Origin of the sequence: Marinitoga sp. 38H-ov, from assembly GCF_011057715.1 — a bacterium.
GTDB lineage: Bacteria > Thermotogota > Thermotogae > Petrotogales > Petrotogaceae > Marinitoga.
The window spans coordinates 1-48406 of the sequence record NZ_LNGH01000012.1; the positions used below are offsets into that span (position 1 = coordinate 1).

At 25.4% G+C, this 48406-nt stretch carries 61 protein-coding genes and 1 pseudogene; 40 read left to right on the forward strand and 22 right to left on the reverse strand.

Annotated features, from left to right (window positions below):
• Window positions 1-306: 306 nt before the first annotated feature.
• The 17 genes and pseudogenes from AS160_RS04340 to AS160_RS04425 all read left to right on the forward strand — a co-directional run bounded on the left by AS160_RS04340 (window position 307) and on the right by AS160_RS04425 (window position 8671).
• Window positions 307-597 (forward strand): heavy-metal-associated domain-containing protein, encoded by a 291-nt coding sequence (locus AS160_RS04340; RefSeq protein WP_165145458.1) that lies wholly within the window; start codon window positions 307-309, stop codon window positions 595-597.
• A 53-nt stretch (window positions 598-650) separates the two neighbouring features.
• The gene (locus AS160_RS04345) at window positions 651-950 is read left to right on the forward strand and encodes a metal-sensing transcriptional repressor (RefSeq protein ID WP_165145473.1); all 300 of its coding nucleotides are present in this window, start codon (window positions 651-653) and stop codon (window positions 948-950) included.
• Window positions 951-964: 14 nt separating this feature from the next.
• Window positions 965-1195 (forward strand): hypothetical protein, encoded by a 231-nt coding sequence (locus tag AS160_RS04350; RefSeq protein WP_206528085.1) that lies wholly within the window; start codon window positions 965-967, stop codon window positions 1193-1195.
• A gap of 86 nt (window positions 1196-1281) precedes the next feature.
• A complete protein-coding gene (locus AS160_RS04355; RefSeq protein WP_165145476.1) occupies window positions 1282-1665 on the forward strand; it encodes a DUF302 domain-containing protein in 384 nt (127 codons plus the stop codon).
• Between the two features lie 17 nt (window positions 1666-1682).
• On the forward strand, window positions 1683-1937 hold the full coding sequence (locus tag AS160_RS11250; RefSeq protein ID WP_206528086.1) for an SHOCT domain-containing protein: 255 nt from the start codon (window positions 1683-1685) through the stop codon (window positions 1935-1937).
• Between the two features lie 77 nt (window positions 1938-2014).
• Window positions 2015-2158, forward strand: coding sequence for an SHOCT domain-containing protein (locus AS160_RS04365; RefSeq protein ID WP_206528087.1), 144 nt, complete (start codon window positions 2015-2017; stop codon window positions 2156-2158).
• Between the two features lie 21 nt (window positions 2159-2179).
• Window positions 2180-2320, forward strand: coding sequence for a hypothetical protein (locus AS160_RS04370; RefSeq protein ID WP_165145479.1), 141 nt, complete (start codon window positions 2180-2182; stop codon window positions 2318-2320).
• A gap of 79 nt (window positions 2321-2399) precedes the next feature.
• Window positions 2400-2612: a SoxR reducing system RseC family protein gene (locus AS160_RS04375; RefSeq protein ID WP_277601277.1), complete on the forward strand. Its 213-nt coding sequence runs from the start codon at window positions 2400-2402 to the stop codon at window positions 2610-2612.
• Between the two features lie 11 nt (window positions 2613-2623).
• Window positions 2624-2872: an SHOCT domain-containing protein gene (locus AS160_RS11470; protein ID WP_165145485.1), complete on the forward strand. Its 249-nt coding sequence runs from the start codon at window positions 2624-2626 to the stop codon at window positions 2870-2872.
• 15 nt (window positions 2873-2887) lie between these two features.
• Complete coding sequence (locus AS160_RS04385; RefSeq protein WP_165145488.1) at window positions 2888-3463, forward strand: hypothetical protein; 576 nt, start codon at window positions 2888-2890, stop codon at window positions 3461-3463.
• 15 nt (window positions 3464-3478) lie between these two features.
• On the forward strand, window positions 3479-3730 hold the full coding sequence (locus tag AS160_RS04390) for an SHOCT domain-containing protein (RefSeq protein ID WP_165145491.1): 252 nt from the start codon (window positions 3479-3481) through the stop codon (window positions 3728-3730).
• A gap of 11 nt (window positions 3731-3741) precedes the next feature.
• Entirely contained in the window at window positions 3742-4245 is a 504-nt protein-coding gene (locus tag AS160_RS04395; RefSeq protein WP_165145494.1) for a hypothetical protein, read from the forward strand.
• Between the two features lie 211 nt (window positions 4246-4456).
• Window positions 4457-4678, forward strand: a complete 222-nt coding sequence (locus tag AS160_RS04400; protein ID WP_165145497.1) for a hypothetical protein — start codon at window positions 4457-4459, stop codon at window positions 4676-4678.
• A gap of 43 nt (window positions 4679-4721) precedes the next feature.
• Window positions 4722-5097, forward strand: a pseudogene (locus AS160_RS11590) (alkaline phosphatase); the annotation flags it as partial.
• 68 nt (window positions 5098-5165) lie between these two features.
• Window positions 5166-7202 carry a copper-translocating P-type ATPase gene (locus AS160_RS04415; RefSeq protein ID WP_241244221.1) on the forward strand — a complete coding sequence of 679 codons (2037 nt, stop codon included), beginning with the start codon at window positions 5166-5168 and terminating at the stop codon, window positions 7200-7202.
• A 98-nt stretch (window positions 7203-7300) separates the two neighbouring features.
• Window positions 7301-7489 (forward strand): DUF1450 domain-containing protein, encoded by a 189-nt coding sequence (locus tag AS160_RS04420; RefSeq protein WP_165145503.1) that lies wholly within the window; start codon window positions 7301-7303, stop codon window positions 7487-7489.
• A gap of 159 nt (window positions 7490-7648) precedes the next feature.
• Entirely contained in the window at window positions 7649-8671 is a 1023-nt protein-coding gene (locus AS160_RS04425; RefSeq protein ID WP_165145506.1) for a DUF1566 domain-containing protein, read from the forward strand.
• Between the two features lie 416 nt (window positions 8672-9087).
• Here the strand turns inward: AS160_RS04425 and AS160_RS04430 are convergent, their stop codons facing one another.
• Window positions 9088-9492: a hypothetical protein gene (locus AS160_RS04430; RefSeq protein ID WP_165145509.1), complete on the reverse strand. Its 405-nt coding sequence runs from the start codon at window positions 9490-9492 to the stop codon at window positions 9088-9090.
• An 81-nt stretch (window positions 9493-9573) separates the two neighbouring features.
• On the reverse strand, window positions 9574-13332 hold the full coding sequence (locus tag AS160_RS04435; protein WP_165145512.1) for an AAA domain-containing protein: 3759 nt from the start codon (window positions 13330-13332) through the stop codon (window positions 9574-9576).
• Between the two features lie 305 nt (window positions 13333-13637).
• On the opposite strand from AS160_RS04435, the gene AS160_RS04440 reads away from it, so the two are divergent.
• Window positions 13638-15677: a heavy metal translocating P-type ATPase gene (locus AS160_RS04440; protein ID WP_206528088.1), complete on the forward strand. Its 2040-nt coding sequence runs from the start codon at window positions 13638-13640 to the stop codon at window positions 15675-15677.
• A gap of 15 nt (window positions 15678-15692) precedes the next feature.
• Here AS160_RS04440 and AS160_RS04445 read toward each other — a convergent pair whose 3' ends face one another.
• Window positions 15693-16058: a metalloregulator ArsR/SmtB family transcription factor gene (locus tag AS160_RS04445; RefSeq protein WP_165145515.1), complete on the reverse strand. Its 366-nt coding sequence runs from the start codon at window positions 16056-16058 to the stop codon at window positions 15693-15695.
• A gap of 193 nt (window positions 16059-16251) precedes the next feature.
• Here AS160_RS04445 and nadX point away from each other — a divergent pair, with 193 nt between their 5' ends.
• The 3 genes from nadX to nadC are packed head-to-tail and all read left to right on the forward strand — an operon-like array spanning window position 16252 to window position 18778.
• Complete coding sequence (nadX, locus tag AS160_RS04450) at window positions 16252-17016, forward strand: aspartate dehydrogenase (protein WP_165145518.1); 765 nt, start codon at window positions 16252-16254, stop codon at window positions 17014-17016.
• A gap of 2 nt (window positions 17017-17018) precedes the next feature.
• On the forward strand, window positions 17019-17957 hold the full coding sequence (gene nadA / locus AS160_RS04455; RefSeq protein WP_165145521.1) for a quinolinate synthase NadA: 939 nt from the start codon (window positions 17019-17021) through the stop codon (window positions 17955-17957).
• 2 nt (window positions 17958-17959) lie between these two features.
• Window positions 17960-18778 (forward strand): carboxylating nicotinate-nucleotide diphosphorylase, encoded by an 819-nt coding sequence (nadC, locus tag AS160_RS04460; protein WP_165145524.1) that lies wholly within the window; start codon window positions 17960-17962, stop codon window positions 18776-18778.
• A 229-nt stretch (window positions 18779-19007) separates the two neighbouring features.
• On the opposite strand, the gene AS160_RS04465 is transcribed toward nadC, so the two are convergent.
• The 4 genes from AS160_RS04465 to AS160_RS04480 all read right to left on the reverse strand — a co-directional run bounded on the left by AS160_RS04465 (window position 19008) and on the right by AS160_RS04480 (window position 24297).
• Window positions 19008-19160, reverse strand: a complete 153-nt coding sequence (locus AS160_RS04465; RefSeq protein WP_165145526.1) for a hypothetical protein — start codon at window positions 19158-19160, stop codon at window positions 19008-19010.
• 336 nt (window positions 19161-19496) lie between these two features.
• Window positions 19497-21023 carry an AAA-like domain-containing protein gene (locus tag AS160_RS04470; RefSeq protein ID WP_165145528.1) on the reverse strand — a complete coding sequence of 509 codons (1527 nt, stop codon included), beginning with the start codon at window positions 21021-21023 and terminating at the stop codon, window positions 19497-19499.
• Window positions 21024-21091: 68 nt separating this feature from the next.
• Entirely contained in the window at window positions 21092-22753 is a 1662-nt protein-coding gene (locus tag AS160_RS04475) for an AAA family ATPase (protein ID WP_241244222.1), read from the reverse strand.
• Window positions 22754-22770: 17 nt separating this feature from the next.
• Window positions 22771-24297: an AAA-like domain-containing protein gene (locus AS160_RS04480; protein WP_165145532.1), complete on the reverse strand. Its 1527-nt coding sequence runs from the start codon at window positions 24295-24297 to the stop codon at window positions 22771-22773.
• Between the two features lie 220 nt (window positions 24298-24517).
• Here AS160_RS04480 and AS160_RS04485 point away from each other — a divergent pair, with 220 nt between their 5' ends.
• Entirely contained in the window at window positions 24518-24733 is a 216-nt protein-coding gene (locus AS160_RS04485; protein ID WP_165145534.1) for a DUF1659 domain-containing protein, read from the forward strand.
• 16 nt (window positions 24734-24749) lie between these two features.
• Window positions 24750-24962, forward strand: coding sequence for a DUF2922 domain-containing protein (locus tag AS160_RS04490; RefSeq protein WP_165145536.1), 213 nt, complete (start codon window positions 24750-24752; stop codon window positions 24960-24962).
• Window positions 24963-25543: 581 nt separating this feature from the next.
• Here AS160_RS04490 and AS160_RS04495 read toward each other — a convergent pair.
• The 14 genes from AS160_RS04495 to AS160_RS04550 all read right to left on the reverse strand — a co-directional run bounded on the left by AS160_RS04495 (window position 25544) and on the right by AS160_RS04550 (window position 34239).
• Window positions 25544-25717 carry a hypothetical protein gene (locus tag AS160_RS04495; protein WP_165145538.1) on the reverse strand — a complete coding sequence of 58 codons (174 nt, stop codon included), beginning with the start codon at window positions 25715-25717 and terminating at the stop codon, window positions 25544-25546.
• A gap of 503 nt (window positions 25718-26220) precedes the next feature.
• A complete protein-coding gene (locus AS160_RS04500) occupies window positions 26221-26811 on the reverse strand; it encodes a type II toxin-antitoxin system PemK/MazF family toxin (RefSeq protein ID WP_165145540.1) in 591 nt (196 codons plus the stop codon).
• A 291-nt stretch (window positions 26812-27102) separates the two neighbouring features.
• On the reverse strand, window positions 27103-27234 hold the full coding sequence (locus tag AS160_RS11475; protein WP_277601276.1) for a hypothetical protein: 132 nt from the start codon (window positions 27232-27234) through the stop codon (window positions 27103-27105).
• A 496-nt stretch (window positions 27235-27730) separates the two neighbouring features.
• Complete coding sequence (locus tag AS160_RS04510) at window positions 27731-28681, reverse strand: Kiwa anti-phage protein KwaB-like domain-containing protein (RefSeq protein ID WP_165145545.1); 951 nt, start codon at window positions 28679-28681, stop codon at window positions 27731-27733.
• Window positions 28678-29262 carry a hypothetical protein gene (locus tag AS160_RS04515; protein ID WP_206528089.1) on the reverse strand — a complete coding sequence of 195 codons (585 nt, stop codon included), beginning with the start codon at window positions 29260-29262 and terminating at the stop codon, window positions 28678-28680. The genes AS160_RS04510 and AS160_RS04515 overlap by 4 nt, the downstream gene beginning before the upstream one ends.
• A 388-nt stretch (window positions 29263-29650) precedes the next feature.
• On the reverse strand, window positions 29651-29878 hold the full coding sequence (locus AS160_RS04520; protein ID WP_165145551.1) for a DUF2188 domain-containing protein: 228 nt from the start codon (window positions 29876-29878) through the stop codon (window positions 29651-29653).
• A 227-nt stretch (window positions 29879-30105) separates the two neighbouring features.
• Window positions 30106-31461, reverse strand: coding sequence for a hypothetical protein (locus tag AS160_RS04525; protein WP_165145554.1), 1356 nt, complete (start codon window positions 31459-31461; stop codon window positions 30106-30108).
• 111 nt (window positions 31462-31572) lie between these two features.
• The gene (locus tag AS160_RS04530; protein WP_165145556.1) at window positions 31573-31710 is read right to left on the reverse strand and encodes a hypothetical protein; all 138 of its coding nucleotides are present in this window, start codon (window positions 31708-31710) and stop codon (window positions 31573-31575) included.
• A gap of 122 nt (window positions 31711-31832) precedes the next feature.
• On the reverse strand, window positions 31833-32738 hold the full coding sequence (locus AS160_RS04535) for a transposase (RefSeq protein ID WP_241244224.1): 906 nt from the start codon (window positions 32736-32738) through the stop codon (window positions 31833-31835).
• 91 nt (window positions 32739-32829) lie between these two features.
• Window positions 32830-32937, reverse strand: coding sequence for a helix-turn-helix domain-containing protein (locus AS160_RS11595; RefSeq protein ID WP_346774419.1), 108 nt, complete (start codon window positions 32935-32937; stop codon window positions 32830-32832).
• A gap of 137 nt (window positions 32938-33074) precedes the next feature.
• The gene (locus tag AS160_RS11600) at window positions 33075-33284 is read right to left on the reverse strand and encodes a TOPRIM nucleotidyl transferase/hydrolase domain-containing protein (protein WP_346774420.1); all 210 of its coding nucleotides are present in this window, start codon (window positions 33282-33284) and stop codon (window positions 33075-33077) included.
• 135 nt (window positions 33285-33419) lie between these two features.
• Window positions 33420-33683 (reverse strand): hypothetical protein, encoded by a 264-nt coding sequence (locus AS160_RS04540; protein ID WP_165145558.1) that lies wholly within the window; start codon window positions 33681-33683, stop codon window positions 33420-33422.
• 9 nt (window positions 33684-33692) lie between these two features.
• The gene (locus AS160_RS04545) at window positions 33693-33944 is read right to left on the reverse strand and encodes a hypothetical protein (RefSeq protein WP_206528090.1); all 252 of its coding nucleotides are present in this window, start codon (window positions 33942-33944) and stop codon (window positions 33693-33695) included.
• A gap of 127 nt (window positions 33945-34071) precedes the next feature.
• A complete protein-coding gene (locus AS160_RS04550; protein ID WP_165145563.1) occupies window positions 34072-34239 on the reverse strand; it encodes a hypothetical protein in 168 nt (55 codons plus the stop codon).
• A 572-nt stretch (window positions 34240-34811) separates the two neighbouring features.
• Between AS160_RS04550 and AS160_RS04560 the strand changes: the two genes are divergently transcribed.
• From AS160_RS04560 to AS160_RS04625, 14 genes are all read left to right on the forward strand, one after another.
• Window positions 34812-35027: a DUF1659 domain-containing protein gene (locus tag AS160_RS04560; protein ID WP_165145569.1), complete on the forward strand. Its 216-nt coding sequence runs from the start codon at window positions 34812-34814 to the stop codon at window positions 35025-35027.
• Window positions 35028-35137: 110 nt separating this feature from the next.
• Entirely contained in the window at window positions 35138-35350 is a 213-nt protein-coding gene (locus AS160_RS04565; RefSeq protein WP_165145572.1) for a DUF2922 domain-containing protein, read from the forward strand.
• A gap of 99 nt (window positions 35351-35449) precedes the next feature.
• A complete protein-coding gene (locus AS160_RS04570) occupies window positions 35450-35674 on the forward strand; it encodes a hypothetical protein (protein WP_165145575.1) in 225 nt (74 codons plus the stop codon).
• Between the two features lie 130 nt (window positions 35675-35804).
• Entirely contained in the window at window positions 35805-36008 is a 204-nt protein-coding gene (locus AS160_RS04575; protein WP_165145578.1) for a hypothetical protein, read from the forward strand.
• A 127-nt stretch (window positions 36009-36135) separates the two neighbouring features.
• Window positions 36136-36969, forward strand: coding sequence for a PHP domain-containing protein (locus AS160_RS04580; protein WP_165145581.1), 834 nt, complete (start codon window positions 36136-36138; stop codon window positions 36967-36969).
• Window positions 36962-38464, forward strand: a complete 1503-nt coding sequence (locus tag AS160_RS04585) for a flippase (protein ID WP_165145584.1) — start codon at window positions 36962-36964, stop codon at window positions 38462-38464. Before AS160_RS04580 ends, AS160_RS04585 begins: the two co-directional genes overlap by 8 nt.
• Before the next feature lie 133 nt (window positions 38465-38597).
• The gene (locus AS160_RS04590; RefSeq protein ID WP_165145587.1) at window positions 38598-38825 is read left to right on the forward strand and encodes a ribbon-helix-helix domain-containing protein; all 228 of its coding nucleotides are present in this window, start codon (window positions 38598-38600) and stop codon (window positions 38823-38825) included.
• 19 nt (window positions 38826-38844) lie between these two features.
• Window positions 38845-39450: an adenylyl-sulfate kinase gene (gene cysC / locus AS160_RS04595; protein ID WP_165145590.1), complete on the forward strand. Its 606-nt coding sequence runs from the start codon at window positions 38845-38847 to the stop codon at window positions 39448-39450.
• 4 nt (window positions 39451-39454) lie between these two features.
• Entirely contained in the window at window positions 39455-40813 is a 1359-nt protein-coding gene (locus AS160_RS04600) for a DASS family sodium-coupled anion symporter (protein ID WP_165145593.1), read from the forward strand.
• A gap of 37 nt (window positions 40814-40850) precedes the next feature.
• Complete coding sequence (locus AS160_RS04605) at window positions 40851-41258, forward strand: hypothetical protein (RefSeq protein WP_165145596.1); 408 nt, start codon at window positions 40851-40853, stop codon at window positions 41256-41258.
• Between the two features lie 10 nt (window positions 41259-41268).
• On the forward strand, window positions 41269-42150 hold the full coding sequence (gene cysD, locus AS160_RS04610; protein ID WP_165145599.1) for a sulfate adenylyltransferase subunit CysD: 882 nt from the start codon (window positions 41269-41271) through the stop codon (window positions 42148-42150).
• 14 nt (window positions 42151-42164) lie between these two features.
• Window positions 42165-43979: a GTP-binding protein gene (locus AS160_RS04615; RefSeq protein ID WP_165145602.1), complete on the forward strand. Its 1815-nt coding sequence runs from the start codon at window positions 42165-42167 to the stop codon at window positions 43977-43979.
• 19 nt (window positions 43980-43998) lie between these two features.
• Window positions 43999-44208, forward strand: coding sequence for a CopG family transcriptional regulator (locus AS160_RS04620; protein WP_165145605.1), 210 nt, complete (start codon window positions 43999-44001; stop codon window positions 44206-44208).
• A gap of 13 nt (window positions 44209-44221) precedes the next feature.
• On the forward strand, window positions 44222-45559 hold the full coding sequence (locus AS160_RS04625; protein WP_165145608.1) for an alkaline phosphatase family protein: 1338 nt from the start codon (window positions 44222-44224) through the stop codon (window positions 45557-45559).
• 29 nt (window positions 45560-45588) lie between these two features.
• On the opposite strand, the gene AS160_RS04630 is transcribed toward AS160_RS04625, so the two are convergent.
• Complete coding sequence (locus AS160_RS04630; protein ID WP_165145611.1) at window positions 45589-46863, reverse strand: sulfatase-like hydrolase/transferase; 1275 nt, start codon at window positions 46861-46863, stop codon at window positions 45589-45591.
• A gap of 474 nt (window positions 46864-47337) precedes the next feature.
• Here AS160_RS04630 and AS160_RS04635 point away from each other — a divergent pair, with 474 nt between their 5' ends.
• Genes AS160_RS04635 through AS160_RS04645 form a run of 3 tightly spaced genes read left to right on the forward strand, consistent with a single transcriptional unit; the run spans window position 47338 to window position 48045 of the window.
• Window positions 47338-47433: a transposase gene (locus AS160_RS04635; RefSeq protein ID WP_165145614.1), complete on the forward strand. Its 96-nt coding sequence runs from the start codon at window positions 47338-47340 to the stop codon at window positions 47431-47433.
• Window positions 47430-47801 (forward strand): hypothetical protein, encoded by a 372-nt coding sequence (locus tag AS160_RS04640; RefSeq protein ID WP_165145617.1) that lies wholly within the window; start codon window positions 47430-47432, stop codon window positions 47799-47801. Before AS160_RS04635 ends, AS160_RS04640 begins: the two co-directional genes overlap by 4 nt.
• Before the next feature lie 31 nt (window positions 47802-47832).
• The gene (locus AS160_RS04645; protein WP_165145620.1) at window positions 47833-48045 is read left to right on the forward strand and encodes a hypothetical protein; all 213 of its coding nucleotides are present in this window, start codon (window positions 47833-47835) and stop codon (window positions 48043-48045) included.
• Window positions 48046-48406: the final 361 nt, after the last annotated feature.

Sequence of the window (48406 nt, forward strand, 5' to 3'; positions counted from 1 at the left end):
AATAATCAAGTTTATCTTTAGAAACATCGATACCAACAAACAACATAGAAACACAACCTTTCAGAATTAGATTCTAACTCTGGGTATATAAGAAAAGAGCCTCGTTATATGTAAGAGCTATAGCTCATTCTCCGGTAGCAATTCAACTTATATACCAAAGTTAGTCAGACTATTCAAGGCACTTAAGTGCAGGAGGTGACAGAATTACTTTAGTTATATAATAACTCAGAGTTAGAATTATTTTTTTAAAAATAAATATCAGATTTATTAATTATATGAAAACATTATACACGAGGAGGAGATATTATGAAAAAAGTAATTATTATTGAAGGTATGTCATGTGAGCATTGTGTAAAAAGAATAAGAAAAGAATTAGAAAAATTAGAAAATGTAAATGTGTTATCTGTTGAAATTGGAAAAGCAGTTATAGAAGGAAGTGTTTTAAAAGATGAAGCTATTAAAGAAGCTATAGATGAAGCAGGTTATGATGTTAAAGAAATAAAAGATGAGGATGATGAACATCATGAAAACAATCATGAAAGTCATGAACATCATATGAAACATAAAAAAATGCATCATAAAGGTCATTGTCATTAAAAAATCTAAGGAGAGGACTTCTCCTTAGATTTTAAAAAACGAGGTGAAAAACAATGAATAATAATTTGAATAAAAATAGTTTAAAAAATAAAAATAGTTTAAATATATTAAAAACAGCAAAAGGTCAAATTGAAGCGGCTATAAAAATGGTTGAAGATAATCGGTATTGTATTGATATATCAAGACAGATATTAGCTTCTATTGCATTGTTAAAAAAAGCAAATACTAAAATTTTGAACAATCATCTTGAAAGTTGTGTCAAAAATGCAGCCTATTCAAATGATATAAACGAAATTAACATGAAAATAGAAGAATTAGAAGAAGTAATGAATTACATAAGTAAAAATTTTTAATTAGGAGGGATATTATGTTACCAGAAATAAATGAAAATATGACTTTAAAAGAAATTATGGATATGGATAATAAATTATTTGATGAATTAAAAAATTTTGGTTTTGATATTTGTTGTGCAAAAATGAGTAGTTTAAAAGATAGTTGTAAAGATAAAGGACTTAATGTAAATGTTGTAGTTAAAAAACTAAATGATGTTGTTGAAGAAATAAATTATATAGAAAAATTAATATCTGAAAATGAATAAATTTTAAGGAAATTCTAAGGAAAAAGTGTTATACTACAAGAGTCCCACCCATGTAGGGGTGTAAAATAAAAAAAGGAGGGAAAATTGTGAGGTATGGAATAATAAAAGAAACAAATTATGAATTTGAAAAAGCAATAAAAAAACTTGATGAAAATTTGCAAAAGGAAGGTTTTGGTATTTTATCTAGAATAAATTTAAATGAAAAATTTAAAGCAAAATTGGGTATTGACTTTAAAAAATATACAATTTTGGGAGCATGTAGTCCTAAAAATGCACATAAAGCTATATTAGCAGAAGAGAATATTGGTTTGTTTTTACCATGTAATTTAATAGTATATGAAAAGGATGAAAAAACAATTGTTGCAGCTATTAAACCTACTGTGGCTATGGAATCAGCTAATAATGAAAAGGTATTAGAAATTGCTAAAGAAATAGAGGAGTCGTTAGCAAGAGTTATTGATAACCTTTAAAAAAGGGAGATGAGATTATGATGCATGGATGGTATGGACCATATAACTTTGGAGGATACGGATTAATAGGATCATTTATAAATTTCATATTTTTAATTGTATTTCTTGTAGTAATTTATTTTTTAATAAAAAAGATGTTTTTTAATGGTAATTTTGAATTTAAAAGTAATGAAGATTATGACGTTTTGAAGGTTTTAAATGAAAAATTTGTTAAAGGTGAAATTACAGAAGAAGAATATCTTAGAAAAAAAGAATTAATTTTGAAAAAATAAATAAAAAAATTTAATGTGAGGTGATTGGTATGATGTTTTTCTTTCTTTTGTTAATAATATTAATTTTGTGGTATTTTATGAAAAATCCTGATGCTGCTAAAAAAATAGGTGATTTTAATAATGATCCAAAAAATGAAGCTTTAAAATTATTAAATGAAAAATTTGTAAATGGAGAAATTACAGAAGAGGAATATTTAAGAAAAAAGAAACTTATAGAATAAATTGTGTATAAGGTGATTTTTATGAATGAATTAATGAGAATAGTTGATATAGATGGAGAATATGTATATTTACAAGCTCTTGAAGCATTAAATTGTACATCGTGTGCAATAAAAGGTTCATGTAATTTAACAGGAGATCCAAATAGAAAAATTAAGGTATAAATAAAAATAATTTAAAGTTAAATAGAGATGAATTCGTATATATAAAAAAATAGACTCACTTGAATCAAAAGTAGCATTTATAATGTATGGAATACCTTTGCTGACAATGGTTATAATTACTGTACTTCTATTCTCATTTGGTTTAAATGAAATAATATCTTTTATTTTAGGATTAACTGGTATGTTTGTTTCATATTATTTCATTCATTTATATGATAAGAAAGTTGCAAAAATTAAGTATGTTCCAGAAATCATAGAAAAAGTTGGAATTTATAGAAATTTTCAGGTGTAGGAGGTGAGAATATGTCATGTGGAGGCGGAATATTTGGTTATCACGGGAGAGGATTATTAAATAATCGACATCATAATTCTGAGGATTATCCTAGAAGATCAGAAGATTATTATAGACAAAACCGACAGCCGATGTTAGAAGAAACTAATAGAAAAAGTAAAGCACTAGATATATTAGATGAAAAATTTGTTACTGGAGAAATAACCGAAGAAGAATATCTCAGAAAGAAAAAAATTATATTAAGTAATATCGCAGGATAGAAAGAGATGATTAATATGAAGAAATTAATATTAGTATTTGTTATGTTGAATTTGATAATATTTTCGTTTAGTAATATTATAGATTTATCTGTTGAAAAAGTATATAAACCATATCTTAACGATGAAAGTAAGGGTTATTTTGATATTTATGGAAGAGTTAGCGTATTTTCATTATATACAAACATACCATTGGCACTTAATAATTTTTATAAGACAGATTTTAGTGAAATCAGAATATATCCAGATAAAAATTTAAATTTAGAAAATATAAAAATTGGAGTAGATGTTGTAAATACAAGTTTTAAAACAAATAGATTAACTTTTTTTCCTATGATGCATATGATGTATTTTAGAAAAGTAAAAAGAGAAAATAATATTGAAAATAACATATATATTCCTTTTAGATTTGCTGTAGAAAATGAAATTAAAAATTTAAATGATTATAAGAAAATAGAAGTTGTTTTAAGTAGTGGAATTGTATTTAAAGACAAATATATGATAGAAGTGGGAGTAAAAGATAATATAGAAAATATTATAAACTCATCATTTAAAATTAATTGGTTAATAGGTTTTAGATACAATATATTTTAATTGGGAGGTGAAATTATGCCATGTTGGGGTTGGAGTGGATTTTATGGATATGGAATAATTGGCTCTTTAGTTGGATTTGGATTTATGATTTTATTTTTAATAATAATTTATTTCATATTTAAAAATTTATTTAAAAACAATCATTCAAAACAAAATCAGAAAAATAAAGTAAGTAATGAAGATGTCTTAAAAATTTTAAATGAAAAATTTGTTAAAGGTGAAATAACCGAAGAAGAATATATAAGAAAAAAGAAACTTATCGAATAGGAGTGAATAATATGAAAAGTAGATTTTTATTGAGTTTAATGTTAATTTTTAGCTTATCATTAATTTTCGCACATGGTGGAGATATAGAAAATCAGAGTAATGGATATTATACAAATATTCCAACAGTTAGTATAGATTTAAAAATTATGGAAATAAACGAGCAGGTACCTATAGCATTGGCTATTGATGAAAAAGGAACATATTATATATTAAGATTAGAAAATATGTTTATGTTTTATAATAATTTACCAATAGAAGCTGGGAAAGAAGTAAACGTAAAAGCAACAACATTATATAGTTTTTCAAAAGTAGAAGAATTATTAGTAACATCGATTGAAATAGAAAATAAAGAATATATTATACCTAAAAACTTTGGCTACGGATACCCAGGAATGATGGGTAGAAATATGATGAATGGCTACGGATACCCAGGAAATATTAATAATTATTGGTACCCAGATACCCCAGGTAATACACAAGAACCAGAAATGAATAATATGATGGGAAATAATTAAAAGTAAATAATTATATAAAAGCCCCCTTAATAATAAGGTTAATGGGGGCATTTTGATAATATTTATATAAGGAGCGAATCTAAACAATGAAAAACAGAAATCTATTTAGATTTATTATAAAATACCGGCTCTGGATAATTATTATTTCAATAATTCTTACAATTTTTTTGGGCATATTTGCCAAATATTGATATTTGGGACCTACACATTATTGCCAGAGAATGATCCGGAAATAATTAAATTCAAACAAATATCTGAAAATTTTGGTGGTTTCGATAATTTAATTATTACAATAAAAGGAAATGACAATTTAAAAATGGAACAGGCAACTGAAGAAATTGCCAAAAAAATGAAAGGATTATCGGAATTTATAAAATATGTTGATTATAAATATCCTGTAGATTTTATAAAAGAAAATATTTTATATAAATGATGATTTATTTTATAAAAGCGTTGAACTTCTAAAAAATAATCTTGATACATTAGTGGTAATAACAGCAGATCATGAAACGGGTGGATTAGGCCTTTCAACAGGTGGATATTATTTTGATGTTGAAAAGGAATTTTACTAAAAATACATATTTTATAGCTAAACGAGAAAATAATGATAAAAATAAAGTAAAAGAATTAGTAAAAAATATTATAATATTGATTTAACAAATGAGAATATGGAATATTTTGATACGCTTGTTAAAGAACAGGGTGGTTATTGCTGCTTATGCTTTTGGTTCTGGATCAGAGAATTTTAGAGGTTTTTATGATAATACTGATATACCAAGAATTATAGGAAGAATAGCGGGATATTCTTTAACATACCCTGTTTATGAACTACCTATAACAGGAAATCATTAAAAAGATAATATGACATTTGGAAATTTTCAATATGTCATTATTTTTTTGATAAAGGATTGGGGAAACATATGGATAAAGAGGGAATGAATATGAGTCATGATCATCATAATATGAAAGATGATCATTCAGAACATAATGACGAACATTCAATGAAACATAATCATGAACATCATGCTCATATGGTAGAAGATTTTAAAAAGCGATTTTGGATATCCTTAATTTTAACAATTCCTGTTTTAATGTTATCACCATTAGTTCAGAAATTATTTAGATTAGAGTTTTCTTTTCCGGGTGATTTATATATTCTTTTTATAATTTCAACCTTTATCTATTTTTATGGAGGATATCCGTTTTTAAAAGGTTTTTATGAAGAAGTCAAAATTAATAAACCTGGAATGATGACTTTAATAGCTGTTGCAATTAGTACAGCATATGTATATAGTAGTGTGGTAGTTTTTGGTTTAGAAGGGGAAATATTTTTTTGGGAATTAGCAACATTAATTGATATTATGTTACTTGGGCATTGGATTGAAATGAGATCAGTAATGGGAGCTTCACGTGCATTAGAGGAATTGGCAAAATTAATGCCGTCAGATGCACATAAGTTTATGCCAGATGGTTCGCTAAAGGATATTCCTCTTGAAGAATTGAAAACAGATGATATTGTTGTTGTAAAACCTGGCGAAAAAGTTCCAGCTGATGGTATTATAATAGAAGGTGAAAGTTATCTAAATGAATCAATGCTAACAGGTGAAAGCAAGCCTGTATCAAAAAAGAAAAATGATCTCGTAATTGGTGGTTCAATTAATGGTGAAGGTTCATTAAAAGTGAAAGTTAAAAATACAGGAAAAGATTCATATCTTTCTCAAGTTATTGAACTTGTAAAAGAAGCACAAGAAAGTAAATCTAGAACACAGGATCTTGCTAATCGCGCAGCAGTATGGCTAACTTTTATAGCATTATCAGGTGGTGCAATAACTTTTTTTATCTGGACGTTTATAGCTGAAAAAAGCTTTGTTTTTGCTCTTGAAAGAACGGTTACAGTTATGGTAATAACTTGTCCTCATGCACTTGGTCTAGCAGTTCCATTAGTTTTTGCAGTTTCAACAGCGATATCTGCAAAAAATGGCTTACTTATTAGAGATCGTGTAGCTTTTGAAAGGTCAAGAAATATTCAAGCTATAGTGTTTGATAAAACTGGTACATTGACAATGGGAAAATTTGGTGTAACCGATGTGGTTAATCTTTCAAATGATATAAATGAAGAAGATATTTTAAATTATGCTGCCTCAGTTGAAGCACATTCAGAACATCCAATTGCAAAATCTATTGCAAAATCTGCTGAAAATTCAATGAAGGTAGAAAACTTCAAAGCCATTCCGGGAAAAGGAGCTGAAGGTAATGTAAATGGAAAACATGTTATGGTAGTTAGTCCTGGGTATTTGAGGGAAAAAAATATAAAAATTGAAAATGAAAAAATAAATGAAATGTTATCAGCAGGAAAAACAGTAGTTTATGTATTAATAGATTCTGAATTAAAAGGAGCAATAGGTCTTGCTGATATTATTAGACCAGAATCGAAAGAAGCTATAGCAAAATTAAAAGAAATGGGAATAAAATGTATGATGTTAACAGGCGATAATAGTCAAGTGGCAAAATGGGTTGCTGAAGAATTAGAACTTGATGAATATTTTGCTGAGGTTTTGCCTCATGAAAAATCACAAAAGATAAAGGAAATTCAATCACGTAATTTAGTTGTTGCGATGACTGGAGATGGAGTAAATGATGCTCCGGCTTTAGTTCAAGCTGATGTTGGTATAGCGATTGGAGCAGGTACTGATGTTGCTGTTGAATCAGCAGATATAATATTAGTTAGGAGTGATCCGAGAGATGTTGTTTCAATAATAGGTCTTGCTAAAAATACCTATAAAAAAATGATACAAAATTTATTATGGGCCACAGGATATAATGCTATTGCAATACCACTTGCAGCTGGTATTTTGTATAAATGGGGAATTCTTTTAAGTCCAGCAATAGGAGCAGTATTTATGTCTTTAAGTACTGTTATAGTAGCAATAAATGCAAAGTTATTAAAATTAAAATAAGAATAAAGAAATATGTTTTATAATTTATTGAAAATTTCGTTATGAATATTTAAAATAAATAAAATACAATATCCCTAGATAATAGGGGAGGTGAGATTATGATTAAATTATGCAAACACAATAGTGGAACAGAAAAAATGGTAGAGTATTTTGAAAAAGAAGGTATAGAACATACTGTAGAAAATTGTTTAGGAGAATGTGATGTTTGTCATTCAAAAGTTTTTGTAAAAAAAGATGAAGAGGTAATTTCAGCTGATACTGTAGAAGAGTTAATAAGCAAAATTTAACCCCATGTATATGGGGTTATTTTTTTATATATCTATAATTATTTTTAAGTTAATTTTAAGTTTATTATTATATAATAATTATATAAATAAAATATTTATACTTAAGAATATTGTAGAAAGAAGTGATAAAATGAAGTTTTTAAAAATTTTAGTTTTTTTATGTTTTTTGTAAGTAGTGTAATTATTTTTTCAAATTATGATTATAATTTAGTTGAAACAGGTCAAACAAAGGTTTATGATGTTAATGGAAATGAGATAACTTCTTCTAGAGAAGAACTTTACGGTCAAGATGGAGATTATCAAAAAGGTAAAAAATTTTCTTTTATTGATAATGGTGATGGTACTATAACAGACTTAAATACTGGATTAATTTGGCAAAAAACACCGCCATCAACAGGAATTACATGGGAAGAAGCATATGAATATTGTGAGAATTTAGAGCTTGGCGGATATGATGATTGGAGGCTTCCAACCGTTAAAGAACTTTTTTCTATCTGGAATGGAGAAGAAGGATGGCCATACATAGATACAAAATATTTTGATTTAGTTAATGTTGAAGAACTTTCGAAGGATGAGCAATATTGGTCTAGTACAAAATATGTTGGTGTGACAGTTGAAGGGAAAGATAATGCAGCTTTTGGAGTTAATTTTGCAACGGGGCATATAAAAGCTTATCCAGCTGGCTCAGATGAAAATAAACCACCTATTAATGATTTTAAAAATATAGAAAATTCTAATGTACAAAGACCGCCTAAATCACCTCTTTTAAAATATGTAAGAGCTGTTCGTGGAAATATATATGGAGAGAATAAGTTTGTTGACAACGGAGATGGTACAATTATTGATGAAAATACAGGTCTTATGTGGTCAAAAATAGATTTTGGGCCAATGGATTGGAAAGAAGCTTTGAAATTTTCTGAAGAATCAACATATGCAGGATATGATGATTGGAGACTTCCTAATGTAAAGGAATTATTAAGTATAGTAGATTATTCTCGATCTCCAACAGCTATTGATGAAAATAATATTGGTCCTGCAATATCATCAATATTTTCATCTACTCAGATTATAAATGAAGCTGGTGAAACAGATTATCCATATTATTGGACAAGTACATCAGCAGAATGTTACCGGATCAACCAATGTATTATGCATGTATGTATCTTTTGGAAGAGCAGTTAATTCTGAAGGAGAAGATTTTCACGGAGCTGGAGCAATTCGCTTTGATACTAAGGTAAAAGATGGTCTGCTGGTGAAGGAGCGGAAAGAATATATAATTATATTCGTTTAGTTAGAGATGCAAAATAAGTCCCGTTTGGGACTTATTTATTTTTCAAATAATGATATTTGTTCGGTTTTTTCTTTAATAAAATATATCAATATTTGGTGTCTTATATACTTCGGAAGTATCTTTTTTACTAAAATTAACTAAAGGCTTCATATCCAAACCAGAAGATAAATACCAAAATAATGTTGGTTCTCTTAGCCAATGTTTTTATTGTAATATTCTAAAATTTCATCCCATTCTTCATATTCATTCCTATTAATAGGTTTTAATTTTTGTAAAAAATCAATAAACATATTTCCTCCATTTTTCACTAATACCAAGTGATATTAGTTTCATTATATAATGTATTTTGTCTTCCTTTTCTTGATCCAACTAAGTCCAATTTAATAATAATATCTTCAAATTCTTTATCGTTTTTAGCCTTATAATAGTATCCGTTATTTCTAGATAATTTATACCCAGGAGATGGAATATGTAAAGTTTTACATTTTCCACAAACAAATATTCTTGGAACAGCTATTGAACCGTCTACAGTTGAAAAAGTAAAATCAACACTGAAAACCGTTTTTACCATTAGCCTTCCACATTCAGGACAAACATATGAAGATAAATAGAAGTTATTTGTAGGTATTGTCCAGAAAGGCATTTTATTTTCTGGAATAACCCCAAAAAATATTTCTCCATCATATTTGTATTTTGTTCTTTCAAAAATCATAATAATCCCTCCTAAAAAATATTTCTTCTTATTTTTTAATGATTTTCTTATAAATTATTTTATCAACTTCAAAATGATTATTTAACTAAGAGCTTCAAATATTTTAACATTTATATCTGCTATATTTAATTCTTTTTCTATTTCGTATTCTATATTTTTTATTTCTTTCTCTTTATTTAACCACCAATTTCTACTCCATATTCTTATAATTTTCCAACCTTTTGATTCTAAAAATCTTTGTCTGTGTATATCTCTTTCTCTAGCGCTTTTACTACTATGATATCTTGCACCATCACATTCTATTCCTAGTATGTATTTTGATTGAACTGGATCATATATACCAATATCAATTCTATATCCAGATGAATTTATCTGGGTATGAATTTCAAGTTTATTATCTTTTATAATAAAACTATTAGTTAAATGTTCATATACTTCCTCTTCAAATGGGCTTTCAAATATTATATTTTGGCTTCCCTCTATATTAGAGAGACTATACAATATTCTTTCTGCTTCCTTTTTATTATCTTGCGAAATTGCTCTTACATATTTTAAATAATCTTTTAAAAATTTTGGACCTCTATTTTTAAAATTATCAACATTTAATTCTTCTGGTTCAAATGAGGTAACAATATATATTTTTTTCTTTGCTCTTGAAATAGCGACATTTAATCTATTTTCACCACCTTCATTTGATAAAGAACCAAAGTAAAATCTAAATTTACCTTTTTCATCTTTTGAATAAGCTGTTGAAAATATGATAATATCTCTCTCATCACCTTGCACATTTTCTATATTTTTGACAAATAAACTTTTATCTTCTCCATTTTCTGTTCTATTAAGTTCTATATTATATAAATTTTCAAATATCTTATCATTTCTTGCTTCATTATCGAGTAAGTCATATATCAAATCTGCTTGATTTATATTAAAAGTTACTATTCCTATAGTCTCATTTTCCTTTCTTTCAAGTAGAATTTTTTTAACAAGAGCAACAACTTCTTTAGCTTCTTCTAAATTTTGTCTATTTTTCCATATTCCGTTTACTTTTATTCTTTCAATAGCTTTTTCATTAGATATATTTGGTGAAATATATAATTTTCCGTCATAAAAAGCATGATTTGAAAAATCAATAAGCTCTTTATATTTTGATCTATAGTGAAAGAGAAGATGTGTTGAATCAAAATTAATTTTTGCAACATCAAGTAAACTTTCTTCTTCAATTGCTGTTGAAATTTCCATATCAAATTCTTCATCTATTTCTTCTCTAGACATAAATATAGAGGTTGGTTTAAGTTGTTTATCGTCACCTGATACAACAACCTTTTTTGCTCTAAAAATAGCAGGAATAGCCTTTTCAACAAATATTTGTGAAGCTTCATCAAATATTATGATGTCAAACAATCCTTCCTTAAGAGGTAAAATTTCCGAAACACTTTCTGGAGTTGCAAGAAAACAAGGATATAAGTTAAATATTAAATTATCAAAAGTTTCTATTAATTTTCGTATAGGTAAGAGTTTGGATTTTTTATGTATTTGTCTTTCAAAATTTTTAGATAATCTATAGTCGCTTCTTAACGCCTTTAAAAAATTACTATTCCATAAAGAATTTATATATTTTACAACATCAGTTTTCTTGGTTTCCATGCTTTCGATAACATTTTTCACATATTCATCATACATTTCATATTTTAAAATTTTATTTTTTTCTTTTTTTTCTATTTCAGTTATTTTCTTTAAAATAAAGAATTTTTCAATTCTTTCAAAAACAAAATTTTCATTAAATCCTTTTTGTAAATATATAAATTCAAGGATTTCTTTTTCTATTTTTATAAGATTTGAAAATTCAACATTTAGCTTATAATATTCTTCGTAGTTCGTTAGAAAAATTTTTAATTTTTCAAGATAATCTTTTAAATCGTATTCATTTATAAGTTTAATTTTAAAATTTTCAAAATCAATAACTTCTTTCAAAAACATTGATTTTGAAATAATATCTTTTGCTAATTCAAAATCGTCTTTAATATTATTAAATATATTTTTTTCTTTTTCTTCTATTATTTTTTTTATTTCTTCCCTTTTATTTTTTCTTATGCTAAAAAATAAAAAATGTAATGGATTGTACCAATTAAATTTTGAAAATTTTTCAAATTTTTTGTATAGCTTTTTATTTTCTTTTTTGTTTAAAATTTTTGCAAAATTTTCCAAATTTTGATTTTCAATTAATGCAATTTTTATATCCTCTTTATAATTACTATTGAATGATAACTTTCCTGGAAAATAATCTAAAAAATTAGAGATTTTATTTAAAGTTTCGTCTATTAAAAATAAATCTAAATCTTTTTTTGTATCTTCTATTTGATTTTTATATTCTTCTTGAATATTTCTATATTTAATATATCTTTCAATTTTATCTTTTATATTATTACATGCCTCTTTTATTTCTATATATTTGTAATCTTGAAAATGTTCTCTAAATTTTGAAAATAATTTTTTCTCATCTTCAGATAAATCTTGATTTGTTTTTGCATACATATTCGCAAGACTTAACCCAAAATCTCTTTCTTGATACATAATACTACCAAACTCTTCGAGTTCTTTTAGGTTTTTATTGATTTTTTCTGAATATTTTATTATATTGTTTAATATATCTTTATCTCCATCTTTTATACTTTCAAATTCATCTTTTATTTTTTTATATATTTCTTTTTTATCTTTCTGTGCATCGTGTATTAGCATTATTTTATTCTTAATAGGTGAAAGTCTATTAAGAATAACATCTAAAGCGGCTCTTTTTTCTGAAACAACTAATACTTTTTTTCCTTTAGCTAGATTATGTGTAATAAGATTTGAAATTGTTTGAGATTTTCCTGTACCAGGAGGTCCATATATTACAAGTCCATCTTTTTCGTCAGACATTTTTATTGCTTTTTCTTGGCTAAAGTCTAGTGTTGATATATAATAAAAATCTTTCTCTTCAATATATTCTTTTTTTAAATCATTATTATTATTATTATTATTATCTTTTTCTCCTAAAAGCAAATATTTTAATAATTTGTTATTTATATTTTGATTTTCAAGGTATAAATAATCATTATATATAGAACTTGAAAGTTTATAATTTCCAAGTATAAGATAATTTTTTATAACAAGTTTTGGTATTTTAATATCATTTTTCCCTTCAATAAATTTTTCTATAGTATTATTTTCATATTCTAATTCAATACCCAAATCTTTAAAATATTTTATAATACTTTCAGGTGTATAATCACCTTCATATTCTTTTTCGTTTATTTTTACTTCATTATGTTTTTGATATGCAATCAAAAAGACTTTGTTTACTATAACATTTTCATCTTTTAATCTTTGAATATACCAATTTTTATCAATATTAATAAGGCTTATTGGAAATAAAAATAAAGGAGATTTTACATATGTTTCATCTTTTAATTTTCCTTCTACATATGGATAGCCTATATAAAGTTCATATCTTCCAGTTTCTTTTTCTATAGTATTTATTTCTCTTTTTAAAGTTTTTAAAGAATGAGAAAAAGAATCTAGTTTTTCTTTTTTTATATATATTTCATCATCATCATTTTCTAATTTTTCTCTATTTTCTTTTATAAAAGCATTATAATCCAAAATACATACTTTTTCTTGTTGAGAAGAAATTATATGTTCTAAAATTTCTTTTGTAACACCTTCAAAGTATTCTTCAAATATTGCTAAATCAAAAGAACGTTTTTTATATAATTTTGTCATGCAAAAAGTTCTATTTTTTGAAGATATATCAATTAATCTATTCTTATATTTCTCAAGAACAAAAGAGAAATTTGACATAATATACTCCTTTCTATTAATATATTAAAAAGTTTTATATTAGAATTTTACCATTATTAATAATAAAAATTAATATATTTTAAAATTTTAATTATATTTTTACATTTTATTTATTAATCATATGATATATGAAAATATAAACATTAATAATATAAACATTAATAATATAAGACTTAATAAATATAAATTTATAAATAATAATATCTATTTTTATTATTACTATAATTTATTATTGACTGTAAAAAAATATTTGATATAATATATTTGAACAATTATTCAATTATTCAAAGATAGGAGGTAATAATGTGAAAAAAGAATTAGTATTAGATGGATTAGATTGTGCAAATTGTGCGGCAAAAATAGAAGATACAGTTAAAAAACATGTAGATAATGTGGAGTTAAATTTCATAACAAAAACATTATCCTTTAATGTTAAAGATGAAAATAAAATTGAAGAAATAAAGGAAATTATAAAAAAAATTGAACCTGATGTAAATGTATATGAAAAAAATAATAGTAATAAAGAAAGTAGTAAAAAAAGTGAATTTAGTAAAAAAAATGAATTTATTAGATTAATTTCTGCTATTAGTATATTTATTGCAGCAATATTCATTAAAAATCCATTTTGGTTACAATTAATATTATATATAATTGCATATTTAATTTCAGGATGTAATGTATTGTTGAAAACATTTAAAAATAGAGGAAACTTTTTTGATGAAAATTTTTTGATGAGTATTGCAACTATAGGTGCATTCTCAATAGGAGAATATCCAGAAGCTGTTGGAGTTATGCTTTTTTATGAATTAGGAGAATTTTTACAAAATATGGCAGTGGATAATTCTAAAAGGTCTATTAAAGCATTGCTTGATATAAGACCTGATTATGCATATCTATTAAAAGATAATAAAGAAATAAAAGTATCTCCAGAAGAAGTAAAAAAAGGTGATTTAATTGTTGTAAAACCAGGAGATAGAGTACCTTTAGATGGAATAGTTGTTAAAGGAAGTTCTATGTTAGATGTATCTGCTTTAACTGGAGAATCAGTTCCAGTAACAATTAAAGAAAACGAGGAAGTCAATAGTGGAGTTATAAATATTAATGGAGTTTTAACTATTAAGGTTGAGAAAGAATATTATGAGTCAACTGTTTCAAAAATATTAGATATGGTTGAAAATGCAGCAGCTAAAAAAGCAAAAACAGAAAAACTTATTACTAAATTTGCAAAATATTATACGCCTATAATTGTATTTTCGGCTATTTTTTTAGCTATATTACCACCATTTATTTTAGGTGAATCATTTAAAGATTGGTTATATAGAGCTTTAATTTTTCTTGTTATTTCATGTCCATGTGGTCTTGTTGTTTCTATACCTTTAGGATATTTTGCAGGAGTAGGAGCATTATCAAAAAAAGGTGTTTTAGTTAAAGGTGGAAATTATCTTGAAAGATTTAAAAATTTAGATACTATAATTTTTGATAAAACTGGTACATTAACAGAAGGAGTTTTTGAGGTTGTTGAATTTAGCAATAATGATGTGCTTAAAATTGCAGCACAAGCAGAATATTATTCAAATCATCCTATTGCTGAATCAATAAAAAGAAAGTATGGAAAAGAAATAATTAATAATATAGAAGATTATGAAGAAATTTCAGGTCATGGAATAAGAGCCAAAATAGAGGGAAAAGAAGTATTAGTAGGAAATAGAAAATTAATGAAAAATATAGAAATTCCAGAAATAGATTTTAATGGAACATTAGTATTTGTTGCAATTAATGGAGAATTTGCTGGTTATATAGTAATTTCTGATAAACTAAAACGAGGAATAAAAGATACAATAAAAAATATTAAAGATTTGGGTGTGAGAAAAACAATTATGTTAACTGGAGATAATAAAAAGGTTGCTGAGGCAGTTGCAAAAGAAATTAAAATAGATGAATATTATGCAGAATTACTTCCAGAGGACAAGCTTGAATATTTTGAAAAGGAAAAAAAATATAGTGAAAATATTGCATTTATTGGTGATGGAATAAATGATGCACCTGGATTAACCAGAGCAGATGTTGGAGTTGCTATGGGTGGATTAGGTTCAGATGCTGCAATTGAAGCAGCAGATGTTATTATAATGGATGATGATGTTTCTAAATTAATAGATGCTATTAAAATATCAAGAAAAACATTAAAAATAATATGGCAAAATATAATATTTGTTCTTGGGATAAAAATATCGTTTTTAACATTAGGTGCATTTGGAAAAACAGATATGTGGGGAGCTATTTTTGCAGATGTTGGAGTTACATTAATAGCTGTTTTTAATACTCTAAGAATATTAAAGAATGAATAAACCTCATCATGAGGTTTATTCATTAACATGTATGTATCCAATTTCAATTAATTCTTTTACATGATTATCGTTTAAAGAATAGTATACAACTTTTCCTGTTTTTCTAAATTTAACTAAATTACTTTGTCTTAATATTCTTAATTGATGAGAAATAGCAGATATTGACATATTAAGAACAGCTGATATATCACATACACATATTTCATCTACTTGCATTAATGTATACAAGATTTTCATTCTAGTTTTATCCCCTATTATTTTAAATAATTCGCTTAAATTATTTAAAATCTCCTCATTAGGAGTATTTTCTTGAACTTTTCTTATAATATCTTCATGTACTTCAATAGTCTGACATATTTCAATATTCTTCTTTTTTTTCATATAATCACCCTTTAATATACATATCATTTTATTATACCATATTTAATAATTTTATATATTAAATTTTTCAAATTCTTCTATTATTTCAATTATTAATAGACTTTGTTAAATTTTTCGTTATGTGATTCAAATTTCTTGACTAATGTTTACTATAAGAGTATAATATGGTAAAGAAATGTAATGGAGGGATAATATGAAATTATTTTTTCTTGGTGGAGGTAATTCAGCAAAAATCATTTTAGAAGAAATGTATGATTATATTGAAAAAGCTTATATATTTGATAAAAACAAAGAACAAGTTGATAAACTAAAGTATATTTTTGATAATGTTGAATACAAAGAGATAAATGAAATAAAAGATTTAGAAGTTGATTATGTTATTGAGGCTGCATCTGTTGAAGCATTAAAAGAATACGGTTTAAAAATATTAGATATGAATAAAGATTTGATAGTATTGAGTACAGGAGCTTTTGCAGATAAAATTTTTAGAGAAAAATTTTTGAGTAGGATTAAAAATAATAATATTAATAATAAAGTATATGTAGTTTCTGGTGCTATTGGAGGTATTGATTTAATAAATGCAATATATGATAAGATTGATAGCATTACTTTAACTACAAGAAAACCACCAAAGAGTTTAGGTTTAGAAATTGCAGAAGAAAAGATAATTTTTGAAGGAAATGCAGTTGATGCAATTAATAGATTTCCAAAAAATGTAAATGTTGCAGTTACATTGTCTTTAGCAGTAAGAAGTTTTGAAAAGGTTAATGTTAGAATAGTAGCAGATCCTAATATAGAAAGAAATATACATAGTATAAATATAATATCAAAAGCAGGAAATTATAATTTTGAATTTGAAAATTATCCTTCTAATAATCCAAAAACAAGTTATTTAGCTCCATTATCTATAGTAGGATTGTTGAGAAATTTAAATAATAATTTTAGAATAGGAGGTTAATGATGATTACAGATACTGCTATTGAAAAAGAATTAATAGAAAAAATAAAAGAATTAAAAGAAAAAAAAGAATATACTATTTTAGGTCATAATTATATAATTCCAGAATTACAAGATTTATCTGATATAACAGGAGATTCATTACAATTAGCAAGATTAGCTACAGAAATAGAAAACGATAAAATTCTATTTCTCGGTGTAGATTTTATGGCAGAAACATTAAAAATATTAAATCCTAGTAAGAAAATAATAGTTCCAACAAAAGGTTCAACATGTCCTATGGCAAATTCTTTAACACCGGAGATAATAAAATCTTTTAAAGAAAAATATCCTAATGCACCAGTTGTATTATATGTTAATAGCACTGCAGAATGTAAAGTATTAGCAGATTATACATGTACCTCTGCTAATGCGGTTGACATTGTAAGTAAAATAGATTCTGATATTATATTATTTGGTCCAGATAAGAATTTAGGTTCATATGTTGCAGAAAAAACAGGAAAAACTATTATAACAATACCTGGGGATACTGGATATTGTTATGTTCATAATAGATTTTCTGTAAAAGACGTAGATATTGCAAGAGAAAAATATCCTAATGCAAAGATTATTGTGCATCCTGAAGCTCCAAAAGAAGTTAGGGACTTATGTGAATATATTGGTAGTACTGGACAAATGATGAGATTCCCAAAAGAAGATAATACAAAAGAGTATATTATTGGGACAGAAATAGGAATGATTCATAAATTGTCTAAAACATTTAAAGATAAAAAATTCTATCCTTTAAAAGAATTAGGTATATGTAATAATATGAAAAAGAACAATTTGAAAAATGTATATGAAGCATTGTTAAATGAAGAAAATGAAATTCTTTTAGATGATGAAATAATGGAAAAAGCTAAAATCCCTATAATTAATATGTTTAAATTGATGGAGGAATAATAATGTTTGATTATGAAATAAAATTATTAAAAGAATGGATAGAGAAAGATAATAATTTTTTTGATATAGCATCATATGAATTAAGGAATAAGGAAACAACAGCAGAAATATTATTAAAAAATAATAATGTTGTAGTATCAGGAATAGAAATAATACAAAGATTATTAAGTGAATATAATATTTATTCAGAGTTTTATTATAATGATGGTGATTTTATAAATAATACAATTATAGGAAAAATAAAAGGAAATGCATATAATATATTGATTGTTGAAAGAACAATGCTTAATGTATTATCATTAATGAGTGCTATAGCAACTAAAACATATAATTTAGTAAGTAAAATAAATGGAAAAACAAAACTTGCAGCAACAAGAAAGGTTTTTCCAGGATTGGGTAATTTAGAAAAGTTAGCAGTTATTCATGGTGGTGGAGATACTCATAGATGGAATTTATCTGAAAGTATAATGATAAAAGATAATCATATAGCATTATATGGTTCTATTGAAAATGCAATAAATGCAGTTAAAAAGTATAAATCATTTACAAAAAAAATAGAGATTGAAGTAGAAAATGAAAAAGATACATTTTTAGCAGCAGAAAATAATGTGGATATTATTATGCTTGATAATTTTTCTGCTAATGACGCAAAAGAATTAGCTAAAAAATTAAAATATAACTATCCTAATATTATAATAGAAGTATCTGGTGGTATTAGTGAAGATAATTATTTAGATTATGTTGATGATAATATAGACATTATATCTATGGGTAAATTAACAACAGAAATAAAATATGTTGATTATTCACTTGAGGTTTAAGCCCTTGTAGAAATACAAGGGCGTTTTTATGTATATTAGAAAGAATTTCATTAATTATATTATCATTTATTATTTCATTATTATAATATTTAACATTATATGTATTCCAATTATTTCCATATGGTAAACATTATTTTTTTATTTTATCCTAAAAATAAATTCAAATACCTAAATTTACTTATAGGTTTTATATTTTTAATAGTTTACAAATACCTCAAAACATGATTATTTAATCTTTAAAAGAATTTAGTAACCATAGTACTTCCTCTGTTTTATCGATTAATTTATAAAATGCTTTCATAACTTTATAGTTTTTTTCCCAAAAATCGCTTGGTAATTCTTTTTGAGTTGCTCTTGAAAAAGAAATTTTCACGATTATCAAAATTAAAATTATCAAATTGTTTATTCTTTTTTTTACTGTTGTATTCATTAAATATTCTTAATTCTTTTCCCTTAATATCTATATTTTCCAAATTTACTCGTATATCCAAATCAAAATTAAAGAAATTATGAAATGATTTATTTCTAGAATTACTTATTTTATTTTTGTATGTTTCTAAATGAGGTTTATTATTGTTTTTTAATAAGTTAAACTTCTTTTATTTTTAAATTTCTCTAAACAAAATCCATACTGCTTATTTTGTTCTTCAACACGCTCTTTGACTTAATTTAGTAAAAAAACCGGGCATAATCCCCGGTTTTTTTATTATATAATAATTCACATAATTTTTGATGGACTTTCAAAGTTTGTTTTTATAAACAACACATGAATTTTTACTCCATCTTTTTCTTCTGTAATATATTCAAAATCTTCTATTGTATTTGAATATACAATCAACCATCCTTCTTTTAATCCTTTTCTTTTTATGTATTCTATTAATTGTTTTTTTGCTTTTTCATATTCATTTCCTGTTATATCAACCTTTACTTCTATTAAATATTCTTTGTTATTCAGGTTTATTAATAAATCTATCCTTCCTCCGCCTACTTCTGTTTCTGGATATACTTTTCCATCTATCGCTTCTACGTATAAGCTTAGAAATTGATCCAGATTATATTGATATACTCCTTCATAATAATTCCTTCCTTTAAACATTATCGCTCCTCTTTGTTTTATATATTCTATATATCTTTTTAGTAATTTATTTAAATCAAGACTACCATCTTCTCTTATATACGGCTTTATTGTATCCTTTATTGTTGCCATGTAAGTTTTTTCTCCATTTACTTGTGGTTTAAATCTGTCATATAATGCTTTGTAATATAACGGCACTCTTACACAACATTTCCCTTCACAATTATCTATTACTCCATTTAAGTATAAGTAATTTATTCTTTCATCATATATATTGAATTCAACACTTTCTGGTTCAAATAATATTTTCATTATTAATTCTTTTTCTTTTTCTGCTTTTGATATTATATTTGATATATTTTTATCTATATATTGATGCATAAAATCATATAATGTTTTTTCAAAATGTTTTTCTGTTATTATCTTTTCTCCTTTTGCCTTTTTTGCCACTAAATCATATGCCAGTGCATTGGTTAATCCCGGCTGCCCTCCCGCATTATGCCATATTAGTTCTTTTACTTTTTCTTCAAACACCTGCCCTGTTTCTTTTTCATGTTGGTTTAATAAGTCATATACCTGTTCTTTTGTAAAATACGGCACTTCCATATGTTCTGCTATGTTAAACGGACTTGCATTGTCTTCCAATACTCCACTTAAATATCCTACACTTATTAATATTACGCTTCTTAGTTTATAACCTTGCCTTGAATGATATATATCTCTTATTACATGCAAAAATTCATTCATTAATTTTTCTTCTAATATTTCAAATTCATCTATCATTAATATTACTTCTTTTCCAAATTTTTCATTTATATCCATTATATATTCATCCAGATCGCTTATTGCTGCTATCTTTTTTGGTTCAAATTCTATCTTCATATTAAAATCAAAGAAATTTTTAATCTTTTTAGTGAATTGTTTTATAAACTTTTCTTCAATTTTTATATTCCCAAAACTTTCAAAAGATATAAATATTGGCAAATATTTTTCTTTTATTTTCTCAACTATATCATTCAAGAATGTTGTTTTTCCGCTCTGTCTTGGTGCAGAGACTGTGAAATATCTCCAATTTTCTATATGATCAAGTGCTTCTTTCATCAATTCCGGTCTTTCCACATAATAACATGTTTTCCTATCAACAGGTCCGCTTGTACAAAATCTTCTCATCTTTACACCTCCATAACTAAATTATATCACATTTCAATAACAAAAACCGGGCATCAAACCCGGCTTTGTTATTTCACAATTATTTCCACATTCTTTTTATCAAATGCAATAGCCACTTTTATTACCTTTTCTATCCCATAACTTTTTATTTCTTCTTCATATCCTTTTTCTTCTATTTGTTTTATTCCTAATTCAGCACTACTTTTTAAATCTCCTTCTTTTATATAATGTTTTTTGAATTCAAATATTATTCCAGGTTCTTTTTTTTCTTTTGGTATTAATATTACATCTGCTCTTCCATATCCTGCTTCTCTGTTGCTTTTTACTATGTATTTTTTGCTTAATCCTACTATCATTCCTAATATTAACCCATGATAAAATCTTTCTGGTTCTTCTCCACTTACGTCAAAATAACTTATTGTTCTTTCCACTATTTTTTTGAAGGCTATTTTGAATTCTTCATAGTTTTCATGTATTAATTCCATTAATATACTTTCATAATGTATTTTACTTTCTTTTATTATATCCACCACTGTTTTTTTGAAGAATTGTAATGTTTCTTTGTTTGTTATTCTAAGACTATATCTTGGCTCTCCTTCTTCTCCTGTGTGTTCTACCCATGTCAGATATCCTGTGAATAGAAATAATGTCCATATGCTTTCTTCTGTACTCTTGTCTAAATCTCCATATACTAAGTTTTCATCTATACTACTTTCTATTGTTTTTCCTTCTATTAATTCTTCTATTTTTGTTTTTACTTCTGCTGTACTCTGTTTTATCAATCTTTTTATTAATTCATTTCCACTTGTGTTTATCCAGTAATATTCTATTTTTCCTTTATTCCTTGCCAGGTTTATTATTGAATATGGATTATATATTTTCAGTCCTCCAAAATTATATCCGTTATACCATTCTATTACCTTTTCTTTTTCATATTCCAATCCATAATATTTTAATGTTTCTTCTACTTCTTCCCAGGTTAATCCAAATTTATCTTTGAACAAATCACCTAATACTGTTGAGACATCAAGATTATTTACTCCTGTAAATATGCTTTCTTTTGCCACCCTTGTTATTCCTGTTAATACTCCCTTTTCTAAATACTCATTGTCTTTTAATGCACATCCTAACATGTTTCCCATGAAATTTATGAATTCTTTATAATATCCATTTAAATATGATTGTTGTATCGGTGTGTCGTATTCGTCTATTAATAGTATTACTTTTTGGCCATAGTATCGGTATAAATATTCTGACATATTTTTTAGACTATTTATATATTCTGCTTCCTCCGCTTTTTTGTACATTATTTTGTTATACACTTCTTTTTCTGGTTCATATAATTTTTCCATTATTTTTTCATTTAATATATATACTTTTGCTATCGCTTCTATAATTATATCTTTTAATAATTTTATATTATCTGCTTTTGCATCTTTAAAGGTTATATATATTACAGGATATTTATTTAAATATTTTTCTATTATCTCTTTTTCCTGCCATATCTTCAGGTTTTTAAATAAATGTTTGTTATCCTCTTCATTACTAAAAAAATATTTCATCATGCTCATATTTAATGTTTTCCCAAACCTTCTTGGACGGGTTATTAATATTGAATCTCCACTTTCTATTATTTCTTTTATTAACAAGCTTTTATCTATATAATAAATATCATTTTTAATTATATCTTTAAAATCACTTTTCCCTATTGGTAATCTTTTTAATTTCATCAATCCCACCTCTGGGTTTATTGTACTTTCGATGGACTTTCAAAGTTTGTTTTTATAAACCATATATGCAATTTTTTATCTTCATATTTTTCCAATATATATTCAAAATCTTCTATTGAACTTGAATATACTATTAACCATCCTTCATTTAAATCATTCCTTTTTATGTATTCTATTAATTGTTTTTTCGCTTTTTCATATTCATTTCCTGTTATATCAACCTTTACTTCTATTAAATACTCTTTGTTATTAAAGTTTATTAATAAGTCTATCCTTCCTCCACCTACCTGCGTTTCTGGATATACTTTTCCTTCTGCTGCTTCTATGTATAAACTTAAAAATTGATCAAGATTATATTGATATACTCCTTCATAATAATTCCTTCCTTTAAACATTACCGCTCCTCTTTGTTTTATATATTTTATATATCTTTTTAGTAGTTTATTTAAATCTAAGCTTCCATCATCTTTTATATATGGCCTTATTGTATCCTTTATTGTTGCCATGTAAGTTTTTTCTCCATTTACTTGTGGTTTGAAATGATTGTATAATTTTTTATAATACAACGGTACTTTCACACAACAATATCCATTACACTCATCTATTACTCCATTTAAATATAAATATTTTATTCTTTCATCACTTATATCAAATTCTATTTTATCTGGTTCAAATAAAATCTGCATTATTAAATCTTTTTCATTTTTTGCTTTTGATATTACATTTTCTATGTTTTTATTTATATACTTTTTCAGAAAATCATATAGTGTCTTGTCAAAATGGGATTTTGTTACTATCTTTTCATTTTTTGCTTTTTTGACTACTAAATCATATGCTAATGCATTGGTTAATCCTGGTTGTCCCCCACCATTATGCCATATGAGCTCTTTTACTTCTTCTTCAAATATCTGTCCTGTTTCTTTTTCATGTTGTATTAATAAGTCATATACCTGTTCTTTTGTAAAATATGGCACTTCCATATGCTCTGCTATATTAAATGGACTTGCATTATCTTCTAATATTCCACTTAAATATCCTACGCTTATTAGTATTACACTTCTTAATCTATGTAACTCTTTTTTATGATATATACTTCTTATTGCATGTAAAAAATCATTTATTATTTTAGAATTTTTAAATCTTTCAAACTCATCTATCATTAATATTATTTCTTTTCCTGTTTTCATATGTATTTCTTTTATTAAATCTTTTATTTCATCGGTAATAGTTGGTATTTTTAATTCTAAATCTATATTATGTCTATAATTAATATCTTCAATTATATCCTCTGTAAATACCTTTAGAAATTGTTGTTTGTTTTCTATATCATAACTTTCAAAGGATATGAATATAGGCAAATATTTATCTTTTGTTTTTTCAACTATATCATTTAAAAATGTAGTTTTTCCCGTTTGTCTTGGTGCAGAAACTGTAAAGTATCTCCAATTTTCTATATGATCAATTGCTTCTTCCATTAATTCTGGTCTTTCTACATAATAACATGTTTTTCTATCAACAGGTCCGCTTGTACAAAATCTTCTCATTACCTCACCTCCACAACTGAATTATATCACACTTAGTAACTTCATTTGCAAATAATTCCTCAACTATTCCCAAGCAAAAACACTAAGATATACTACAATTGTCAGCGCTGGCAAAGAAGAAAAATAAAAAACTAACAATAGACAAGAAAGAAAAATTAAAACAAAAAAAGTAAAACTAAGAAAAGAGAATTTAATAAAAAAATTGAAAGGAGATGAGATTATGGCAACTAAAGTTAATTTAGGAGACAAAGTTAGAATATCATTTGATTATGGAGTAGATGGAAATGGGAAACAAATTATAAAAAGGAAAGCATTTCCAATAATAGCAGGAGCAACAGATGAACAAGTATATACAGCAGCAAGTAAATTTGCATCATTATGTGAAAAAACATTAGTAGAAATTGAAAAAATAGAAAATTATGAATTACAAGCATAATAGGAGGTGATTTAGCATGGCAAAGAAATTAAGAATGACATTTGTAAATACAGTAGATGGAAAAAGAAAAACAATATATTTAAATGATCCAAGAGCAGATTTAACAGAAACAGAAGTACAAAACGCAATGGATTCATTTATAGGAGTATTAGTTCCAGCAGGGTATGAAAAAGATAATGCAACAATAGTAGATACAACATCAAATGAATTATTTGATTTAATTCAGTAACAAATAACCGGGGGCAACCCCGGTTTTATTTGCAGATCAATTTAAACTTATATTCAAAATATTTTTAAAAATAGTATTCGTGTCTTAGTGAAATTATTAACTCAAAATCTAAAATAATAAAAATGAGATAAAATAATTTGGATTTCTTAAAATATTATTATTAAACATAATGGATCAATTTTTTAAAATGCTGACAGAAATTTCAAAAGAAGGAAAAAAAAATAAGAGAACTAAAAAAGGATTACAGAAAAATTCACCACATTGATTTCTAACTATTTTATAGTAAAAAAGTAATATATATCTTCTAATAATAGTTAAAACAAATAACCCTCAAATTTTAAGACATTCAAAAGTCAACTCATTTATAAATTTTATACAAAAAATATTATAATCTAGAAAAATATTAAATTATATTTGTTGCACATATTCATTATTTACACAGTATTTTAAAATGACTCGATTTAATTATTAAATCATATTTGTTTAAAATCTTTATAAATTGAAGTAAGTCGTCTTTTTTACAAAAAAATTTGAGATAAGCTCTTGAGCTTTCATCTCATTGCTTATCTCAATTAGTTTTTTTAACGAAATAATGTTTTTCTTAATTTTTCAACACCTTCTTTCTCTCTTTTTGGCGATACCAATTTTCTATCTATTTTTATGGGTTTAGAAGGTGTTTGTATTATTCTAATAAAACTTTTTACTTCTTTTTTGCTTTTCAAAGTAAAGTCCCTATCAAAAGATGTTGTTACCATTATAATCACCTCGCTTCTCGTCTAATTATCTTCTATTATCATTATATAACTTTTTATCAAAAATACAGAATTACCACAAGATATAAGAAAAAATATAAGTTTTAGAATCTTTAGAATTTATCAAAATGCAATTGATGTGCAACCTGTTTCTTTTTAGAATTATATTTTTTTTAAATTACATTTCGTCACACTTTTCATTTCTTTCTAATGTTAGTTAAAAGAAACTATTTATATAAGTAATAGTTTTAAACAAATAAAATTAAAAAAAGGCGTTAAGAGCTTACGCTCGAAACGCCTATCCACTTTGGGATTAATTTTTCATTCGCTTGGGCCTCTAAGGGCATTAAAAATTTAACTCGCTTGGGCCTCTAAGGGCATAGTAATACATAATCACATGTATACTATAACATAAAAACGTCAATTTGTTAAACTGATAATAGTATTATATTGACTGATTTAGCATAATTATATAAAAATATTCTCAATTACAAACTATTTTCTTGTTATTCTTTTGTTTTGCTTTTTTTCTCTGCTTTCCCTATAAAGATTTGTGAAAGAGCATCATCTAACTCTATTAAATGCTTGGTTTTCAGTTTTGAATATATATACTTATTCCCAAAATCTTTATGCTTTCTTAATCTTAATTTACTTATCGCCCTAATATGCATTAAGTTTATACAGCTATTATCTTTTAATTCTGGAATATCATCAACTTTAATTAATCCGTTAAAATTTTTATTTGTTCCCTTTCCATTAAAAGTTGTAATAGGTGCTACAATTAACGTATGTGCTTTAGGTGAATTGTATTTTTCTAAAACAACAGCAGGCCTTTTCCCCATTTGCTCAGAACCTAATATCAAACCAAAATCTACATAAATTATGTCTCCTTTTTTGAATCGTGGAAGATTTTCATATTTGAAAGAAAAATCTTCTAAACTTTTATTTAAATGCTTTTCAAATTCAACAAAAAGATTATTTATCTTTTTAAGATTATTATTTTTAAGATTAACATTATTTAGAATATTCTTTATGTTTTCTACTATATTCTCTATATTTTTCTTCACATCAGCAATTGTAATCTTATTATTGGACATTTATATCCACCTTTCCTAATGCTTTAATTGATCAATTTCAATTTACAAAATATTGATTACAACTAGATTCTTAAAAAAAGTATCTCCTTTACAACGACTGTGAAATTCAAATTTTAGGTAGAGGTAATACTATTTTCAGTAGTTTTACAATAACTTACTAACAATATCACTTTTAATAGTTGATACAATAATTAAGGAACTTCTTTAATATAATAAAATAAAAACTGTGGAAAATCCCCAGTTTTATCACTAAATCATTTATTGACCCAGATTCTTATTTGCAGTTCTACGCTATACTTTCCCATTTAACACTTCATTAACTATATCACAAAAAATACTTTCACTCAAAAATTCTTCTATCACCACAGAAAAATTAAATTTAACATTTTCATCTCCAAAAAAACCTGTGTATTTGTTTATCAAAACTTTTTTATCAGAAAAACTTTCCAATACCTCTTCGGAATTATACCATCTATTATTTTTATTATTTCAAGAATAACATATAACATAAGATTTTTTCTCCGACGCTGCTAAAAACATTATAAATTATTTTTCCAATTTGATAATATAATATAGCATTAATAATAGATTTTTAGTTCAACAATTTGGTCAAACACTTATTCCCACCATTCCATGAACAGCAAGAATTTCATGATCCTTTTTTTTAAAATTAATTAACCAAAATCAAGATATAAAGCTATATATGTATTAAACTATTAAATTCGTTTTTTACCTTAATCATTATCTTTTTACAAATTATAATCAAACAATATAAATTATTTTGGTAAATAAAATCATTTTCATTGTTTGTATATAATATTATCTAATGATTTTATTCTTTAAAAAGAGAAAGAACTATATTGAATTGACAAATATAAAAAAAACTAAAAAATTCTTTTAGAATTTTTAGGATTACATTTTATAATTTCTCTTTTTTATGCGATATATATTTATTCTCTGTTATTAACGATTGTTCGTAGTCATCATTCAGAACTTTAACTAAATCATCCAAATCAGTATTTTTATCAATAATTATTTTATTATTTTTAATCTCTACACCAATTGGTATATCTTTTTTTAAAATTTTTAATTTTTCCATATCAATTTTTTTATAATATTTATTTCTTTGTGCAGTATACAGTTTGTGTGCAAATCGTTTTGATGTTTCTATTTTAGACAATATTTTATTCTTTGCCTCATTATCTATTTTTAAGAATGTAATTTGTTCGAACGAATTAATAAAATCTTTTGATTCATTTTGATAATATTCAACAAAATTAAAAATATATTCAAATTTTGATAAGTTTTTTGATATGAAAAAATTATCCATTAATATAATATCGAATGTATTTCCCATTCCCAATATATTATCTTTTACTAGTTTAAACTCATCATTATCTAAAATAAAGAACATCTTTTTTGTATGCATAAATTGTGATTTAATAAATTTTTGAAAAAATAAAAATTGTTTTGTAATTTTATCACTTTCAAATTCGATTTTTATTATCCAAGCTTTTATTTTATTAATTTCATTTAAAGTATCCTTTGATATTATTTCAGGTTCTTTTTCCTCAGTAATATACGGATATATTTCTTGAAAATCTTTTATTTCAGAGGTATTAATTTTAAAAATAGGTTGTTCTTCATCAGGATTGTAATCAGGTATCTTATTATTTAATTCTTCTATTTGGTTTATATAATTGTCAATCTCATCCATTAAAATTTTCGATATCTTTTCCCTGATATCTGTACCAAAAAGTAATTTATAGACAACGAAAGGTACTTTTTTCGTTTCTTTTTTTTCAAATAGATAAATCTTTATTGAAGCACTATCTAATTTAGATTTAATTTCTTCAAAAACATTCTTCATTCAGCATCCCCCCTAAACAAATATAATCCAGGATTAATCTGTATTATTTTCACCTTTTTTTGCTCTCTAATAAAATTATTCATTTGATAAAAAGATAATTTTGTTAAAAGAATTGCAGATTTATTATTTTTCCAGCTGTTCTGTTTAAAATCAAATTCAATTACATGATAACCTAATATCATTAATATAGGATTTACAGCAAACATATCACTTTTTATATAAAGAATTGCTATTAAAAATATTAAAATTATCAGGATAATTACATTTTTTCCTTGATTAAATGTTAATAAAGGTAATATATAAGTAACTAAATAGGAGGTAACTTCGCTATCTATAGTTTTACATGATTTGATTTCTACAATATCAAAATCAGTTGAGCTTTTAAAATACTTTAGCATACAAAAAAGGCATAATATTGATAAAGAAAAAAAGAAAAAAACCCAAGATAAAAACGTATTGAAATGAAAAAAAGGAAATTTACAATTAATAGTATTATAATCAATAACCCAGTACATAAAATAAAATGGTATATACGAAGTAAGAAACAAAATCACTTTAAATAATAAGCTAAGTTTTTTCATTACCAACACCTCCTCACATATAATGTTTTCGTATAATTAATAAATTTAATAATTGTTTTTAAGAAAATATTCTAATTCTGAGTTATTATTTAACTATAGTGATTCAATCACTTTTCATGTATTATAAATATATTTAATCCAATATTCCTCTCTTCATCTTCTTTTCTTTATAAGCGTGTAATAGGATCTTCTGTAATAAGCAATGGTATTGCTTTATTTTTTAATATTTTTTTAATTTTATTGCATGAGGATATTTATACCTAGAACATTTAGTTGAAATAACAGAAAGTTAGCTATTTTTTCTTTATCTTTTTAAAATCATTTGAATCAATTTTATACAAATTCATTTTCAAAATAATCACCTTCTAACTAATTGAAAAAAACTTTATTAGCCTTTAGGTGGATATGGATCATTACCATAACTATTCTTATCTCTTATTTTTCCGTCTTTCCTATGAATTATTAATTCACTTTTTTGGTTTTTAGCTATTTCTTTTCCAAAGTCTATTGCGTCTTTTTGAGTATCAAATTTTTTAGTTACTTTTTTATTTCCTTCACCTCTAACTGCCCAACCTCCATTATGAGGAACCACGTGTTGATTCTTTTTTTTACCCATTTTCTGCCCCCCTTTTTAATCATTTTTTTTAAAATTTCCACACACAGTCTTTATTTTATATCTAAAATACATCTTTAAAAATATAAGGTAAATTTTATAATCTAATAATATATAGATTTTTAACTTTAAAGGAATAAGTAAATAAAGGTTTTATAAGTTTTTATCTAACGCAATGGTATTTCTAAACCAGAAGTCTTATAATATTCAGTTTAAATTGCATATTTTAATTAAATATTTTTTGAATTTCTTAAACTAAAAATTTTATTAAGCATTGCTTTTAGTTCTTTCAAGAGTATTTCCATACTTTCTATAACTTCTAAATTTATATCCCAAATTTCATCATCAATTTCGTTTTTTTGAGTAGTGGTAAATTCAAGAAGGGCTTCAATAAGTTCTTTATCTTCAAATTTAAAATTTTGATATATAGATTTTTGATTTGATTTAAAATATGAAAATAAAGTTAAATTTCTTAGTTCAATTTTTGTATTTTTAAAGTTTACATCAATTGGCTTATCAATTAAAAAAAATCTGTGAAATGCATAGTTTCTAGTATCAGCTATAATCTCTCTATATTTATTTAAAGATGGAATTCTTTCACTTCCTTTTAAAATTTTTGGGATTTTTTTAAATTTTGCTATTAATGAATAAAATTCATAAATTAACATCCATAATATTAAAGGTTTAAGGTCCATTATAGTTACTAAAACTTTTAATAATTTAATAGCATCATCTACAAATGCATAAGATAATCTCTTTAGTTCAATAAGGAAGTCGTCCTTTTCTTCATTTTTATTTGCAGATTTATATTTATTTAAATTATATATATATTTCTTTTTTTGTTTTTCAAAGGACTCTATCATTTTATTTATTAAGGAATTATTGTTCTCAAAATTATTTAAAAAATCCATTTGAAAATGAGATTTTTCTAAAAGTTTTTCAAAACCCTTTGAAACTGCTTCAGTTACAGCTTTTTTATTATCGGTATTTTCAATTTCTAATATTTTTTGAGATATTTCACTTATAATTTTTTCAGAATTAAGGGATTTAATAATATAGCATCCAGTTTCCTCATCAACCTTGTTTTCAATACAATTTGGATCATATTTTATTTTTTTTATTTTTTTAGTATTATTTAAATTTACTTCACAAGGTACATCTTTTAAGTTACCTATTAAAACAAAAATTAAATCTCCAATATTTTCGATTTCTTCTTTAATAATTTCTTTCCAGGTTCTCCCTTCATTTTTTTCTTTATTATCTTCATTTAATTTTATTATTTCTAAAAAATCTTCTTTTTTAAATATTTTAAAATCTGTTTTCATTTCTTTTGATAAAATCCCGATAAAAATATTTTTTTCTTCATCATTAGTGCCACTTGAAAAACAAATATATTTGTCATTTTTTGTTGTACTAACAAAGTTTTTTCTATTTAAAAAGCTATTATTAATACATATTACCGTATCTTTAGATATTTTTTTTATTTCACCATTAATATGTTTTTCTATTTCATATGAATATTCTGTAATTAACCTTTCTACTTTTTTAATAATAGTATTTTTAATATCATCATACATTTTTTCCATAATTCTCACCTTGACCATATTTACGATTATTATTAAATAATCGTAATATCTACCTCATATAATCAGAAACATCACACTAATTTTATAATTTAAAAATTTTTTCCTTTTATTTCAAGCTAACTTTACTTCAGTAAAATTTTCTTCACCAAACAATTCTTTTATATTATTTATCGATTCATTATCTAAATTTGATGTAAAAATAATAGCTAAATTTCTTTTTGCTCTAGAACAAATAACATGAACTACCACACCTTACAGAAGATGTGGCTTCCTGTTTCATCCCATGATAACTCGTAAACCGAAGTTTTCCGTTCCGCCGCCAGTGCATGATCCACAGGCTTAAATTCGGGCGGTTCCCGCCCTACTACTTATTAAAACGCATAATTTGCTAAATTAATTGCTGCATTTATATCTCTATCATTTTCTGTCCCACATTTAGGACATACCCATTTTCTGATATTTAAGTTCTTAACTTTTTCATTTTTGTGTCCGCAAATATGGCATATCTGACTTGATGCGTAGAATCTGTCTGTTTTGATTAGTTCTATTTCCTGTCTTTTTGCTTTGTATTCTAATATTGTTATGAACTTATTCCACGACTGCCAATGAATATACTTTGAAAGTTTTTTATTTTTCAACATTCCTTTGATGTTTAAATTTTCTACCACTATCTTGCCAACTTGGTTTTCGCTGACAATTTTGTGGGTTATTTTATGTATCCAATCTTTTTTAATATTATTGATTTTTTCAATGTACTTTGCAAGTTTTATCCTTGATTTTTCTCTATTTTTTGAACCTTTTTGTTTTTTAGACAATTGTCTGTATAATCTTTTCAGTCTTTTTTCATACTTTTTCAAATTAGGCATACTATATTTTTCGCCATTGCTTAATGTGATTGTATCTTTTACTCCTAAATCTATTCCTAAAATATAATTTGATGTATTCGTTATTTGTACATCTGGAACTTCCATAACTATTGATGCATAGTATTTGTTTGTTGTTGTCTTTTCGAAGGTAACGTTCTTGATCTTGAATGTATCTGGTAGTGTTCTATGTATGCGTACCTTTATTCCTTCTTTGAATTTAGGCACGAATATATATCCATACTTTATATTGTTCATATACAATTGTATATGCTGAGGCACTCTAAATGTTTGTCTGTTTTTCTTTTTCTTGGAGTTCGGATATTTAGCTTGTTTTTTGAAGAAATTCTTGAATGTGCGTTCTAAATCTTTGAGTGATTGTTGAAGTGTTTGAGAATTGACTTTATTACATATTTATCTGTTTTCTTTAACTTCACAAGAACACGAGCCCAATTATTGTAATTAGCTGAAATGTTCAACTTTTTGTACATAATAGAAGAATAGTTCAAAAATTATATACAAATCGAGCACAACCAAAATGCTTATTTAATTTTTCTTCTTGTTCTTTCGTAAGGTAAATACGAAATTTGTAAGTTTGAAGTATTTTTTTCACTTCCTTGAGACTTAATATATTCTTTTGTATGTATTAATTTCAACCCATGTATCACAATATTTGCAAATTCATCTCCATATTATAGAAGGTAGTGTCTTCTTTGCAATAAAGCGATAAATATTTTCATCTCTTTTCGCTTAGCATTTTTCTCTATTTATATTAATTGAATTAATATCTGTTATAATTAATGTTTTTAAATTTAGAAATTCTAATAGTCCTTTAAACTTATGCATATAAGCTCTTCCAATTTCTACTATTGAAATATATTGATTAGATAATCTTTTTTGAGGATTTTTGTTAAAATCATCTTTATATTTTTCTTCAAATGTTTTAATAAAAAATGAAATAAAATTCTCTCAACAGTTCCTTCAATTAATACAGCTTTATCTGAAAAAAACAAATCACATTTACCTAAAGTAAGATATTTTTTTTAATATTATCTTCTACATCATTAGATATAAATTCTCTTTTATTTCAGTATATCAGAATGAAAAATATTTTATGCTTTCAAATTTCGCATTACCTAAAATGTGTGAAGAATGTGTGGATATTATTATTTGAACATTATCATTATCTTTTTTATTAAAAGTGTTTCTATATTTCTTATAAACACACTTTGCATTTGTGGATGCATATGCGCTTTTTTCTATAAATATATTAGCATCATTCCCTGAAACATCATAATAAAAAGACATAAATATAAATAAGATTACTAAATCCCATTCGGGTAATTTCACTCGAGTCATAATATAGTTTTATATTAACAAAGACTCTGGTGTAATATCAGAAAGAAGATTCACTTTTTCTGTATTAAAACCCGGGAATCCAAAATTTTCAAATACTTTTACAAAATCTTCCAAAAATGGATTTAATTCATCATTAATATCTTTATTAACCTCATCCAACTTTTTCTCTAACTTTATAACTCTATCTTTTTCATTAATTCTTTTATTATATTTAGTATTAAACATTTTAGAAAGGGCTGATTGTGTTTTAGGATAATCCACATCTAAAACTCTTTGTGCTTGTATAAATTTTACTTTTATTAAATCTTCTACATATTTGCTGTTAACTTTTTCTTCCTTCGCTAACAGAATATATATATACTTTGTAATAGTTGTTTATTATTTTTTTTTATTTCCTAAAAAATTCTTTTTCATTAATAACTTCTTTCATTTCTTCAAATAAATTTTTTGGGGATTCACAACTATATTCGAATAAAATTTCTATTTTATTATCATCTTTAAGATTTAAGAAAAAAGGATATAAAATCGCCCAATTATCTTTTTCAGTATATTCCACAAATAACGATAATATAATTCATTTTTTTATTTCATCAAAAAACATATCTTCATTTTCCAGATATTTTTGAAATAATTCATAAAACTTATTATGATTTTCTATGGAGAAATCTTCAAGTCTGAAACTATTTCTGTTTTAAAAAACATATAAAATATAGTGGCAAATGATGTTTTTCCAGTATTGTTTTTGCCAACAATAACAGTAGTTTTATCTTTCAAATCTATTTTTTAACAATCTAAAATTTTCTACTTTTACTCTTTTTATTTTCAATAGACTTACCTCAAAAACTATACACTTTTATTTTACCATTATTAATCTTAAAATTCCTTTTTGTTTCTAAAAGTTACATAATTATAAAATAAAATTAATTAATCATTTGATATACTAATTTTTCTTCGAAATTTCCCACGTTACTCTTCAGTAACTTCATTCCCAAATAATTTATTAACTATTTCCATGCAAGAATAATATTTTATACTACAATTGTCAGCGCTGACAGAGAAGAAAAACAAAGAATAAAAATAAGTAAAAAAAGAAATTAAAGTAAAAACAAATTGAAAGGAGATGAAAAGATGGCAACTAAAATTAGTTTAGGAGATAAGGTAAGAATATCTTTTGATTATGGAGTAGATAATAATGGAAAACAAATATTAAAAAGAAAATCATTTCCAATTATAGCAGGAGCAACAGATGATCAAGTATATACAGCAGCAAATAATTTTGCATCATTATGTGAAAAAACATTGGTAGAAATTGAGAAAATAGAAAATTATGAATTACAAGCATAATTTTAAAATCTAAAAATTTAAATTATTCAAAATTTTAGATTATATCAAAATGAAAGTATAAAAGAAAATAAAAAGTATAGAAAATAATAAAAAAATATGGAGGTGTTAATATGGCAAAGAAATTAAGAATGTCATTTGTAAATACAGTAGATGGAAAAAGAAAGACAATATATTTAAATGATCCAAGAGCAGATTTAACAGAAACAGAAGTACAAAATGCGATGGATTCATTTATAGGAGTATTAGTACCAGCAGGATATGAAAAAGATAATGCAACAATAGTAGATACAACATCAAATGAATTATTTGATTTAATTCAGTAATAAATAACCGGGGTCAACCCCGGTTTTATTGAAAAAAAAAAAATAATAATAATAATAATAATAATAATAATAATAATAATAATAGAAAGGAGATTGAATATGTGGGAATTTATAAAAATATTATTGCTTAATATAATAGATTATTTTTTTAAATTGCTAACAGAAGCATTGAATGATGATAATACAGAAGAAAAGATAAAAGAATTAAAAGAGATACAAAAGAATTTCAATAATGAATTAAATAAGCAAATAAAGATATTATCAGCTGAAATAGATGAAAAAATAGATGAATTAAAAGAAGAATTAGATGATGTAGAAAATTAAATCAATTTTTTATAATTGATTTACTAAGTTTTAAAAAATAACACTTCACATCAAAACGTTTTTGTAGTAAAATATTGTTGTATGATACTTGTATGTATAAAAAATATTGATAGGATAGGGGGATGGTAATATGATAACTATACCTTATTTTTGTAAAAAGTATGATTTTCATAATCCAGATATTTTAAGACAACTAGTAAAATATCTAAATATTAAACCAGTAACAGGTGATTTAGAAACTAGAGGTATGAGGTTTTATAGGGAAGAGGATTTGCTAATCGTATACAAACAGATAATGAAAATGGTGGAAGAAGTTGGAGTTGTGTATAAATAATAAGGCATCTGGTTCATCACCAGATGCCTTATTATTATAACCAATCCCTTATTATTAAAAATTTTACTTGATACTTTTTAAATTAAATAGTATAATTAAATTCAGATATTAGAAGAGGAGGATTTATATGATTGTTGATTTACACTCACACACTACAGGATCAGATGGAACTTTTTCACCAGATGAAATTATCAATTTAGCTAATGAAAATAATATAGAAATTTTTTCTATTACTGACCATGACAATATTGATGCTATAAAAGAACTATCAAATATTACAGAGGATATATTTTTTATACCTGGTGTTGAAATAAGTGCTGAATTTCCAAAAACACTCCATATTTTAGGTTATGGTATAGATATAAATAACAAAGAGCTAAATAATACATTAAAAGAATTACAAGATTTTAGAAAAAATAGAAATGAAAAAATGCTAAAAAATATGGAAAGTTTTGGTTTCTATATTACTATGGAAGAATTAATAGAAGAAGCAAAAGGTGAAATTGTTGGAAGGCCCCATTTTGCAAATTTAATGGTAAAAAAAGGATATGTTAAAACATATCAAGAAGCCTTTGATAAATATTTAAAAAAAGGGGCACCTTTGTATATGGACAAAAAAAGATTAGAACCAGAAAAAGCCATAGAATTAATTCATAATGCAGGTGGAATTACTGTTATGGCTCATCCATACCAAACAAAATTAGAAGGTAATGATTTAGAAGAATTAATAAGAAAACTTAAATCATATGGATTAGATGGTATTGAAGTATATTATTCACAGCACACAAAAGAAATGATTGAAGAATATAATTATTATGCTAAAAAATATGAATTAGTAAAAACTGCAGGTTCAGATTTTCATGGAAAAAACAAACCACATATAAGTCTTGGCATGGATATAGTGTACAATGAATTGCATGATTTCCTTTGTTTTATAAAAGGAGGATTTAAAATTGGATAATGATTACAAAAATTATTTAAAAACAACAGCTAAACAATCTAGTTTTACTTTTTTAATAAGAATTGTAGCATATGTTTTATCTTTCATCCTTCAAGCTTTATTTGCAAGATACCTGGGATCACAAGATTATGGACTATATGCTCTTGGGTTTAATATTACAAATATAGGTATTATTTTTACAACCTTCGGAATGCCAGCATCAATGCAAAGATTCCTGGGTGAATATTTAGGAAAAAAAGAAACAAAAAAAGCACAGTCTATAATAAATGCTGGATTTATTATAGTAACCCTCACAAGCATTATAGCTTTTACTGTTCTCAATATAAACAAACATTTTTTTGCAATAAATATTTTTAAGAAACCTGAATTAGAAAACACATTTATTTATTTTAGTTTTATTTTAATAATCATGTCCTATTTAAGCCTTTTCTCGGGTATATTTATGGGACTAAAACAACCAGCAAAATTTAATTTTCAAAAAGAAATTGTAGAAAGGTTATTGAGAATTGCATTTTTTATACCACTATTTTATTTTGGTTATAAACTATACGGCGCAATTATTTCAACAATCATTTCTAATATAATAATTCTTATTATTTTAACCTATCAATTCAAAAAGACAAAATTATTAGATTTCACAGTTAAACCTGTATTTTCAGAACTCTCAGATGTATTAAAATATTCTGTAAATATGTTTTTTGTAAGTTTTACCTATTTCCTACTTTCACAGGTAAATATAACCATCTCTGGAATGTATTTGGAATCATCAAAAGTTGCTATATATAGCATTAGCAGTTCTGTAGCCGGACTTTCAGTATTTTTCCTTGTAAGCATAAATTCAATTTTCGGAACAGTTATTTCTGAACTTTATCATACAAATAAATTTGAAACATTAAAAAAATTATATTCAACTGTAATAAGAATAGTAATAACTTCAACTATTCCTTTAACATTATGGATGGTATTATATTCAAAAGAAATTTTAAGCTTTTTTGGTAAAGATTATATGGAAGGATATTTAGTATTATCTTTCTTAGCAATCGGGCAATTTGTAAACGCAATAGTTGGACCCAATGGCTTAATGCTCTCCATGACAAAACATCAAAAATTAGAACTAATCAATGGAATATTAATAGCAGCACTAAATATATCTTTAAATATTTTTTTAATTCCAAAATATGGTATTGTTGGTTCTGCGATAGGAGGAACTGTAGCAATAGCATCAATAAATATATTAAAAAGTGTAGAAGTATATATTTTCTTAAAAATACAACCCTATGATAAAAAAATAATAAAACCTATTATTTCTGGAATTATTTTAATATTTGTATTACTATTAATTAAAAATGTTATTCATTCATACAATATACTTTTCATTGTTTTAATGTTAATCATCTCATACATGATTTATCTAATAATAATGAGAATATTAAAATGGAATAAAGAAGATTTAGAGCTATTCAATGCTCTGTTGAGCAAAATTAGGAAAAAATAAAATTTTAACATTATAATTCTAATATTTTATCAATTTTTACTTGCTTTTGGAATAAAAATATAGTATAATAACATAGGCTCCAATTAGAGTGTTGGTGCCTATGTTTTTTTAATACTCGAAAGGAGATTCTCCTATGTCTGAAAAGGTAACAATTAAAATCCCTAAACCATTATATGAAAGTTTAAAAAAAATAATAGAGGGCACAGGATATAGTAGTGTAACAGAATTTGTAATTTTTGTACTAAGAGATTTGGTTTCTTCTAACGAACCAGAAGATTATAAGGAAAATATAGAGGAATTTACAGAAGAAGAACTTGAAATAATAAAACAAAGACTAAGAAATTTAGGATACATAGATTAAACAAAATGGGGGATGGCGAATGCAAGAAAAGTCACCAAATGTAAAGTGGCAACATACAAAAATAAGAAAAGAAGATAGAGAAAAAGTTTTAAAACAAAAAGGATTTGTATTATGGTTCACCGGACTTTCTGGTTCGGGAAAGTCAACGATTGCCATTGAAGTCGAATATATTTTAAATTCAATGGGATACGCTACATATCTCCTAGATGGAGATAATATAAGACATGGTTTAAATAAAGATTTAGGTTTTTCTGTAGAAGATAGAAAAGAAAATATAAGAAGAATTTCAGAGGTTGCCTGCTTATTTCAAGATGCTGGAATAATAACATTAGCTACATTTATCTCCCCTTTTAAAAAAGATAGAGAAAATATAAGAAAATTAATACCTGAAAACAGATTTATAGAAATATATGTTAAATGTTCATTAGAAACATGCGAAAAAAGAGATATCAAAGGGTTATATAAAAAAGCAAGAGAAGGCATTATAAAAGACTTTACAGGTATATCCTCGCCATACGAAGAACCAGAAAATCCTGAAATAATAGTAAATACAGATAAAGAAACCTTAGAAGAATCCATTAATAAAATTATAACATATTTAAAAAATCACCAATTAATCAGGTGATTGCATGAAAAGAAAAATAATTTTTCTTATAACAATTATTTTATTTTCCCTTCCTTTTATAACCAATCCACCAGAAGGTCTTGATTCTAATGGATATAAATCACTTGTAATTTTTCTTGTTTCTATATTATGGTGGAGTACAAAATTTGTTCCTTTAATGATTACAAGCATACTATCTATAATTTCATTTCCACTGCTTGGAATTCAGAGTTCTGCAGAAGTTTATTCGAAATTTGGGAATAGCGCTGTTTTTTTTGTTTTGGGCTCATTTATTTTAGCTTCTGCAATGATTAGAAGTGGTTTGAGTAAAAGAATTGCGTTAAAATTTCTCGTAATTTTTGGAAAAACACCATTATCATTAGTTTTAAGTTTTCAGTATCTTGCTATAATCATGTCTTTCTGGACATCGGGGCATGCTGTGGCAGCTATGTTGATGCCTATAGTTCTTGAAATTGGAAATGTTTTGTATGAACAAGAAAATGGAGAAATATATCTAAAGTTTTTAACCCTTTCATCTATGTGGGGATCTATTATTGGTTCTGGAACAACTTTGCTTGGCGGTGCTAGAGGACCTCTTGCAATAGCTATGTTAAAAAAAATAACAGGTATAAATATATCATTTACTCAATGGATTATTTCAACATTACCGATAGTTATTTCTGTCTCAACAATTGCTTCTATAATAATTATAAAAAATACACCAAAAAATATTGATATCTCTAAAGGCATCAATCTTTTAAAAAATAAAAATTTAAAACTTTCAAAATTATCTCAAAGAGAATTATATATATTAACTATATTAATAATTACTATGATAATGTGGATAAGTTTTGGCACAAAAATGGGAATCGCAAATATTGCACTTTTATCAGTAATAATATTATTTATCTTTAGATTAATATCCTGGAATGAAGTTGAAAAAGATGTTAATTGGGGTATCATTCTAATGTATGGCGGAGCAATCGCAATGGGAAGCACATTAGCAGAAACTGGAGTTTCAACCTGGATAATGAACTTAATTCCTATATCAAACTCATTACTATTTTTAGTATTAATTATAATAATAACCGTATTATTTACAGAGTTTATGAGTAATACTGCTGTTGTTGCATTTTTGTTGCCTATTGTATTATCAACAGGATTATCCTTAAATATTTTACCGCAAATACTTGTGTTTAGTGTTGTATTACCAGCAGGTTTCGCTTTTATGTTACCAATGAGCACACCAGCTGTTGCTATAATGTTATCAACAAATTATATTGATACAAAAGACACTATAAAATATGGAATAATTTTAAATATTACAGGTATTATTGCGACTATACTTTCAATATTAATATATTGGCCTATATTATATAAATAAGAGGTGCATTATGAATAATATTATTATTAATATAGACATGAAAAAAAACAAAAAGGCACTATCTAGAATATTTAAAAAATATGATAATCCAGAGTTTTATCTAATCATAGATGAGAATATAGTATATTTATCCGCTGAGTTCTTAATAAGCAATGGATGGCTTGGAGAAGAAACAATCAATCAACTAAAAGATGTTTTACTAAATAATTTAACAATTATGAGGGAAAAATGGATAAAATTTTCCAGGGAATTATATCCAAATATACAAATTAAAAAAATTAATGGAAATTACAAAGAAATCATTGAAAAAATCATAGAAGAAAAAAATATAGATGAATTAATTATAACTTTCAAAAAAGATTTCAACCCCTACTGGAACATATTAAAATATATTTTTGAAAATATTTCAAAAAAGTATAAGGTTAAAATAACCATAATCAACTAGGAGGTGCACAATGGATCATCTTGAACGATTAGAAGTAAAAAGCATACATATATTTAGAGAAGCATACGCAAACTTCAAAAACTTATGTATGCTATGGTCAATAGGAAAAGATAGTACAGTATTATTATGGCTTGCCAGAAAAGCATTTTTTGGGCATGTGCCTTTTCCTTTAGTTCATATTGATACAAGTTATAAAATACCAGAAATGATTGAATATAGAGATAGATTAGCAATGGAATGGAATTTAGATATGATATATGGCCAAAATGTAGAAGCACTAAAAACAAAACAAACATTTCCTGATGGAAATGCAACTAGGCTTGAATGTTGTAAAAGATTAAAAACAGATGCCTTAAGACATACTTTAGATGGAACATGGACGAGATATAGATTAAATCACGCAACTGGTAAATATGAACCAGATCCTAATAGAGAACCTTTTACGGGAGTTATCGTTGGTGTTAGAGCTGACGAAGAAGGATCTAGATCAAAAGAAAGGTATTTTTCCCCAAGAGATCAAGAAAATCTTTGGGATATTTCCGATCAACCACCAGAATTTTGGAATCAATACAAAACAGATTTTGCACCAGGAACACATTTAAGAATACATCCTTTACTCGATTGGACAGAATTGGATATATGGAAGTATATCAAAAGAGAAAATATACCCACAGTTTCATTATATTATGATAATGGAAATGGAAAAAGATATAGATCATTAGGATGTTATCCATGTACATTCCCAATAGATTCAAATGCAAAAAATGTAGATGAAGTAATAGAAGAATTAGAAAGCGGTAAATTAAAAAATATTGCAGAAAGATCCGGAAGAGCACAAGATAAAGAAGATGGTGGAGGATTAGAAGAATTAAGAAAAGATGGATACATGTAAGAAGGGGGATTAAAATGGATAAAATAATAGAAAAACAAGATATGAGTATAGTTTTTGTAGGACACGTTGATCACGGAAAAAGTACAATAGTAGGAAGACTATTAGCAGATACCAACTCTTTACCTGAAGGAAAACTTGAACAAGTTAAAGAAAATTGTAGAAGAAATTCTAAACCATTTGAATATGCATTTTTAATTGATGCATTAAAAGATGAACAAGCACAAGGAATAACAATAGATGCTGCAAGGATATTCTTTAAAACAGAAAAAAGAAATTATATAATAATAGACGCTCCAGGGCATATAGAATTCTTAAAAAATATGGTTACAGGTGCATCACATGCTGAAGCAGCATTACTAGTAATAGATGCAGCAGAAGGAGTTAAAGAAAACTCAAAAAGGCATGGATATATGTTAGCAATGTTGGGCATTAAACAAATAACTGTATTAGTAAATAAAATGGATTTAATAAACTATGATGAAAAAATATATAATAGTATTGTAAAAGAATATACAGAATTTCTAAATAAAATAAACATTACACCAAAAACATTTATACCAGTATCAGGACTTGAAGGAGATAATATAGCCTCATTATCAAACAAAATGCCATGGTATAATGGTCAAACTGTATTAGAAACATTAGATTCTTTTGAAACAGAAAAGCTTCCAGAAGACAAACCATTTAGAATGCCTGTACAGGACGTATATAAATTTACTAAAAGTGGAGATAATAGGAGAATAGTTGCTGGAACTATAGAAACAGGAAAAATTAAAGTTGGAGATGAAGTTATATTCTATCCTTCTGGAAAAAAAAGCAAAGTAAAAACAATAGAAGAGTTTAATAAACCAATACAAACAGAAAAAAAAGCAGGACAACATTGTGGTTTTACATTAGAAGAACAAATATATGTAAGAAGAGGAGAAATTGCTACAGTAAATGGCGAAAAAAAACCATTGGTATCTAAAAAAATAAAAGCAAATATGTTTTGGTTAGGAAAAGATCCAATGATTAAAGGTAAAGAATACATATTAAAAATAGGAACAGCTAAAGTCAGATGCAAAATAGACAAAATAAATATGATATTAGATGCTTCAACATTAGAAAAATCAATAAAAGATAGAATAGATAGACATGATGTAGCAGAAATAATATTAAAAACAGAAAAGCCAATAGCATTTGACTTGACATATGAAATTCCTCAAACTAGCAGATTTGTTATAGTAGATAATTATGAAATTTCTGGTGGAGGAATAATAATTGAACAAGTTAAAGATGAACAATACAATATAAGAGATAAGGTTATATTAAGGAATTACAAATGGATAAAAGGAGATATTTCAAGAGAAGAAAGAGCAGAAAAATATTCTCAAAAATCAACATTATTATTGATAACAGGAAAAGAAGGAGAAGGAAGAAAAGATATTGCAAGAGCATTAGAAAAGAGATTATTTAATGATGGTAAATTTGTATATTTTTTAGGTATAGGAAATATATTATATGGTGTTGATGCTGATATAAAAAATCATGAAGATTCAAAAGTTAAAAATAGAGAAGAACATTTGAGGAGAATGGCTGAAATAGCTCATATAATGTTAGATTCTGGAATGATATTAATAATTACAGCAATAGAACTAACAAATAAAGATTTGGATTTAATTAAAACAATTGTAGACCCAGATTTAATTCAAGTAATATGGGTAGGCGAAGATATAACAACAGACATAAAACCGGATTTACACATCTACGATTTTGAACACACAGAATCTGCAATGAATATAATCAAATCAGAATTACAAGAAAAAGGAATAATATTTAAACCCTGGTAAATAGAAGGAGGTAGTTAAAATGGCAAAAGAAATCAAAATTTCAGATGAATTATTTGAAAAAATCAAATCAAACCTGGAAGAATATGGTTTTGAAACTGTAGATGAATATGTGGAATTTGTATTAAATGAAGTATTAAACTCAGATGAAGAAAATAATGAAGAAGTATTCAATGAAGAAGAAGAAGAAATAATAAAAAAGAGATTACAAGATTTAGGATATCTTGATTAAAGGAGATGCGAATATGAAAAATAAAAAATTAGTTGTAATAGGGTTGGATTGTGCTGATCCAAAACTCGTTTTTGAAGAGTTTATAGATGAATTACCAACAATTAAGAAAATTGCAGAAGATGGAAGTTATGGTCCGTTGGAATCAACAATTCCGCCAATTACAGTTCCTGCGTGGATGTCAATGATGACAGGTAAAGATCCTGGAACATTGGGGTTTTACGGTTTTAGAAACAGAAAAGATTATTCATATGATTCTGTATTCTTTGCAAATTCAAGACTAGTAAAAGAAAAAACAGTATGGGATAAATTAGGTGAAAAGGGTTTAAAATCAATTGTTTTAGGTGTTCCTTTAACCTACCCACCAAAATCAATAAATGGATATCTGGTGACTAGTTTCTTAACTCCAAGCACAAAATCAGAATACACCTATCCAAAATCTTTAAAAAAAGAAATAGAAAATTGGGTAGGAGAATATATGTTTGATGTTGAAAATTTTAGAAGTAATGACAAAGAAAGACTATTAAAAGATTTATATATAATGGAAGAAAAAAGATTCACTGTTGCTAAACATTTATTAACAGAAAAAGAATGGGACTTTTTCATGATGGTTATAATGGGAACAGATAGATTACATCATGCATTCTGGGCACATTATGATAAAACTCATTTTAAACATGATCCAAATAGTAAATTTGTAAATGCAATAAAAGATTATTATAAGTTTATTGATGAGAAAATAGAAGAATTAATAAGTACTCTTCCAGAAAACACAGAAATTCTAATAGTTTCCGATCATGGAGTTAAAAAAATGGAAGGTGGAATAGCAATTAATGATTGGTTAATAGAAAAAGGATATTTAGCTTTAAAAGAAAAACCAGAAAAACCTACAAGAATTGGTAAATTAATTTCTGAAGATAAAATAGATTGGTCAAAAACAAAAGCCTGGGGAATGGGAGGTTATTACGGAAGAATATTCCTTAATGTTAAAGGAAGAGAACCAAATGGAATAATTCCAAAAGAAAAATACGAAGAAGTAAGAAACCAATTAATAAAAGACTTATCTGAAATTACAGATGAAAATGGAAATAATATAGGTACAGTTTCATTCAAACCAGAAGAAGTATACGAAAAAACAAACAATATTGCACCGGATTTAATCGTTTATTTTGGTAATTTAGACTGGCGTTCAATGGGAACAGTTGGAAATGAAACAATATGGCTTCATGAAAATGACACTGGTCCAGATGATGCAAACCATGCTCAACATGGAATGATTCTGAGTACTTTGAAAAATGTTCCAAAAAAAATTACTGATGTCCACAAATTCATTCTTAATTTTTATAATTTATAAATAACCTGGAGCTTTTTGGCTCCAGGTTATTATTTAGGTAATTTATACCCATATAAATTTCTTGAAATTTTATTTTTTAAATATATCTTTCTTTCAAGAATTAACTTATCATTAATATCATTTTGAATTTCACTCTCTTTACTGTAATCATATACCTCAATTTTTTTATTGTTTATTTTTGCTATGTTAGTTATTTCATAAACACTATCAATTACAGAACTTCCTATTCTCTTATAACCAAAAGCTATTTCTTCCCTTGAACTTTCAATAAATATATTCTCTTCTCCAAAAAGATATCTACTAATTATTTCATGAATTCGCCTGGTTGAAAATATTCCTTTATCATCTATCTTAATTTTATTTGCATTTTTCCCAATAAAACTTAAAGGAACATGCAAAATTTCTTCTATTAATCCATTTCCAGGATGTTCAAAAATACCATTTTCACCAAACGCTTCACCGTGATCAGAAACAACCACTACTAAACTATTTTCCAAATTAAATTTTTTATCTATCTCATTTATTAAAATTTCTAAATTCTTATCTAAATAATCAACTTCACCTTCATACAACTCTTTCAAAAATTCAATTTCTTTTTTCTTTAAATTTAATGGCATATAATACAATTTCTTAATTATTTCTTGTGCTTTTTCAAGCTTCTTTTTATTTAAGTAAGGAGCTCCATAAGGTGTATGTGTATCCATAAGATGTATAAATCCAAAATACTTATTTTCTTTAGAAATTTCAATATTTTTAAAAGTATTTAAAATTTCTTCTATTCTTACTTTAGTTTCAAATGATGTATTCCTGATATTAAAATCATTTTTTGTTATTTTAAACGCTATAGGTTTATAGAATTTATTATATACAAGCTTTATTAAAGATTTTAATTTTTTATAATCATTTAAATATTTAATAATTTCATTTTTTTTATTATTATTTTCTTTTTTTAATCTCATTATTTCACTTTCACTTTTTTCAAAAAAATCGTTAAAATATCCTTTATTAATATAATAACCAAAAGCTCTTGAAGTCACTGTATTCCCTGTAATAAATATATCTAAATATTCTAGTTGATTAGCTATTTTTGGTAAAAATGTATATAAGCTTTTCATTATTTTAGAATTTTTTATAATCTGAAATGGGTAGGTACCTGTTAATATAGATGGAACAGCAAAAAATGTATTTGGAGCTACTGAATAAGCATTATTGATAGAAAGGTCTACTTTCTTTGAAAATTCCATTTTATCGAAATAATCTTTTCTTAAACAGTCGGTAATTATTAAAAAAATATTTTTATTCATTAAATCTCTCCTTTTCAAAGCAATATTATTGATTAGTTTCCAAAAATTCATTTTTTCTTAGTTTTTTAATAATCTTTTTCTTTTTGATATTTAAAAAGATCTTATTATAAATATTTTAATATTTTTATTATTTTATTTTTATACTATCTCCAAATCACTTTTCTGTTTTATATATTTTGCTCACCATTTTTTCCTCAAACTTTTTATGTCCAACTAGATCACTTTTTTGAGTGTCCTCACATTCATTCCATTTGAAGATGGAAACCCTATTTTTTAATGCATTCAGGAATTTTTTTCTCATATTCCTTCCAACATAAGAGTCAAATAATCCTACACTTTTGATTCCAGTGTGTTATAAAATTAGGAAATTTTTTTACTTTAGGTATTCTATATCCGTAATCACCCCATGGAATATTTGGAGAAAAAATAAGAAAATGATATCATTAAACTAAAGGAATGAAAGGGGTGTTTGTTATGAAAAATAGAAATAAGTATTCTCCTGATTTCAAACTTCAAGTTGTTAAAGAATATCTTAATTCTGATAAGTCTTTATCCGATATTGCTATATGATTCCTTCATCTCACACTTTACATAAATGGGTTAAAAAATATGAGGAATCCGGTTATGATGATAATGTATTTAATTCTAAGAAAGGAAGGCCTAAGTCCATTATTTCTGATATTTCTAAGGTTCCTCCTTTTATTTATGAGTCTGCTGGTATTGTTAAACCTGATAATAATTCCAATGATACTAATTCTTTAAAGAAGAAGATTGAATATTATGAACGTCTTCTTATTGAAAAGGAATTGCTTATTAAAATGCAAGAAGATGAGATTAACTTTTTAACACAACTGGAAAAAGTAACTTTTATTGGTGTTTTTTTGATTATTTTTAAATATAGAGATTTTTTCTACTTCTTTTTTACTCAATCGTTATAACATTAGTTCCAGTTCAATACCAGGTTGTTTTTTGTTAACCAGAAAGTCTTATTTTAAAGGTCATTCCTATACTGCTGACGGTAAAAAAGTTTCTGATGATTATATTAAACAATTGCTTGTTGATTTGTTATCTATTGATGACCCTTTGAATCCTGAGTTCTTTTACAAAACTCTTGGTTCTAAGAAGTTAGCTGCTATTTTTAGACACAAGTATAAATTAATCACAAAAAGATTCATAGATTAAGAAAAGAATTAAGTCTTATTAGAAATTATCGTCATCATCCAAAACATCCTAAAAGAAGACCTAAAAATCACGACATTACCAGACCTAATCAATACTGGGAATCATATATTAAATTTATCCCCACTAAATATGATGGTTCGCAATACTTACTATAATCGATAGTTTTGATAGGGCTGTTGTTGGTGTTTATATTGGTAATTTGCTAAAGACTTTATTTCAACTTTAAGAAAAGCTATTAAGAGGTGCTACTCCTGATAATCTCATTATTAGGTCAGATAATGTCCATTTGCTAAAATTACTGCTGCTTTTATGGATGAATTAAACATTATTCATGAATTTGGTTACAAGAATAATCCTAACT

What these genes read in the sequence shown, in the direction of transcription:
- AS160_RS04340 (WP_165145458.1), top strand. Translation starts at nt 307, where the DNA reads ATGAAAAAAGTAATTATTATTGAAGGTATGTCATGTGAGCATTGTGTA.
- AS160_RS04345 (WP_165145473.1), top strand. Translation starts at nt 651, where the DNA reads ATGAATAATAATTTGAATAAAAATAGTTTAAAAAATAAAAATAGTTTA.
- AS160_RS04350 (WP_206528085.1), top strand. Translation starts at nt 965, where the DNA reads ATGTTACCAGAAATAAATGAAAATATGACTTTAAAAGAAATTATGGAT.
- AS160_RS11250 (WP_206528086.1), top strand. Translation starts at nt 1,683, where the DNA reads ATGATGCATGGATGGTATGGACCATATAACTTTGGAGGATACGGATTA.
- AS160_RS04365 (WP_206528087.1), top strand. Translation starts at nt 2,015, where the DNA reads ATGAAAAATCCTGATGCTGCTAAAAAAATAGGTGATTTTAATAATGAT.
- AS160_RS04370 (WP_165145479.1), top strand. Translation starts at nt 2,180, where the DNA reads ATGAATGAATTAATGAGAATAGTTGATATAGATGGAGAATATGTATAT.
- AS160_RS11470 (WP_165145485.1), top strand. Translation starts at nt 2,624, where the DNA reads ATGTCATGTGGAGGCGGAATATTTGGTTATCACGGGAGAGGATTATTA.
- AS160_RS04385 (WP_165145488.1), top strand. Translation starts at nt 2,888, where the DNA reads ATGAAGAAATTAATATTAGTATTTGTTATGTTGAATTTGATAATATTT.
- AS160_RS04390 (WP_165145491.1), top strand. Translation starts at nt 3,479, where the DNA reads ATGCCATGTTGGGGTTGGAGTGGATTTTATGGATATGGAATAATTGGC.
- AS160_RS04395 (WP_165145494.1), top strand. Translation starts at nt 3,742, where the DNA reads ATGAAAAGTAGATTTTTATTGAGTTTAATGTTAATTTTTAGCTTATCA.
- AS160_RS04415 (WP_241244221.1), top strand. Translation starts at nt 5,166, where the DNA reads ATGGATAAAGAGGGAATGAATATGAGTCATGATCATCATAATATGAAA.
- AS160_RS04420 (WP_165145503.1), top strand. Translation starts at nt 7,301, where the DNA reads ATGATTAAATTATGCAAACACAATAGTGGAACAGAAAAAATGGTAGAG.
- AS160_RS04425 (WP_165145506.1), top strand. Translation starts at nt 7,649, where the DNA reads ATGTTTTTTGTAAGTAGTGTAATTATTTTTTCAAATTATGATTATAAT.
- AS160_RS04430 (WP_165145509.1), bottom strand. Translation starts at nt 9,492, where the DNA reads ATGATTTTTGAAAGAACAAAATACAAATATGATGGAGAAATATTTTTT.
- AS160_RS04435 (WP_165145512.1), bottom strand. Translation starts at nt 13,332, where the DNA reads ATGTCAAATTTCTCTTTTGTTCTTGAGAAATATAAGAATAGATTAATT.
- AS160_RS04445 (WP_165145515.1), bottom strand. Translation starts at nt 16,058, where the DNA reads ATGAAAAAAAAGAAGAATATTGAAATATGTCAGACTATTGAAGTACAT.
- nadX (WP_165145518.1), top strand. Translation starts at nt 16,252, where the DNA reads ATGAAATTATTTTTTCTTGGTGGAGGTAATTCAGCAAAAATCATTTTA.
- nadA (WP_165145521.1), top strand. Translation starts at nt 17,019, where the DNA reads ATGATTACAGATACTGCTATTGAAAAAGAATTAATAGAAAAAATAAAA.
- nadC (WP_165145524.1), top strand. Translation starts at nt 17,960, where the DNA reads ATGTTTGATTATGAAATAAAATTATTAAAAGAATGGATAGAGAAAGAT.
- AS160_RS04470 (WP_165145528.1), bottom strand. Translation starts at nt 21,023, where the DNA reads ATGAGAAGATTTTGTACAAGCGGACCTGTTGATAGGAAAACATGTTAT.
- AS160_RS04475 (WP_241244222.1), bottom strand. Translation starts at nt 22,753, where the DNA reads ATGAAATTAAAAAGATTACCAATAGGGAAAAGTGATTTTAAAGATATA.
- AS160_RS04480 (WP_165145532.1), bottom strand. Translation starts at nt 24,297, where the DNA reads ATGAGAAGATTTTGTACAAGCGGACCTGTTGATAGAAAAACATGTTAT.
- AS160_RS04485 (WP_165145534.1), top strand. Translation starts at nt 24,518, where the DNA reads ATGGCAACTAAAGTTAATTTAGGAGACAAAGTTAGAATATCATTTGAT.
- AS160_RS04490 (WP_165145536.1), top strand. Translation starts at nt 24,750, where the DNA reads ATGGCAAAGAAATTAAGAATGACATTTGTAAATACAGTAGATGGAAAA.
- AS160_RS04495 (WP_165145538.1), bottom strand. Translation starts at nt 25,717, where the DNA reads ATGGTAACAACATCTTTTGATAGGGACTTTACTTTGAAAAGCAAAAAA.
- AS160_RS04500 (WP_165145540.1), bottom strand. Translation starts at nt 26,811, where the DNA reads ATGTCCAATAATAAGATTACAATTGCTGATGTGAAGAAAAATATAGAG.
- AS160_RS04510 (WP_165145545.1), bottom strand. Translation starts at nt 28,681, where the DNA reads ATGAAGAATGTTTTTGAAGAAATTAAATCTAAATTAGATAGTGCTTCA.
- AS160_RS04515 (WP_206528089.1), bottom strand. Translation starts at nt 29,262, where the DNA reads ATGAAAAAACTTAGCTTATTATTTAAAGTGATTTTGTTTCTTACTTCG.
- AS160_RS04520 (WP_165145551.1), bottom strand. Translation starts at nt 29,878, where the DNA reads ATGGGTAAAAAAAAGAATCAACACGTGGTTCCTCATAATGGAGGTTGG.
- AS160_RS04525 (WP_165145554.1), bottom strand. Translation starts at nt 31,461, where the DNA reads ATGGAAAAAATGTATGATGATATTAAAAATACTATTATTAAAAAAGTA.
- AS160_RS04540 (WP_165145558.1), bottom strand. Translation starts at nt 33,683, where the DNA reads ATGACTCGAGTGAAATTACCCGAATGGGATTTAGTAATCTTATTTATA.
- AS160_RS04560 (WP_165145569.1), top strand. Translation starts at nt 34,812, where the DNA reads ATGGCAACTAAAATTAGTTTAGGAGATAAGGTAAGAATATCTTTTGAT.
- AS160_RS04565 (WP_165145572.1), top strand. Translation starts at nt 35,138, where the DNA reads ATGGCAAAGAAATTAAGAATGTCATTTGTAAATACAGTAGATGGAAAA.
- AS160_RS04570 (WP_165145575.1), top strand. Translation starts at nt 35,450, where the DNA reads ATGTGGGAATTTATAAAAATATTATTGCTTAATATAATAGATTATTTT.
- AS160_RS04575 (WP_165145578.1), top strand. Translation starts at nt 35,805, where the DNA reads ATGATAACTATACCTTATTTTTGTAAAAAGTATGATTTTCATAATCCA.
- AS160_RS04580 (WP_165145581.1), top strand. Translation starts at nt 36,136, where the DNA reads ATGATTGTTGATTTACACTCACACACTACAGGATCAGATGGAACTTTT.
- AS160_RS04590 (WP_165145587.1), top strand. Translation starts at nt 38,598, where the DNA reads ATGTCTGAAAAGGTAACAATTAAAATCCCTAAACCATTATATGAAAGT.
- cysC (WP_165145590.1), top strand. Translation starts at nt 38,845, where the DNA reads ATGCAAGAAAAGTCACCAAATGTAAAGTGGCAACATACAAAAATAAGA.
- AS160_RS04600 (WP_165145593.1), top strand. Translation starts at nt 39,455, where the DNA reads ATGAAAAGAAAAATAATTTTTCTTATAACAATTATTTTATTTTCCCTT.
- AS160_RS04605 (WP_165145596.1), top strand. Translation starts at nt 40,851, where the DNA reads ATGAAAAAAAACAAAAAGGCACTATCTAGAATATTTAAAAAATATGAT.
- cysD (WP_165145599.1), top strand. Translation starts at nt 41,269, where the DNA reads ATGGATCATCTTGAACGATTAGAAGTAAAAAGCATACATATATTTAGA.
- AS160_RS04615 (WP_165145602.1), top strand. Translation starts at nt 42,165, where the DNA reads ATGGATAAAATAATAGAAAAACAAGATATGAGTATAGTTTTTGTAGGA.
- AS160_RS04620 (WP_165145605.1), top strand. Translation starts at nt 43,999, where the DNA reads ATGGCAAAAGAAATCAAAATTTCAGATGAATTATTTGAAAAAATCAAA.
- AS160_RS04625 (WP_165145608.1), top strand. Translation starts at nt 44,222, where the DNA reads ATGAAAAATAAAAAATTAGTTGTAATAGGGTTGGATTGTGCTGATCCA.
- AS160_RS04630 (WP_165145611.1), bottom strand. Translation starts at nt 46,863, where the DNA reads ATGAATAAAAATATTTTTTTAATAATTACCGACTGTTTAAGAAAAGAT.
- AS160_RS04635 (WP_165145614.1), top strand. Translation starts at nt 47,338, where the DNA reads ATGAAAAATAGAAATAAGTATTCTCCTGATTTCAAACTTCAAGTTGTT.
- AS160_RS04640 (WP_165145617.1), top strand. Translation starts at nt 47,430, where the DNA reads ATGATTCCTTCATCTCACACTTTACATAAATGGGTTAAAAAATATGAG.